Here is a 57,671-nt window from a genome sequence, read left to right as displayed (position 1 = left end):
GTCGGTCCAGCAAGCGACGGCTCAGGATCCCGGATGGTCGCCGACCATTATCGCGACGGGCCAATATCGAGAACAACTCAAATCGATGCCGATCGAGCAACGGCCGTATCGACCGCTACACTTCTACGGAAACTCGGTTCGCCGAAACTACTATCGCGGCACGACTGGCGGCCAAGCATTGGCTCCCCAATCCACAACCATTCGGTCAAATCCTGTGTACTCCGCCCAGCGTCCGGCTTGGTCCGGGAATTCCTACCGCGCACCAACTTCGCCGGTTTATTCCTACCCCAGTGCGCCGGCTTATGGCGCGCCGGCTTACAGTGCGCCGACGCGTTCGCGATACGCACCGGCTCAATCCTATTACCCGCCTGCACGAAACTGGGTTGGACCTTCCTGGTAACTCGGTTTCTCGTCTTTCCATTCAAACACTCAACTGCTCCGCCGTCGATCCTCTATCCAACAATGCCTCAAACCGATCAACCTTCCGCGGCCACGATGCCACAAATGATCGGCGACAGAGCGTTGCGACATGGGCATCGTTCTGCGATCAGTTTTTGGGATGAATCCGGTGAGGAAATTTCTTGGACGTACCGCGAACTTTGGCTGCGTTCTTGCGCGGTCGCTCATCAACTTCATTCGATCAGCAACGACAATCACGGTGATGCCAATGAACAACCGCGAGCGCTGTTGTTGTATTCCCCCGGCATCGAATTCATCGCTGCGTTTTTTGGTTGCCAGATCGCTGGTTGGATTCCAGTTCCGACATGCTACCCAAAACGCGGTCGTGAAATTCCTCGACTCGATTCAGCAGCGCGTGACTGTGATCCCGCGGCGATCTTAGCCGACACCGCAACGATTGAATCGATTGACCCATCGAAGCTTTGCGAAGCCGCCCAATCGGTAACAAGGATTTCGACCCAACAACCAAACGTTGACGATTCCGTTTGGATTGACCATCAAACACTGAAAGCTGATCCCGACCAGTTAGCGTTTTTGCAGTACACCAGTGGCAGCACCAGTGAACCCAAAGGCGTGAAAATTCGGCATCGAAATTTGATGTCGAACCTGGCTTCGATTCATCGCGGCTTTCATATCAAAATGCAACCCGATGATGCGACCAGCGTTGATCGAGCAGTGTTTTGGCTGCCGTTTTTCCATGACATGGGATTGATCGGCGGGATCTTAGAACCGCTGTATCTGGGCATGGAAACAACCTTGATGAGTCCCGGTGCATTCTTGCAGCGGCCAGTCCGGTGGTTGGAATTGATCAGCCGCAAACAGGCCGCGATCAGTGGTGCCCCAAATTTTGCATATCAACTCTGCATCGATCGAATTTCGCCTCAACAAACCGATCAATTGGACCTCAGTTGTTGGAACACAGCTTTCTGCGGTGCTGAACCGATTCAACCGCGAACCTTGCAAGACTTCGCAGCCCGCTTTTCGGCGAACGGGTTTTCGGATCGTGCCTTCTATCCGTGCTACGGATTGGCCGAAGCAACGTTGCTTGCCGCCGGTGGCGACGGTCCGCAGTCACCAACGTATATCAAGGTGGATCGAGAATCGCTGGGTGCGTCAAAGCCTCTGATCGTTGACGAGAATCAGCGAGGGTCTCAATTTCAGAAGTTAGTCTCGTGCGGAACCGCGGCGCATGATACCGAGCTAATCATTGTTGATTTAAAATCAGCCGAGCTCGATTCCTTTGCCGAAGTCGAACCTGGATCGATTGGCGAAATCTGGCTTCGCGGTGCGGGCGTGACCGATGGTTATTGGCAGCGTGAGGATACCAACCGATCGCAATTCAATGCTCGATTGACCGACGGACGTGACGGTTTTTGCCGCACCGGCGACTTGGGTTTTATCCATGATGGCCATCTGTATGTCACTGGCCGCGTCAAAGACGTGATCATTTTGCGAGGCCGAAATCTGTTTCCGCAAGACATCGAAACGACCGTTCGCTTGTCAATCGGAAAAGACAGCGGACGATCGGCGGCATTTCCCGTCGATGCACCAAGGGGCGAGGCGCTTGCGATTGTTGCTGAGCTACCGCGAGGTGCCAAGGAAACCGAATTTGATACGATTGTTCGCTCGATCAGGCGAGCGGTGATTGACGTTCACGATGTTGATCCGCTGTACGTTCTGTTGACACGGCAAGCAGTGGTGCCCGTTACCAGCAGCGGCAAGATCCGCCGGTTACGTTGCCGAGAAATGTTTGATGCTGATGAAATTAAAACCAAACATCGCTACGAGCGTTGTTCCGCGTCCACGCAAGTGCCGTTGGAATTACCCGAAGTACCATCGCCGGCGACCGACGATCATCGACCTTCGTTGCAAGCGGCAACCGAAAACTGGATGACCAATTGGTTGGTCGCCCGAGCGGGTATCGATCCATCGGAAATCAACCTCGACAAACCGTTTTCTGACTACGGACTCGATTCGATGACCGCCGTTGAAATGAGTGGCGAGATCGAAGACTGGTCCGGTGCAGAATTGACTCCGATCGTCGCATGGAACTATCCCACAGTGTCTCGACTAAGCGAGTACATCGTCGATGAAATCATCGGCACAACTCCGTCGAACTTGTAAGGCCGAACCTGCAGGCCCTGAATTTGGTTATCGAGTCAGATTCAATAAACGCTTTGGGTCGGATCTAAGGTGTCGGACACCTTTTCCGGTTCTTTGACGGCGTTCAGGCCGTCAGTCGGTTGACCTGACCTGTTGGGGCGGAATTGGAGAGCCCCACGGATGGCTTTCGCAGACCCACGGATTTTGTGACCGACAATCGTCCGCGCAAAATCCGTGGGTCTGCGAAAGCCATCCGTGGGTCATTTACTTACAGCATCATCAGCCTGACTTGGCTTGCAGTCGTTCGATGTCTCCCTTGACGCTGGGGCACGAGCACGGAAAAAATGGCACGGGGGAGTTTTTGAAATTGAAACTCGCAGCAGCTTTTAAAACCGATGAATTGCCCCGTTCCCCTTTTCCTAGGTCTAAATGGTGCGTCGCTCACGCCCACTGATCTGTTGATGAATATCATCCACGTCGATTTGATCTTGAGCCTCAATGCACAGTTCGTCTTGAAAAGTCGCTACACACACCGCCTGAACGTGGATAGTTCGGCCAGTACCATCCACACCCAAGAAAGGCCCCACATGAGTCATCGTGGCGATCCACGATGCCGAAACCGTTGCTCCATCACCGACCATGCTGACGATCGCCATATCAATGGGATTGAATCCGTTCAGAAACGCATTCGCTCGCTCTTGAACAATCTCGATACCAGTTCTGGTTACACCTTCGCTGATAAATCGAATATCGTTATGGATGAATTTTGGAATCACCTCTGGCCGCCGCTGTACGAAAACTTGCTGGTAGTAATCGATCATTCGACGTTGACTGTCAGTGAAACCTTGTTTCTTGATGGGGTCTTTGGCGTTGCCGGGAACTTCTTCGTTTCCCGCAAACTTCGCGAGATCGATCCCCAACTCCTTCAAGGCACACTGGTAGCACTGCAGAACATCAATCAGCGTTTGGGGCCGAACACTTTGACCAGCTTCGATCTTTCGAATGACTCGCTCACTGTAGCCAGCCTGTTTTGCGGCGTTTGCCTGAGACCAGCCGAGAGCCGCACGGAGCTTAGAAGCCGTGTGGGGATTGGGATTAATGCTCAGCGACAACACGGATTCTCCAACTCAATATCCAATCAGAAAAGCACGATCATGATCGAACCTGATCCTGCTCGCTTTGGCGAGTTGCGTGAGCATAACTGCACCCCCTCCAACGGTACACTTTTATTTATGGAAGTCCAATGATTCTTCATTGCTTCGAGCAAAAGCAAGGTCGATATGCGCCATTGGTGGCGTGGTTGGTTAACTGATTGGATTCAAGGTCGCAATCACGCGATACAACATTTACGGCGTCCCGCGACTGCACACCCAATCAAGAGCATCGCCGCAAAACTGCTCGGCTCTGGAACCGGCGATGCCGTAACAAACCCAATGTGCGTGAAGTCTCCATACAAGTCGACATCGTAAATCGCTGAAATGGATTGCCCGTCGGCACCGGACGTGATGATCGTTCCGCTGTCCAGATATCCTTGTAGAACGGACTGTTGATCGCCAGCGACGCGCATCGCCCAATCAAGCTCGCCGATCAAACCGGTCACCGAGTCAAACTGCAAATCAAAGATTCCGCCACCGGGAAAGGTTTGGATCGAACCCAGCGTGAGCCCGACGGATTCGCCATCGGCCTGAACTACCTCGATTTCGCTACCACCGAAAAGCAGCAAGTTGTCGATGTCTGATGCAGCTTGAAAAGACGCGACAGATCCCCCAAAGACGGAGGCAAGCTCAAAGTCCGCAGAGTCCAAAAATGCGGCATTGCCAGCTTCAACGATGGCAAGGTTGCCAAGCCCAGAGAACACTTGGCTCGTTGTGAAGGTTGAATCACTGACGTCGAGGCTATCCAAGACCGTATCCGTCTCCTGCAACGTGTAGTTTGCGATGCTAGAAACAGATAGTGAACTGACGGTGAAGTGATCGTCGGCGGTTCGCCCCAGGATTGCGGCAGGTCCCGCCAAAGCAAGCGATTCGGCCACCAAATCGCCCGCCAAATTCAGGGTAGCGTTGCTAATAGTCACGCCGCCGGTCAAGTCTAGCGAGCTGGCCGCATTGATGACCCCGCCATCGGTGACGGAAATGCGGTTAGAGATTTGATCCGATAGATTCAAGTTCACGGTACTGCCTTCGACAGTCAAGTCTTCAACATCAAAATTCCCACCAAGCCGTTGCACCTCAACCGCGGTTCCCGATGCTTGGCTTCGCGAGAATTCCAGTCTGTCAGTCTGGATCGTTCCCGACTGATGTTCAAACTGACCTCCGTTGACAAACACGATCGATGGTCCTGATGCATTCCCGGTGGTAACCGTGTCAGCATCAATCTCTAAACGGCTATCAACCGTGTTAATTTGTTCGAAGGTAGAAGATGCGTTTAGGGTAGCAGATGAATTGTTTCGCAGAGATAAAACTCTGGCCGCTGTGGTTGCATTGACTTGCACGTCACTTCCATCTGATCCGCTAATGGAAAGATCTGAATTTGCTATGGGACCGGCAATCGAAACTGATCCACCCGCTTGCGCTCGCAAGACGTCAGCATCCAGGTTCCCATTGATTGTCACGTTCGCTGCCGCGCCGTCAGCGACGACCCGATTGGCCTGCAACGATCCACCATCAAGGTTCAGATTTCCGTTGTGAACCTCCACATCTCGATTGACCGTCAGGTTGCCTGCAGCGGAGATATTCAAGTTTCCAGTCGCATTCGGCCCGGCACCGCCAATCTTGATCGATTCGATCTGCACCGCGGCGCTATTGAGCGTCACCGTGGCGGGCTCAACGGCTCCGGACGTCGCCGAAGCATCCCCGATGACCACGTTGTTATCGGTGTTGAACTGTCCAGGTCGTCCCAAGTTCACGCCGTTGATGATCCAGTTGTTATCGAACCAATTTCCGTTGGGGACTGAACGACCAAACGACGACTGGGCTTCCGCAGGCGATTGTACCCAGAAACACACACTAAAACACAGAAGTATCGCGACTCGTCGCGTGACGATCACCAAGGAAACATTCATTCTTAAATACCTGTAGCAAAGAAGATACGCAGGCAGACCGATGCCCACAAACGAGGTGGGCTAGTATTGTTCGGGCTAATTCGCGCAGACAGGAACGTTTGCGGCACGTTGATGAAAAGTTTCAAGAGCAGCGTCGCTCGCCAGAAATCTTGATCCGTTTGGGCCACGACAATGCACGAATGACCACTGGCTGCCCGATTTTGTTTGACCAGTGAATCTTGCAGTTCTCGCCGCCGTTCACGTTCGGTTCATTAGCCAATGAATCCGACTTGCAAAGATCCACTACCCTAGAACGAAGCTGTCCCAGAACACTAGTATTCCGCGTCACCTCAATTTTCGGGTAGCGGAACTCGCCAAGAGTTTCGGCTACGAGGGGGACGCCGAAAGTCTACGCGACTTCCGCTACCTCCTAACCGAAGATTGAGCTGACATGGACTACTAGTACCACTTCGGCGATTCGCCTTGAAGCTGCCGAATGACGTCGTACACGTCCCAGTTGTCCTCCGCGTCGACCATCTTGTCGTCGACGATTCTTACTCGCGAATTCCCGCGGCACGTTACCCATTTTCCGGTCGCTTCCACTCCGCTGAACTCGCCCACATGCTTCATTCTTAATTTCCAGAAGGTGTGGACGTAACCGTCGCTATAAAAACTGTGCGGAAACTCAAACGTCAGCGGGTTAAAGCCGGTTAAAACCGCTGAAGCGATTTCGCGAATGAAATCGATGCCGACATGAACGTCACCTTCCCCGTGTTGGTAGGTCATCTCGGGAGCAATGAATTCTGCGACTCGGTGAATTTCCCGGTCGTTGTAAATGGTAGCGTACCACTGCTGCATTCGCAGGATTTGTCGCTGTTGATCCAACTCGCTTGAATGCGAATCTTTCTCGCCAGACGCCTCATCCTGCAGCAGAAATTCACTGACAGTCCAATCGTCGTTGCCGATCTCCTGCTGGTAGCACTGCAACACATTCACCAAAGTCTCCGGTCGGACTTTTCCACCGCATTCCAGTTTGCGAATCAGCCGAGTCGAATATCCCGCGCGAACGGAGGCATACTCTTGAGTCCAGCCAAGCGATTGGCGGAGCAAACGAATTTTCTGATGATCGACTAAAAGCGAATGATTAAAAGACTTTGGCATATTGCCGAACCAATACTTGCCAACTGCCTGGCGATCTACCTGATACGTCACATTTAAAAGATCAATGGGCCGGTCACGGGTGACCATCGCCGAAAAGATCCTTTCCTTGACGGTTAGTTTAGCGTCGGTTGAAACCCGCTGAAGCAGCCTCCTCCGATTTTTGCCTGCTTTTCGACTAGCTTTCAAATCATGTTGGGTGGTGGCAAATTGGCGACGGTCCCGGCCAGTGGTGGATTTGCGACGAGCCGGTCAAAAAAGGTGTTTGATAAGACCGAAGGCAGTAACAAGCTCCAAACGTACGGTCGCCGCTGGAGAGCCACTTGCGTGATCCGATCCGGCTTCGGGCATCCATCTGAAGCTAGAATTGAACCCTAGCAGGCATTCTTCCAGCCGACAGGAACGGAAGCGGCACTTTGGGAATCGCTCGTGAAGTCAGGCTCGGTTTTCCGGTCTCAGGTAGTGGCCACAAACGACGACAAGAGCCCAGGTCGCTGGATGGGCAAGCCGGACACTCTGCAGTTTGTACAAAAAGCTCCGGCCCCATTCTCTTCAATGGGTCGGATCTAAGGTGTCGGCACCTTTTTCCGGCCCTTTGATGGCGTTCAGGCCGTCAGTCGGTTGACCTGACCTGTTGGGGCGGAATTGGAGAGCCCCACGGATGGCTTTCGCAGACCCACGGATTTTGTGACCGACAATCGTCCGCGCAAAATCCGTGGGTCTGCGAAAGCCATCCGTGGGTCATTTACTTACAGCATCATCAGCCTGACTTGGCTTGCAGTCGTTCGATGTCGCCCTTGACGCTGGCGAGTTGCTGTTTCAACTCGGCTAAGCTCTCTCGCTCTTTGGCGACGACTTCTTCGGGTGCCCGAGCGACAAAGTTTTCGTTGTTCAGCTTGGATTCCTTGCCAGTGATTTGTTTGATCACTTGATCCTTCAGCTTTTCAAGCCTGGCCAATTCAGCTTCGACGTCGATGAACTTTTCCAGGTCCACATGAACGTCAATGTCGATCGATGAAAGCGACAATGGTGCGTCGGTTTCAAATGCGACTGCATCCGGGCCCAGCGTGATCACTTCGCAGTTTGCCAAGCTTTCTAGCGAAGTCTTCATGGGTGAAAGCAGTTCTTGCGAAGACTCGCTGGTGCGAATCGCCACGGGCACGATTTCACGCGGCGCGATATTTTGGCTCGCTCGGATCGAACGAATCGCACCGACAACTTCTTGAAACTCTGCAAACTGTCGCTCGATCGCCGGGTCATGATGACTGGCATCGGCTTGGGGCCAAGCGGCCGTCATCAACATCGACGAAGACTCCGCTGGTACCGGCACGCCTCGTACCGGTGCAGCCTTACCCACGTAACTCCAAATCGATTCGGTGACAAAAGGCATCATCGGATGCAAAAGCCGCAACAGCGTGTCCAAACCGTGCGCCATGACGACTTGAGTCGTCGCGCGTGTTGCTTCGTCCGCCGAACGCGGTTTGGCGATCTCGACGTAAAAGCTGCAGAATTCATCCCAGGCAAAGTCATAGAGAATTCGCGAAGCTTCCGCGAACTTATAGGTTTCGATGCCCTTGGTGACCTGATCGGTCACCGTCGCCAATCGGCTGAGCAACCAACGATCTTCCAGCGGCAGCGATGCGACCTCTAGCGGTTTGGCTTCGTAACCTTCCATGTTCATCAACGTGAACCGAGACGCATTCCAAAGCTTGTTGACAAAGTTACGCGCCGTCTCAAAACGTTCACTCACGACGGGTGCTCGCGAATGAGCTTTGTCAGATTCGCTTTCGGCCCACTGCGTCGAAAAAGTCTTTTTGCAGAACTTGCAATCGACAGTTTTCGCCGAACGATTCTTTTTCGTTTGATCGATCAGCTTCCCGCAGTGCGGGCATTCGTATTGAACCGGCATCCGAACGTCTTGCGTGTCGGTCGCGATCCGGGCCAATCCGTAACGCAGCGCATCGGGACCGAATTTGTCGATCACGTCATTCGGATCGACTCCGTTGCCCTTGGACTTGGACATCGTTTCGCCAAGCCCATCCAAAATCTTGGGGTGGATGAACACTTGGTCGAACGGAATCTTGCCGACATTGTTCAGCCCCATCAACACCATGCGAGCGACCCACAACGTGATGATATCGCGAGACGTGATCAGCGTTGCGGTCGGATAAAAGTAGTCCAGTTCAGGCGTTTTCTCGGGCCAGCCCAGCGTGCTGTGCGGCCAAAGCGCCGACGAGAACCACGTGTCCAGAACATCGGGATCTTGAACGAGTCCGAGTGACTCGATTTCGGCTTGAGCGGCTGCGTCTTCGCCTCGCAGGCAAACAAAAACACCCATCGTTCCATCGTCCAGCGTTTCGGTCTGCTCTTTCAGTTCGCCAGTTGTCGCGGCAGGCAACTTTTGCAGCTTGGCAACCAGATCCTTCGCCGCTTTCGCATCGATCCCCGTCACCGACCAGATCGGAATGCGATGCCCCCACCACAATTGGCGGCTGACGGGCCAGTCGCGTTTTTCACCCAACCAATCCAGGTAACCTTTACGATAACGCTCGGGAAAAATTTTCACGCGTTCATCGCTGACGGCGTCCATCGCGGACTGGGCCAGCGTGTCCATTTTGACGAACCACTGATCGGCCAAAAAAGGTTCGATCGGCGTTTTGCTGCGATCACTGTGCGGCAATTCGATTTCGCGATCCTCGACTTCGCCCAACAAATCCAGTTCATCCAAATCGGCCACGACGGCCTTGCGAGCTTGCTTCATATTCAAGCCAGCGTACTTGCCGCCTTCTTCGTTGAGCGTACCGTCGGTATTAAGAATGTTGATCATCGGTAAGTCTTGTCGCAAACCGACTTCGTAATCATTGGGGTCGTGCGCCGGCGTTATCTTGACGCAGCCCGAACCGAGTTCCGGCTTCGCCCATTCGTCCGCGATCAACGGGATTTCGCGGTCGGTCAGCGGCAGCTTCAACATGCGGCCATCGGCGGCCATGTCGCGCAGCGTGATCAATCCCGGCAGCATCTTGGTGCGTCGCTCGGCGAGTTGTTCCAGTTGTTTTTCAACGTCGGCTTTTTCTTTGTCGCTGGCGTCCGCAAGTTTCGCTCGCAGTTCGGATTCAACTTTATCGAATGCTTTTTCAGGATTCGGATGAACGGCAACCGCCGTGTCGCCCAACATGGTTTCTGGCCGAGTGGTCGCGATTTCAACCGAGGTCGGTTCACCGGGCTTGGCGTCGATCACGGGATAACTGAAGTGCCAGAAGTGACCTTTCTGAGTCACATTTTCGACTTCGTCGTTGCTAACGGCAGTCTGCAGGAACGTGTCCCAATTCACCAACCGCTTGCCGCGATAGATCATTCGCTGACCGAACAGATCAAAGAAGGTCGCTCGAACCGCGGCGGCGCAAGTATCGTCCAGCGTGAATCGAAGCCGCTGCCAATCACAACTGCAACCCATCCGCTTCAACTGGCCGATGATGCGTGTTTCGTATTGAGCTTTCCACTCCCAAATCCGCTTAACCAATTCATCCCGGCCAAGATCATGACGCGATAGGTTTTCGTCTTCTTTCAAACGCCGTTCCACGACTGCCTGCGTCGCGATCCCTGCGTGATCTGTCCCCGGCATCCAAAGCGTTTCAAAACCTTGCATCCGTTTAGTACGAATCACAATGTCTTGCAGCGTGTTGTTCAAGCCATGACCGAGGTGCAACGCGCCGGTAACGTTGGGCGGCGGAATAACGACGCAAAACGGAGGCTTATCAGGATTGACTTCCGCGTGGCTGCAACCGGCCGCATCCCAGGCCGCAGCAATCTGCGACGCTGCTTCGGCGTGATCAAAGCGGTTGGGGATTTCGTTGGCGTCGATCGGTTGAGGATCAGAAGACGGTTGAGAATTTGAAGCGTTGGTGGTTGGCATTGCAGGCGATTTCGGTAATTCGAAGGCGAGATTCTTTGCTAAATTGATCGTCAATCCGCACAGATCTTAGCGACAAGCGGGTTATTGTTCGACACGACCTATCAGAGCTACCCAATCGCGACCTTGTTCGGTGTCAAATCCCATGAATCCCCGTTTTCGCCAGCCTTTGCGAGTGGTTTCGCTGGCAATCATGCTGTTTTCGTGCCAATCAGCCTTGCAGTTTTTCTCACATTCCGCTTCTGCTCAGGGTCAAGACGATCACATGCCAAAACCGACGTTTTCGGGTCCAGAATCCCTGATCGAAATTTCGATTTCCTCCAACGCCGGGCAACTTCTGTGGGCCGATGTCGCCACCGAAGTCGGCCAGCAGCTAAAGCTTGACCCTGATTCCTTGCGTGGAATGTTACCCCATGGCAGCCTGGACCTGAATTCGCCCTCCGTAATTTTGACTCTGTTTGCGATCAACATGGCTTCGAGTGATGCGGTCTCGTTTTCGATCGGGAAAGACGATTCGGGCGGTCAGGCATTGAAGCTGAAATGTCAAAGGAGTTTCTTTACCGGAAAAGTGGCTTCCCCAGCAAATTCAATTGCAAATTCAATTGCGAATTCAATTGCCAAGTCATCGACGGCAGTTGACTTGGATTCTGATTGGGTTGATCGAACCGCCGACAAGCCGCTGGTTGTTTTCTTTCACGGAATGAACAGCAGTCCAAAGGCATTTGATGTAATGCGTTTGGCAGTCCGTGAACACGGATCGGCGACCGCTTCGGTCGGTTATGACTATCGACAATCGATCGCTGAATCTGCACGCCAAGCGATGGCGTCGCTGAATTCAGCATTTGGAACCGATGCTAGACGACCGGACCTGTCCCTGATCGGGCATTCGATGGGAGGCTTGGTGGCACGGCAGATGACTGAATCTTCCGCAAAGAATTTAGCTTCGCTTGATCCAAAATGCATCAAGCAATTGATCACGATTGGAACGCCGCATCAGGGGTCGAATTGGGCCAGCTTGCCACCGCTAGCTGACATGTTCACGCCCGATGGCATGGATGCGGATGACTTGATGGATGTCGTTTTGCATCGACCTTCATCGCTCGGGATTCAAGATTTAATTCCGGGCTCCCCGTTTCTGCAAACGCTTAACTCGCGAGACCGCCGTGACGATGTTCGCTATACCGCGATCATAGGAACGGCCAGCCCAGTTGGCGAATCGCAAGTCAGCGCGCTTCGTCAAACGTTGAAATCGATGGATCAGCGAGGCACCATGCTGCGTTTAATCCGCCCTCGGATCAAGCCTTTGTTGGAAAGCTTTGACGAGCTGACCGCCGGCAAAGGCGACGGAATCGTGTCGGTCGAAAGTGCGAGAATACCGGACGTGGAAGACCAAGTTGAAGTTTCGGTATCGCACTTTGAAATGATCAATCGAGATGGCGATGATCCTGGGTCTTCTGTATTAAGCATCATCTTGCAACGCCTAAAGTAGGCCGGTAACAAGACGCGACAGCGGCGCAGTTCCGGCAATACGGTTGCGTCCCTTTCCATCGCAACCTCATCCGCCCAGCGGCATCTCTTCTTTGTGCAGTTTGTACTCGACTGCATCGACCAGCGCTTGCCAACTGGCTTCGATGATGTTTTCGCTGACACCGATCGTGCCCCATGTTTCGCTGGCGTCGCTGCTTTCGATGTTGACGCGAATCGATGCGGCCGTGCCTGCGCTGGAATCGACCACTCGGACTTTGTAATCGATCAGCCGCATTTCACTAAGGCAGGGATAGCTGTCGATCAGTGCCTTGCGAAGTGCGGCATCCAGCGCATTGACGGGGCCGTGACCTTCAGCGGCATCGAACCACAACTTTTCGCCGACTTCCAATTTGATGATTGCTTCGGCGAACACGTTTCCGCTGCCGCTTTCCCGGTCACCCGCCACGATCCTATACTTGATCGGATTAAAATGCGGCATGAACGTTTCGGTGATCCTGCGAACCAATAGGTCAAACGAAGCACCTGCGTTTTCGTACTGATAGCCTTGGTTTTCTAGCCGTACGACTTCGGCCAAAATCTTATCCATCAGGCCGCGATCATCTTCGATATTGTGCTGCTTGGCGATCGCCACGATGTTGCTGCGGCCCGACAATTCGCTGACCAGGATACGTCGCTCATTGCCCACCATCGCCGGATCGATGTGTTCGTAGGTGCTGGCGGCTTTGTTGATCGCGTGAACATGCATGCCGCCTTTGTGAGCAAAAGCACTTTGCCCGACAAACGGTTGCCCGCCACGCCATTGCAAGTTCGCCGTTTCGTAGACGTAACGACTAAGCTCGGTCAGGTGCGTCAGCGGACGGCCACCCAGAACGCTGTAGTCTTTCTTTTTCAGCGCCAAGTTTGCCATCACCGAAATCAGGTCGGCGTTACCGCAACGTTCACCGATCCCGTTGATCGTTCCCTGGACTTGGCAGGCACCCGCGTCGACCGAGGCTAGGGAATTTGCAACTGCTAATTCGCCGTCGTTGTGAGTATGGATTCCAAATTGGATATTGTAGTCAGCAAGTTTTTCGATTGCTGTTGCCGTGATCGCTGCGACTTCCTCGGGCAGGGTTCCGCCGTTGGTGTCGCACATCACCAAACATGTTGCGCCCGCCGACGCAGCCGATTTCAGCGTCTCGATCGCGTAGTCCGGGTTGGCTTTGAAACCGTCAAAGAAGTGTTCGGCATCGTAGATGACTTCCGAGTGACCGGCCAAGAATTCGGCGCTCTCACCGATCATGGCAAGGTTTTCATCCAGCGTCACATTCAAAACATCGGTGGCATGGTAGTCCCAAGTCTTGCCGACCAAAGTGATGCAGGGTGTTTGCGCTGCAACCAGTGCTTTCATGCCCGGATCATCGGCGGCTTTCATGCTTCGCCGCCGGGTCATTCCGAACGCACAGATCTTTGTGTCGCCCAGATCGTCCTTGCGAATCTGTTCAAAGAAGGCAACATCTTTCTCGTTCGAAAGCGGGTATCCGCCTTCGACGTAATCGATTCCGATTTCGGCCAAACGTCGCGCGATGTTCAGCTTGTCTTGAAGTGAAAAACTCACGCCCTCGCCCTGCGAACCATCGCGAAGGGTCGTGTCGTAGATTCGGATATTTTTCGCGGACATAAATTTGTTTGGCAGGTTGATTGGTGTCAAAAGACGATGAATGGTGTCGTTAGACGGATTGCAGCGATGTTATACGAAAAAACCCCCGATCGGCTCAGCAGCCTCGGGGGTCAATGATTGGGTTTTCACCGTCGCGGAAGAGAAAGCAGGGCTTTCGATCCACCGGTCCCAAGATCAAGATCCCCGCGTCATGGCCGGGCAATGGCAATAACGCGGTCGATAATCGATGGTTGGACGGGCGGGTGCATAGGCGAAAAGGATAGGTTGATTCAACGGCTTGTCAACCAAGGTCATTCCAGTGCAAGTCGAACCTCGCTAAATACTTGCGAAGCCGGTCGGCGTCGTTGGGGCGGGCTTTGTTTTCCCGCGATACCCTGAACAAGAATCGCCCGGCAGCGGAAAGGGACTTGCTGTCGCGGCACACCCGAATCACCTCAGCCAATTGCACGCGGTCGAACGGGTCGATCTGTTCGGCTCGTTGCTTGCCCAGCAACTCCGTCAAGGAATCTTCAAGCCCAGTCGAATTGGTGGACTGCCCCCAGGTTTGTTGCAGTCGTGCAATTTCCTCTCGGACCAGTTCGGTAGTAATTCGACCGCCTTCGGCAAGCGTCGACATCCGCGTCACCGCGGCACTGAGGTCGCGAAAATTCGCCTTCCAAGGTGTGGCTGGATCGGTGGCGAAATCTAGGAACGCCTTGCGGGCTTCTTTGCCGATCGTAATTTTGTGGCCGCTCGACTTGGTGAACTGGGCAAGCTCGAAATCTAAATTGGGATCAATGTCGGCCCGCCGATCCGCCAACCCGGGAAGCTGGAACGTCCACAGGTTGATTCTCGCTAACAGGTCTTCGCGAAACGCGCCCTCGGCAACACTGGAATTGAGATCGCGATTGGTTCCGGCCATCAGTTGAAAGTCACTCTGCATCGGCTTGTCCGAGCCAACCGACAAAAACGTTTTCTCTTCGATCGCGCGCAGGAGCATGGCTTGTTCATCGAGCCCGAGTTCGCCGACTTCGTCCAGAAACAGCATGCCACCATCGGCTGTTTTCAATAGGCCCTCGCGAGCATTTGCCGCACCCGTGAATGCACCTTTGATATGGCCGAACAATGCCGACATGGCTTGCTCGCCGCGAATCGTTGCGCAGTTGACTTCGACCAACGGGCCCGCGATTTGTCGTCGGTTGTGTTTGAGTTCATAGATTCGTTTTGCAAGCTGAGTCTTCCCGGCCCCGGTTGGTCCAGTCATCAATATAGGAGCCGTTGTCGCTAGGGTTACCTTTTCAATCCGATCGATCAATCGATTGAACGCAGCATCCTTCGTGGCAATGCCTCGTTTCAAGATCGATGTGGCTTCGTCGTGCTCTTCGCCGAATCGTTTTGCCAGGGCGTCGTAGCGAGACAGGTCCAGGTCGATCAGTTGGTAGCTGCCCTGCACACTCTCGGCTTCCAGTTTTCGTGATCGCCCGCGGCCCTTCGGCGGTGAAGTCTGGATCAACGTCGCGGGAAGATGCCGCGACTCGGTCAGCAGGAACAGGCAAATCTGCGCGACGTGCGAACCCGTGGTGATGTGGACGTGATAGTCGTTCTGGTCTGTATCGAATTCGTAGTCGCGACTGAATTGGTGGATCGCTGAATAGACTTCTTCAAGATCCCATGGGTCGTTAAACGAGAGCTCATGACGATGGACCGTTGTCTCGGGTGAAACGGTCTCGATGTCGGCGATGACTTGCGCCGCCAACTTGCCGTACCTGCGATCGACTAGCAGGTCAAAACGGTCAACAACGAGGTCGTCTTGTTGGCAGATCGCGACTGATGGACGCCATCCCGACCAGCGGTCCGGCGACTTGCGAGCGGGTTGGTCGAGCTGGCTGCCGAGCAATCCGATGACAACGTTTGGTTTCTTCATGGCGACAAGAGTTAGGTGGATACAGTCAGACCCGTGAAGGTCCCAAAGTAGGCCGTAGCGAGTGAAACGAGTTACGGCAGCGCACAAGCGAGCATGCCGTAACACGCTTCACTCGCTACGGCCTACAACAAGGCATATCCTGCGGGATAAAGATGTATAACAATAAATATACTTGGCGGCGTCAGAAGTGACTCGCAAATTCAGTAGTTTTCTTCTAAGGCGTTTTCAGCAAAGGGTTTAGCGGCTTTCGCCCTAGTCTTGGCACGCATCGTGCCTTACTGCTTTGCATCAACAAGCCGGTTTGCCGCAACGATGGCAGCGAACTGAAAAGCTTGTTCAACACCTTTGAAAGAGGATTGCGATGTCTACTCAAATCAAGCCCGATCCCAAAACCAAGAACCGTTCTTCCGGCGAGCGACATGCTTACACGGGGCCCGGAATGATTGCGACCGGCGAGGCCACTGCTTTGCTGCCCACCGAAACCACGCCTCCGATCAAGGTGTTTGGAACGGAATCGATTCGGGAAACGTTTGATGATCTGTGTCTGCAGCAAGCCGTCAATTCGCGGCTTGCTCCTGGCGTCACCGATTTGGTTTTGAACCCTGATGCTCACTGCGGATACGGAGCACCGGTCGGATGCGTGATGGTTTCGCCCACACACATTTACCCAGGCCCCGTTGGCGTGGACATCAAGTGCTCAATGAGCTTGTTGCAACTGGACTTGCCCGCTGAAGCGATCGAGGACCGCAAGGTTCGCCGCCAATTGATTTCGGCCATCTGTCAACGCACTCCAACCGGTGCAGGCAAGGGGCAACGCAGTGCTGTCAAGTCACGACACGTTAATCGAACGTTGGGAAAACAGTTGGTTGTCGAAGGAGCTAGCGACGATGTCTGCAAAGCACTGGGCATCCCAACAAATTGGGCTCACCGATGTGAGGACTCGTTTCATGTTGGACACGATGAAACTGCGGATGCTTTGGAATCGCGATTGGAAACGTTGCTGCATCGCCGCGACATGACCAACTTCACTGACAAGATGCAACAACTCGGTTCGTACGGTGGTGGAAACCATTTTGGCGAATGTGAAGTGGTCGAAGTCGGTGACAACGATCGTGCTCGCGAGGTGGCCGAAACGTTTGGGCTGCATGACGGCAAGGTTGCGTTTTTGTCGCATTGCGGATCGCGTGGCTTTGGTCACATCCTGGCATCGGGACAGTTCAAGTCGTTGCAAACCAAGTTCGATCAGTGGGGAATTCCGTTGCCCGCCGGGGATCGGCAATTGGTCTATGCACCGCTTGGATCCGGCGAAGCAAACGACTACATCGATGACATGTCACTGGGAGCGAATTTCGCAACCGTGAACCATTTGCTCATCAATGCTCTCGTGTTGGAAGCGTTCCAGGAAGTCTTCCCGGGCGTGAAAGGAAACCTCGTGTACTTCATCAGCCACAACATTGCTCGAAAAGAAATCGTCGACGATCGTCCTGCGTGGGTCCACCGAAAGGGTGCGACGCGGGCGATCCCAGGCGGTCATCATTCGTTGCGAGAAACGCCGTTCGCAAAATCGGGTCACCCGATTTTGTTGCCGGGGAATCCTTGTGATGGATCGGCGGTGATGGTGGCCGACGAAGGTGCAGCGGCTTCGTGCTACAGCGTCAATCACGGTGCTGGGCGGGTACTTGGGCGTCGGCACGCGAAGCGTGTGCTTGATCAAACTACGGTCGACAGCGAATTTGAATCGAATGATGTGCTAAGCAATTGCCGAAAGTACCCCATCGACGAAGCGCCGGCGGCGTACAAGGATTTCAATGAAGTCCTTCGCAGCGTCAAATCGGCTGGTTTGGCGAGCGAGGTGGCTCGGTTGAAAGCACGTTTCGTAATCAAGGACGCCAGCAAGGCGGACGATTGAGCAAGTGACTAAACGGATGAATAAACGGATGATTGAAATCGATGGGAGCGAAGGCGAGGGCGGCGGACAAATCGTTCGCTCGTCCCTCGCTTTGGCGGCGGTGACCGAAACGTCCGTGCGGATTACCAACATCCGAGCTGGCCGCAAAAAACCAGGACTGCTGCGGCAGCACTTGACCGGTGTGCGTGCGATTTCAGAAATCTGTGACGGACACGTCGTTGGGGGCGACCTCGGTTCGCAAGAGCTGACCTTTGCGCCCTCGGCGATCCGTGGCGGTGATTTTTCGTTCCAGGTCGGGACGGCTGGCAGCGCGATCTTGGTCGCACAAACTGTTTTGCCTGCGCTGATGATGGCCCGCGAATCATCCACCGTTCGGATTCAAGGTGGCACGCATGCCGCTTGGGCACCTCCGTTCGACTTCTTCGATCGTTGTTATCTGTCGCAACTGGTCAAGATGAATGCGAGCGTGACCGCTTTGCTTGATGCGTATGGATTCTATCCGGCTGGCGGTGGCGAGATCGAATTGAAAGTGACTCCAACACCTCAACTGACTGGCTTGCAATTGCTAAATCGAGAAGGAGAACTTCAGCCCAAGGTGATCGCGGTTGTTGCTAAGGTTCCAACATCAATTGGCCAACGAGAGTGCGATGTCATTCGTCGTAAGGCGGATTGGCCGACGGATGCCTGTCACATCATCGAAGCGCAGCGATCGGGCGGTCCGGGCAACGTCGTCATGATCGAATGCGGTTTCGACAACGTCACGGAGCTGATGGTGGGCTTCGGCAAAGTCGGCGTAAAGGCTGAACAAGTTGCTCGATCAACACTGCGGCAAGCACGCACCTACTTGGCCGCCAACGTTCCCGTCGGCGAGTATTTGGCAGACCAACTTTTGCTGCCGATGGGAATTGCCGCATCGCAAGGCGAACCGAGTGAATTCCGAACGGTTCCGTTATCTCAGCACAGCCAAACTCACATCAACGTGCTTAAACGCTTTCTTGACATCAGCATCGTGACCAAGGATCGAGACGACGGATCGGTCCATGTCCGTATCTCGGCGACAAAATGAACGTAAGCCAAAGCATCTGCGCCTTGATGGAGGCGAGATAGCCATACGGCGTGAGTCTAGATGACGGCGACAAGCGAGTTAGCGATGGTTTGTCGTTTTGTTGCAAATCGGAACTTGACATAAAATTGGCGGATTTCGTAGTTCCTGGAGCTACCTGAGTCCTTGCCGCCAAGATGAACAATTGTATGCATGTTATTGGTTACTGGTTTACCAAGAGAAAGCCTGTTGAATCTCGCTTCCTTGCCTTGTCCCTTTTTCTCGTATCTGTTTGCTTTCAGCCGCTCAACGCGGAGGAATTCCTGCCTGTGTCCGACCCCATCAGGTTTGATGTGGGACCTGGTTTGTCTGATGAATCTGAGTTTCCCAGTGAAACTAAAAGCAAGCCCAGTGAAACTAAAAGCAAAATTGAGCCTGCGTCATTTAATTCAACAGCTTCATTTGAGAATGGATGCGACGATTTAAGCACTGATTCAGGTCGATGCGACGCCTGCCGTGATTCCGGTGTTGATGGTTGCACTTCTTGCGGCACAAGTGCTTGCTACCTTTGCGAAAGCGAATTTCAGCCATTGCACAATGTCACTTGCAATCAGTGCGAGAAAAGATGGGGCTTCAATCGGAGACCTTGGCAGATGGGTGGATGGTTGCAGCAAGGCGTCACCCTCAACCCAGCCGATCCGAACAACCGACTCAATGCCCCGGTGCTGTTCAACGATCGGTCCAACGACTACCAACTCAATCAATTCTACGTTTACTTTGGCAAACAAGTCCAAGCGGATCGACGGAAATGGGATTGGGGGGCACGTGTCGACCTGAATTATGGCACCGACAGTCGTTTTGTAACCGTTCCGGGGTTAGAGGAACGCGGTGATCGCACGCCACGATGGAACCAAGCGGACGACGACTACGGGCTTGCCTTGCCGCAGGCCTACATCGACATCGCGGCGCCCATTGGACCTTACGGAAGCACGTTTCGTTTCGGCCATTTTTACGCACTCGGTGGCTACGAGACTTTCGCAGCACCCGACAACTTTTTCTATTCTCACGCTTACACCTATGCTTACGGACAACCGTTCACGCTGAGCGGCGGGATGTGGTTTGCAAAGTTATCGCCCACGCTTTCGATTGCAGCAGCCGGGACCACCGGTTGGGATTCGTTCTACAGCAACCTTGACGAGTGGGGCACGCGACTGGGGATTTTGAAATCGTTTCGCGAAGGCAAGACGACGCTGGCGCTTACCGGCCACGCTGGAAGAGACTTCACCGGGATTACAACACCCGATGGCGCGATGGAAGACACGCGGGTCTGGGCCAGCTTGGTGCTAAAGCACTACCTGCGTTCTTCGTTGTATTACGTCTTGCAAGGCGACTATGGATTCCAGGATGGCGCGGTCGTGACATTAGACAGTGTGAACAACACAGTCGGTTTCGGCGATGCGTCCTGGTGGGGTGTCAATCAGTACTTGGTTTATCAGTGGAATGAAAAGATCTCGTCTGGCTTGCGAGTCGAATGGTTTCGAGATGACGGGAACAGTCGCGTCGGGGTGCCGATCGAATATGCTGGCAGCGGTCCCGCATTCAACGGTAGCGATTACTTCGCTCTGACCGCGGGCGTAAACTGGAAGCCTCACTCAAACGTGCTTTTCCGAAACGAAATTCGCTGGGATACTTCTGACGTGGAAAGTAATCCTGCTGTTCCCGGCGGTGTCTCAGGCGTCAAGCCCTTTGACGATCGTAGCGACGACAGCCAACTAACGCTTGCATCGGATTTGATCGTGCTATTTTAGCGTTGTCGCCACGGTTCTGACTCAAGCAAACAATCTTCGGTGCAAAGGATTGCACCACTCCAATTGGCAGGAAGCCAGCTTCATGATTCGCAATTCAAAACGACGTTCAGCAACCCGCAAGAAGTCTCCAAAACGCAGGTTCCTGATCGAGACGCTCGAAGCACGTCAACTATTGGCGGTTGATGGTGTCCAGATCGACCTGAGCGGCAACGGCAGCATCGATCTGTTCGGCAGTGATTCAGGCGGCAGCGTTCACCAAGGCTACATCAACAATGTTGTGCAGGGCCAACAGGGTATCACGATTGGGACCAGCAATACGCCTGGCGTCAACAACTTGAGCCCCAACGCGACCAATGACTCTTTCGACATCGGCGAAGATGATGCGGTCGTCGACGTGACCGCGTTGCTGTTGGCAGATGATAGCGATCCCGACAATAGCGGAACGCTTCGCATCGTTGGGATTGATACCCAGGGCACGCGCGGACTAGTGGGCTTTGACGCGGCCAGTGGCAGTGTGACCTACGCCCCAAGCGGACGGCTCGACGACGTTGCCGACGGCACGGTCGAAACCGACACGTTTCGATACCTGCTGGACGATGGAAATAATGGCCGTTCTTTCGGGACCGTAACAGTCAATGTCGCCGGATCGAACGACGCTCCCTTTGTCGATCCGGTTGAAGACTTGGTCACGGACGAGGGTTCGACCGCCATGACCGCTGGGATATTTGGTGACATCGACAATGGAACGGTCGCAAACATTGCATCGAACATTGGCCAGATCACAGATAACGGTGATGGGACTTGGTCATGGACACTGAACACCACTGACGGGCCAGACGAAGTCTTTGACGTGACGGTGACTGCAACTGACGAAGGCTTGCTGACGGCACAGACAACCTTTCGAGTCGAAGTTGTTGACGTTCCGGCAACGATCGAAGTCAACGGCGCTGATTCGGTAGATGAAGGCACGCTTTATGAACTGAATCTTGGCGACGTCACTGATCCAGGCAACGAAACGATCACTCAGCGAATCATTGACTGGGGCGACGGAACCGAAGAAACGGTCAGTGATGCCGCCACGCAGACACACATCTACGGCGGTGATGTGACCGATGCAACCATTCGCGTCATGCTGGTGGACGAAGACGGAAGCCATGTCGCCGCGAGCAAGACGATTCGCATCGACAATGTGGCACCAAAGATCTTGACTATGTTGGACTTTCTTTCTCCAACGACGACAAGAATTGATGCCATTGAAGGCCTGCCCACATCACTGGTCGTGATTGCAACCGATCCCGGAGGCGACGCAGTTTCGATGGCCGCATCGGTGGGCAGTCTCACGCTTTCCGACGAAGGCTACTGGCGATGGTCCCTGAACACGACCGACGGTCCGAGCCAGTCCCAGACTGTCACGTTGACCGCGACGGACGCCGACGGAGCATCATCGATCCAAACGATCGATCTGGTTGTCGTCAATGCTGCCCCCACCATCACCAGCGACTTTGCATCGGTCACGATTGATGAAGGCCAACCCGCCTTGATGACAGGAGCTTTTGCCGATGTGGTGGCGGATACCGTGACGCTAACTGCGACGGCAGGTACGGTCACCCAGAGTGATAGTGGGCAATGGGTTTGGCATTTCGATCAAACTGGCGGTTCCGACGCGTCTGAAGCCGTAACGATCACAGCGAGTGACGAAGATGGCGGAACCAGCGAAGTCACATTCGATCTAGTCGTTACCAACTTGGCACCCATTGCTGGCAACCCGACCTTCGCAGGCGCCAAGAATCAATTGCAAACTTACTCGGTTGTTGACTTGCTTAGTGGAGCAACTGACCCAGGCGATGACGGTTTGGCAGTTCAATCCATCGTTACAGCAACGAATGGCAGCATCGAATTTGATGACGCCAACGACACGTTTACCTACCAACCCGCCGATGACTTTGTAGGCAACGACACAATCGAATTCTTGATCGTCGATGTGGATGGAGCCTCAACGACAGCGTTCGCAACCGTGGTGGTAACAAACGATGCTCCAGCGATCGATGCGATTGCAGCCATCAGCACCGCTGAAATGAGTTCATTGACATTTCAAGTCAATGGCAATGATGCCAATGGCGATGCTCTTACATTCGCTCTTGGCGACGACGCGCCGTTGGGCGCAGCGATCACCGATGAGGGGCTATTCTCGTGGACGCCCAGCGAATCGCAGGGCCCGTCAAGCCACTCGTTTGACATCTCGGTCAGTGATGGATTCTTGACCACAACTACCGTCGTTGCGATTGATGTCACGGAAGTCAACAGCGCCCCGGCGATGGCGAGTGTAAATCCACAAACCATTAATGAGGGATCTACGTTGACTTTCTCGGTTAGCGCAAGTGACGCTGACCTACCCGCGAACACTCTGGCTTTCTCGCTCGGTGACAACGCGCCGATCGCAGCCTCCATTAGCCCGGACGGAACATTCACCTGGACGCCACAAGAGGCTGATGGTCCGGGAACGTTTGAATTTGACGTCATCGTTTCCGATGGTGAATTATCGGATACCCAAACCGTCACCATCGTAGTTGTCGATGTTCCCAATGCGCCGGTGATCGAGGCCGTGGAATCGCAAGTCATCGCCGAAGGACAAACACTAAGCCTGCAAGTCAACGCAACGGATTCAGATTTACCAGCCCAAACGCTTAGTTTCAGCCTTGGGGCCGACGCTCCCTCCGGAGCAACAGTTGGTGATGACGGTATTTTCTCGTGGACGCCAGGTGAAGCCGACGGCGGCAATGCGTTTACTTTTGACGTCATCGTCAGCGACGGTGGCCTCAGTAATACTACTGCCTTGACGATCCAAGTCGATGAAGTCAATCAGGCACCTGTCCTAGATTTCGTTGGCGATCACAGCATCAATGAGCTGGAAAGCCTCACCTTTTCGGCGACCGGATCCGACGCTGACTTGCCACAAGCGAACCTGGTTTTCTCTTTGAGTGATAACGCGCCAGCCGATGCCACGATCACGCAAGACGGCAATTTTTCTTGGACGCCGACCGAATCTGACGGGGCCGGTATATTCACATTCGACGTAATCGTTTCTGACGGTGCGGAATCTGACTCCGAAACCGTCACCATTACAGTTGCAGAAGTAAATGTTGCCCCAGTGCTGGACAGCATCGCCGCGAAAACAATTGGCGAAGGTGCAACACTTGCGTTCACTGCATCCGCGACTGACGCAGATCTCCCCGACAATCCACTAGAGTATTCGCTTGGTAGCGATGCGCCTTCGGGCGCCTCTATGAGTGCGAACGGTGACTTCACTTGGACTCCCACCGAAGCAGATGGGCCTGGTGTATTCACTTTTAACGTCGTCGTCAGCGATGGAGTTCTCTCTGATGCAACAACAGTGACAGTGACGGTAGAAGAGGTCAATGTTGCACCAACGTGGTCGCTGATTGAAACTCAAACCATCAACGAGCTTGCCGACTTCGTGCTCATTGTTGCGGCAACAGACGTCGATGAACCAGAGAATGTGTTAACGTATTCAGCAACCGGTAACGTACCTGCTGGCGTGACGATCGCGAGCAATGGAACGATTCAGTGGACTCCGACTGAAGAGCAAGGCCCCGCCAGCTACACGTTTGATCTGGTCGCCAGCGACGGACAACTGTCATCTTCCACGCCAATCACAATCAACGTCGCCGAAGTCAACCAAGCTCCGCAACTGGACGCGATCGGTGTCCAATCCGTCGACGAGGGTTCTACCTTATCCTTCGTCGCCGCAGCCACTGATGACGATTTGCCGAGTAACTCGCTTCAGTTCTCACTAGCGGGAACGGTTCCGACAGGAGCTTTGATTACGGCCGACGGAACATTCACCTGGACGCCGCAAGAGGCTGATGGTCCGGGAACGTTTGAATTTGATGTTGTCGTTTCCGATGGTGAATTATCGGATACCCAAACCGTCACGATCGAAGTCGTCGATGTTCCAAACGCTCCTGTGATCGCTTCGATCGAAGATCAAACCGTGGCTGAAGGGCAGACGCTCACGTTCACAGCTACGGCAACCGACTCCGACCTTCCTGCCGACACGCTTACATTTCGCTTGGACGGATCGGCACCCGAAGATGCCTCGATCACGGCAGACGGTCACTTTAGTTGGACACCAAACGAGTTGTTCGGCGGCGATTCCGTCACCTTTGATATCCTCGTCAGCGATGGGGAACTCGAAGCCATCGAATCGTTGACCATCTATGTCGACGAAGTCAACCAGTTCCCCTTGCTCCAAGCCATTGACGACCACGACGTCAACGAACTGGAAACCCTATCGTTCACCGTCAACGCGACCGATGCAGACCTACCTGTGCCGTTGCTAAGTTACAGTCTCGGGGAAAACGCACCCGCAGGAGCAAGCATCAACGACTTGGGTGAGTTCGCTTGGACTCCCAACGAGGAAGATGGTCCTGGCACTTTTACTTTTGAAGTAAACGTTTCTGATGGCGAGTTGTCTGTGACTGAAACGACGACCGTTACTGTTGGCGAAGTAAACACAGCTCCAAAGATCGCCCAGCTAGAAACTTACATCGTCAATGAGGGCGAAGCGTTCAGTTTCACTGCAACAGCGAGCGACTTTGACGCTCCCAATAATTCGCTTAGCTTTTCGCTCGGCGACGCGGCTCCCGCCACAGCTACAATGACCCCTGCAGGAGTTTTCACCTGGTCTCCGGATGAAGCGGATGGGCCGGGCAGCTTTTCTTTCGACGTGATCGTTTCAGATGGATTCGCCACGGACGCAACGTCGGTGACCATTGAAGTTGGCGAAGTCAATGTCGCACCGATACTTGCTTTGATTGATCCACAGTCCATCGATGAACTTGCGACGTTGACATTTCAAGCAGCAGCAACCGACCTGGATCAACCGGCCACTCCTTTGACATTCCAGCTTGCAGGAGATGCGCCGCAAGGAGCATCGATTTCAACGGAAGGCTTCTTTTCTTGGACGCCCAGCGAAAGCCAGGGACCGAACACCTATTCGTTTGATGTTGTCGTGTCGGATTCCGTGTTGACTGATACGCAAACAATCGAAGTCACCGTCGGTGAAGTCAATCTTGCCCCAACCTTGATGTCGATCGCCGACCAGACCGTCGACGAAGGGCAAACGCTAACGCTTTCACTGGTCGGCAGCGACCTTGACTTACCGAATAACAACTTGACGTTCTCGCTTGGAGACGATGCGCCCGCTGGCGCGAGCATCACTCCCGATGGCGATTTCAGTTGGACCCCAACCGAAGCCCAAGGGCCGGACAGTTTCGAGATTACTGTCCAAATTAGCGACGGAACCGTCACCACTTCAGAGTCGTTTCAAGTCGATGTTCAAGACGTGCCCAACGCGCCAGTCATTCAGCCTATCCCCAATCAGCAAGTCGACGAAGGCGTAGAATTGCAGTTGAAAATCGACGCAAGTGATTCTGATTTGCCGAAGCAAACACTCTTCTTTTCTCTGGGCGACAACGCCCCGAGTGATCTTACGCTTTCGAGTAGCGGGATGCTTCAGTGGACGCCTACTGAGACTGATGGCGGGGAAAAGTACACGTTCGACATTGTTGTTTCGGATGGAGTTCTCGAATCGACGACGCCTGTTGTCATCGAGGTTAATGAGGTGAATCAACCACCTATCATGCAGGTCGTTGAGGCATTTTCGATTCAAGAGAATTCTGAATTCAATCTGCTATTCCGATCAACTGATCTCGACCAGCCAGCGCAATCGTTAACGTATTCACTAGTCGGATCGGTTCCCTTCCGGGCCGCAATCTCGGCGGATGGAGAGTTTTCTTGGGCTCCGTCTGAGGCTGAAGGTCCCAGTGAACGACAGATTCATGTGCAAGTCACTGATGGGCTCGAAACGGTCCGTCAGACCGTCACGATCCAGGTGGAAGAAGTCAATGAGTCACCGCAATGGACTGACCTTCCCGATCAAGAACTCGAAGCCAATTTTCCCTTTGAGCTTTTTCTCCAGGCAACCGACGCGGATCACCCCCGCAACACCTTGACTTATCGATTCAGCGGTCCAGCACCGGTGGGTGCGACTTTGACGACTGCGGGTTTATTTGCTTGGACGCCATCACCACAACAAATTGGTAGTCACCAATTTCAGTTTGATGTCTCTGATGACGGTGGCGCAACCTTCGCAACTTCTCCCCTCGTAAATTTTGATGTCGTCAGCGAGCGATTTGAGGACATTGGGGAATCTGCGACAAACCTTTTCATCTTAGAAACTGACGCAGGCAATGCGACCAAGGCTCGAGGAGCTCAGTTCACGCATCGGATTCAACACCCCGACCTGCATGTTTATTCACGACTCTACGTTAAATCCCCGAGCGACAGTGAATTTCAGTTGGCGGAAAGCTCGATTGAGTGGGTGGATCATGACAAAGATGATTCGACCAACAAGATCATGCAAATAAACTATGACCATACGATCGTCGCTCCCGATTTGAGTGACAGTACGTTGGGTAACATGATCGATGGGGTTTGGACTGTTCTGGTTGACCTGGACTATGATTTCCATCCAGCGAATCCTCAGCCCGATCTATTGAATGATCGCCTTTTTACCTTCACTGTCGATTCAGCGGCGATCGCGTTACCGCCAAGCGTTCGCTTCACAAGTCCCAGCCAGAACGCATTTTTGCCTGGCGTTGCAGATGTCAGGTTTGACTGGGAAAGTGATCCTGACTTTGCCTCCGACGACCGCGTCGCACTCGTCATAGGAAAGAATTCCGACGATGTTTATGATAAGATTGTCAATTCGACTCTTCGATCACATTCGGTGTCCGATCTGCCAGAGAACAGTTGGCTTGACGCTCTTCTTATCTCGCTGAAACCACTACCTGGTTTTGCGACAGCGCCCAAACCCGTCGATGGTTTCGTCGCACCCCGTTTTGCACCCATCAATGGTTCTGAATCTGATGCATTGTTTGACGACCACATTGGATTTGGCCTTCGGTTCGATGAGCTTACTTTCCGAACAAGAAGCAATGCAGCCCCCCGGCTTTCCGCGACATCCTTGACGCGAGTCGTTGCCGCTGGAGAAACACTGGAGATGAATATCCAGGCAACCGACGAAGAGGGTGACGCCATTTCGTACCGCATCGAGAATGCCCCAGACGGACTTACATTCTCCTCGGACGGCCAACTTCAATGGACGCCTACTTCGGATCAACTGGGAACCTACTCGACAACCGTTTACGCTGATGATTTTAAGGGCGAATCTCACATCGACACGATGACGTTGACACTCATCGTGCCGAATCAAAAGCCAGTTCTTCAGCCGATGGCAGATCCTACCTTTTTGGTTGGCAGAAACTCAAGCTTCCAGATTTTGGCAACCGACGAAGAACAAGATCCTATTAGGTACTCCATCGGAGTTAGGCCAAGCGGTGTTGAAGTTGACTCAAGTGGTCTTGTTACCTGGACACCTTCAGCGACCGATGTTGGCGTTCACACGATCCGAGTTTTCGCATACGGCAACCGCGGCTACCAGTACTCAGAGGGTGTCGACGTAAATGTTACCGTTGAGTATCCGCCAAGCGAACCGCCTGTGCTTGAGGCCGTTTCTTCGCAAACGTTGAACGGATTCCTGCCATTTGAATACCAACTCAACGCGACGGATCCAGATGGAGACGCCATCTACTATTCACTCAGTGGAGCACCTTCAGGTGTATCGATCGATGCAGGCGGTTTGCTGTCGTGGAATGCGGGCAATCAACACGCTGGCGTCCACAACTTTGACATCATCGTTAGCGATCGAGTAAGGCCTGAGAACTTTGACACTCAGCCCGTTCAGCTAACCGTAATCGAATCCTTGAATAAAGCAGAATTGTATTTTCAGCGAACAACGATCGGCGATGAACCATCGAAGTATTCTGCCACGCTAAAGTTGACTTTTGATGACCAACGGTTGCAAGCTTCGACAAAGGTTTGGGTAACGGCACCCAATCGGCAGCCCATTCAAGCAACTCTTGAATCGTTCGTGGCGACCATGACGATTCAATCTTCAGCCGATGAAGACGAGGCATCGTTCATGGAAGGTCTCGAGGAATCGTGGCTGGTAGAGATCGACTTCGACGGAGTCTCTGGGAATTCTGACGAAGCAGCGTTCTCGTTTTCATCGTTGCGAGACGACAATTCGTTAGGTAACAACGGATTCTACCGGCAGTTTCCAAGTCAGGGCATGGTAGGTCGCGTGACGCATGGTCAAACGTTTTCCACAGACGAGGAACTACCTGAACTTTATCTTACAGACAGCACGGGGACCGCCTTTCCTCGGATTAGCGAAGTAAGTGTTTTTGGAGTTTCACCTTCAAGCCGAACACTTGTCCAAACGATTACTCACCAAAATCAAACCTTGGGTCCGCTGTCGGATATGTACCAACAGTTTGAAATTGAACTCACGTCGATTCAAACACCAAGCGGCATCGTGAGTGGTCCCAGCAGCATCGCCAATAAACACTTGGCGCAAATCCGAAGCATATCGGTCGGCGGAATGATTGATGTCGCCATCATCGCATTCGAGATTCGAGATGCGGCTTCGCAGATCCAGGCGATCCATGAATCCCCGCCGCAATCGGAATCCAGTGTTCTTGATGACGAGTACATGAAAATGCCGGCCCAGGCCGATTTCAATGACTCTCTTTCAATGCCTCAGTCTAGTTCAGGCAAGTTGGCCGATTTAGTCTGGTGCGGCGATGAAGAATTATGCCCCACCGTCGATGATGAAAACAACTTGTGGGACGTCAAAGAAGAGTTATCAACAAACATCGACGGCGACCTAGTGCTGCTACTGGCTAATGACCAATCGGTCGAAAGAGCCGGTCAGTGATTGCTTGTTCTTGGTGAGCCGATTGAAAGCCTACCGAATGTCGTGCAATTCGACTTTGAAATGTAGTGTTGAATTGGGTGGGATGCCTGGCTGGGACTGGCCTGCGTAGCCGAGGATGGCGGGGATTTCTAGTTCGATCATGCCGCCTTCGCCCACTAATTGCAGACCCTCGGTCCAGCCGGGGATGACGCCGCTAAGCGGGAACGTGGTTGGCTGATTTCGGTTGTAGGATGAGTCGAAAACAGTGCCATCGTCCAGGGTCCCGGAGTAGTCGACTGTCACGGTGTCCGATGGTCCGGGTTTGGGACCATCGGACTTTCGCAGGATTCGATACTTCAATCCGGATTCAGTGGTCGTGAATTCAGTCGGCGCATCGTCGTCGATCGCCATCGGTCCACGTCGCTGCCCACACCCGACGAACAGGCAGACAAGCAAAGGGGCTAGAAGTAGAAAACGCACAGGAATCTTTCGGTCTGGAGGGTCGAAAAGGGACAAGGAAAATACTAGCGATCACCGAGCAGTGCCAGAAACTTTCATCATTTTTTGCGAATGATGCATCCAGTTGGATCTTACCTTCGAATACATCTACGACCGGTCGGTTAGATGAAACTTACAAAAACACACTTATGTAATGGACCTGAAAATGAAGATTCAGTTGAAGAGCTTGTTCGCACTCGCACTGGGAACGATTGTATCGTCTTCGGCCATGGCTGCCGACATCGTGGACACCGCAGTGAAAGCGGGCAGTTTTAAGACGCTTGCCGCTGCCTTGGGTGCCGCGGACCTCGTGGAAACTTTGAAAGGCCCTGGTCCGTTCACCGTGTTCGCTCCCACCGACGAAGCCTTTGCCAAGCTGCCCCAAGGCACGGTTGAAACGTTGCTAAAACCAGAGAACAAAGCAACTCTGGCTGGCGTGCTGACCTACCACGTTGTTTCCGGGAAGGTGATGGCGGCCCAGGTCGTTGACCTCAGCGGAGCAAAGACGGTGAATGGACAACGCGTTGACATCACCGTCAAGGATTCGGGCGTCATGGTCGATGGTGCCACCGTTGTCACGACAGACATCGAATGTGACAACGGGGTCATTCACGTCATCGATTCAGTGATCCTGCCCGCCGACAAGACGATTCCCGAAACGGCCGCTGCGGCGGGTAAGTTCGGCACGTTGCTTGCCGCGGCAAAGGCAGCCGGCCTGGCCGAGGTTCTTGGCGGCGACGGCCCGTTTACTGTCTTCGCACCAACCGACGAAGCATTCAGCAAGTTGCCTGATGGAACCGTCGCGTCCCTTTTGGAACCCGGCAACAAACAGAAGCTTGTCGATATTTTGAAGTACCACGTCGTCGCCGGGCGGGTGTATTCAGAAGACGCTCTCGCGGCGAAGTCCGCAAAGACCTTGGAAGGGTCCATTGTTAATGTCAGCGTCACCAATGCAGGAGCGATGATCAACGATGCGAAATTGGTTGCCACCGATGTCGATGCGTCCAACGGCGTCATTCATATCATCGATTCCGTGCTGATGCCGCCTGCGAAGACTTCCGATGCACGCCAAGTGCTTGAGCGTGCGGTGGTTCAGGGTGCGGCGATGTTCAATTCGGGACACCACGCGGCTTGTGCGAATCTTTATCACGAAACGTTGACCGGTTTGATGTCCACGGACGTTGATCCCTCGCTCCAACAGCACATGTCATCGGTGATCGGCAACGCCAGCCGGCATCATTGTGACACTCAGCGTGCCTGGACACTGCGTCGGGGCATCGATCAAATGTATTCGCAACTGAGCGCGAAGTAGGCGGTCGATGATCCATTGATCTTTTCGCTTTAGTTTTAGGACGCGTTCGCTTTTGCGGTCGCGTCCTAAAGCGATTGCTGGCTCGGTAAAACGTTGTGCCACGTTACCGGCAAAAAGGCTCGACTGATGGCAACGGTAAATCCCGAAAAGAATATCCTGAATATGGTGACTGAAACTGCAATTGAACCTGCCACGATCCTTCAACGGATTGCAGCGGGCGACTCGTTGGCTGTCGAGGATTGTTTGCAGCGATACGGTGGCCTAGTGTGGTCGCTATCGCGTCGATGGCTGTCCAATAGTGCAGATGCCGAGGATGCCTCGCAGGAAATTTTTGTGGAGATTTGGAAAAAGGCAAAAAGCTTCGATCCATCCAAGTCCAGCGAGGCGGCCTTCGTGACCTTGATTACCCGTCGGCGGTTGATCGATCGCTTGCGACGGACATCCAGCACTGCAAACACTCTCAACATGTCAGCAATTGAATACGACGTACCCGAAGAGGTCACGGTGCAACCTGCGGAATTGGCGGCTGAATTGGCGGATGAGGCCGACAAAGCGCTGCGATGCATCGAGCGGCTTTCAAGCCAGCAAAAACAGGTCATTGAGTTGTCGATTCACCATGGCTGTTCGCACACACACATTGCCGAGCGGCTTTCGATGCCGTTGGGAACGGTCAAGTCGTTCGCAAGGCGAGCGCTGTTGCAATTGAAAGACTGCATGGCAAAATCCGCAGTGGTGACCGCCGAGGGAGGCACGTTATGAGTAACGCAAAAGACAACCTCTCCCAGTGGAAAGAGTCACAGTGGCAAGAGTTGTTGGCTGGACATGTCCTGGATGATTTGTCTGAAGAAGAACAGATCGCTTTTCAAGCTGCGTTTTCAAATCAAGAAGATCAGCAATCGCTGTTTGAACTGGAGAACACGATGGCGCGAGTTCAGTTAGCTTTTCAACATCCAAACGAGCCGATGCCTGATTCGTTGCGTGTTCGGATCGCAAACGATGCGGGGAAACATCTTTCAGCAGACACCGCTAACATCGTAACCAGCACTAACGTTTCTGACGCAAACCTAGTGACCACGGCCGACGTTCAATCGTCGCCATCGTTGCTTCGCACCCGCGAAGTCTTTGCTTGGTTGGCGTTTGCCGCTGCGGCGTTATTGGCATTCGGGTTTTGGAGCGTGAACACTGATCCGCCAGCGGTGATGTCGGTCGCTCAGTTACGTAGCAACTTGATTTCACAGGCGGATGATGTGATCAAGGTTGATTGGACGGCTGGTAAGCATCCATTCCCGCAAGAAGTTCAGGGCGACGTGGTCTGGAGCAACGACCGCCAAGCCGGTTACATGCGGTTCAAGCAGATGCCCGTCAACGATCCAACCCTGCAGCAATATCAACTTTGGATCATCGATCCGTTGCGTGACGATGAACCCATTGATGGTGGCGTATTCAATGTCTCAGCCGATGGCGAGGTGATCGTTCCGATCGATGCCAAGCTGCAAGTTCTAAAACCCGCAGCGTTTGCGATTACGATCGAAAAACCCGGCGGGGTGGTCGTTTCCACTCAGGAAAGATTGCCGTTGTTGGCGAGTGTGGTATCGTCGGAGTGACTTTTCAAAGCTAGCAGCACGGTGATCCCCACCGAGCTTGGCGGCTAAGAATTGCCGTTCATCATCCGGTTGAAAGAGCCGCCGCTAATTGTTCGTAGGTTTGGCGACTGTCTAATTTTGATCCGCGATTGTCGAGCGCGATCTGGTACAAGTGTTGCCCGCACGGTGTCGGATACTTGCCCGTCACGCAGGCTTGGCACAGATGATCGGTTGGTTTTCCGATTGCACGCGAGATCGCTTCGACCGGCAAGTAACGAAGTGAATCGGCTCCGAGGTCATCGGCGAGTCGCTGCTGAGCTTCGTCAGAAATCACCCCGTTTTCAAAATACTTGGGTCCGATCAATTGATCGATCGAACTCATGTCGATCCCGTAAAAACACGGCGCGATGATGGGTGGACAGGCAACTCGAACGTGAATTTCCTTTGCACCGCCGACTTCGCGGATTCGATCCAGCAACACATTCATCGTGGTGCTGCGAACGATGGAATCTTCCACCAAGATGACACGTTTGCCTTCCAACACTTCGCGAAGCGGCGTGTACTTGGTCGCAGCTTTGGCTTTGCGGTTACCGCCACCTTCGATGAAGGTTCGCCCGGCGTAGCGGTTTCGGATCAGGCCTTCGCGACACGGAATCGATAGCTCATACGCCATCGAATCAGCAGCCGCTTTGCTGGTGTCGGGCACCGGCACGATGATCGTGTCTTCGCAATCCAGCGGGACGCGGCCGAGTTCACGTTCGGCTTTGGCTAGTTCTTCGCCAAGGTGCGTGCGGCTGAGATAGACGCTTTGATCGTCCAGCGTGCTGGCGACGTTTGCAAAGTAGATCCATTCAAAGAAACAGTGTTTCGGTTTTTGCTCGGGAGCAAATCGTTCCAGGTGGAACCCGGTTTCGGGATGGACCGTGATCGCGTGCCCGGGCGGCAAAGACTTAATCTGGTCGTCGGTGAAGCCGAGGTTCAACAGCGCAACGCTTTCACTGGCTGCGGCAAACAGTGGGCCTTCGTGGACATAGCACATCGGTTTGATGCCAAGCGGATCGCGGGCGACGATCATTTCGCCTTCGGCCGTCAGGACCGCCAAGCTGTAGGCACCGTCAAAGTTTTCAGCCGATTGACGCAGCAGATCGATCCAGTCCAAACGCGTGGGCGATCGGCTGAGCAAACGTCCGAATTCGTGCAGGATAATTTCGGTGTCGGTGTCCAACGTCAGGTGGTGGTCACCGTCGGCTAACAAGCGTTCGCGAAGGATGCCGTAGTTGGACAGTTGTCCGTTGAAACAAAAGCTGAACCATTTGCGTTTGTGGATGTGCTTTCGTTCGAATGGCTGGGCGTAGGAGCGGTCGTCTTGGCCGCTGGTGGCGTAGCGAACATGCCCGATCGCGGCGCGACCGGCCAGCGATTTCATCAGCGATTCAGCCTTGGCCTTGTGGTTCATTCGAAAGACCTCGGTGACCGTGCCCACGTCTTTACGCGTCCGCAGCAATCGCGGTTGGGCAGGATCGAAGGTGGTCATTCCCGCGGCTAATTGCCCGCGATTTTGAATATCCAGCAGCATTCGAGGCAACAGCCGCGAAATTTGCCGCGGGCCATCTTGAGTACACATCGGACTGCGGCCACGACCAGAGAGGTGGTAAATGGCGGCAACACCACATTCGTGATGCAATTCGCTCATAGCGAAAATTCTTTCCGTAAAGGATAGGGAGCTAAAACACGGGGCTTTTGAAATCAATCTTCAAAAACACTGGGCTTCTGAACGGGGCTTCTGAAACGCTGGGTCTTCAAAAGCAAACCATGGGTCTTCTAAGATACGCGAACAGCGAGGAATTGAAACCGTCTTCTTTTTAACTTGCCCAACGACCCTGGTTTAACTTCTTTTTCTAATGCGTGACATCGACTTGTCTTCCAGTGATTTGCCCGCCATTCGCAATCAATACATTGATTCGGCCACCAGCTTGGTCGTGAAGGTCGGCACGCGAGTGCTAACCACACCCGAAGGGAAATTGGACCTCGATCGGATTGATTTGCTCGCTGAGGGGCTTTGTGATATCGCCGATACGGGCCGCCAAGTCATCATGGTCAGCAGTGGTGCAGTCGGCGCGGGGATGGGGAAATTGAATCTGGAAACCCGGCCTTCGGGATTGGCCCAATTGCAGGCAGTCGCAGCGATTGGCCAGACGGACTTGATTCAAGCCTACGAAAAATCGCTGGCAAAACGAGGGCGTCATGCCGCGCAGGTCTTGCTGACAACCGCAGAACTGCGCCGCCGAAAAACGTATTTAAACGTGCGAAATGCGTTCGCGCGGATCCATGAATACGGGGCGATCGCGATCGTCAACGAAAATGACTGTGTCGCCGTTTCTGAATTGAAAACAACGTTTGGTGACAACGACCGGCTGGCTGCACAGGTGGCCGGGCTGCTTGGCGATACCGTGCTGGTGATCTTGTCAGACATCGACGGACTTTTTGACGGTCCGCCAGAATCAGATACTAGCGAAGTTGTCGAGGTCGTTGAGGAGGTTGACGACAGCGTCCGCGCGATGGCTCAGGTCAACCGCCAATCGTCCAGCAAGGGCGGCATGGCCAGCAAGTTGGAAGCTGCCGCGATCGCTGCTTCGCATGGTCACCCAACCGTCATCGCGCCTGGACGCGACGACCGCGTGCTGCAAAAAATTCTGGCGGGCGAGGAAATCGGAACGCTCTTTTTGGCCGACCAAGATGGATCGGTGCGCGGCCGCCGCCGATGGATTGGTGCATCAGCGGAGGTCGATGGTGCGGTAACCATTGACGATGGTGCATCGCGTGCGGTCAAGCATTGCGGCAGCAGCTTGCTGGCGATTGGAATCACGAAAGTTAGGGGCCCGTTTAAACGCGGCAGCGTGGTTTCGCTTCGAGATAGAGACGGCAACGAAGTGGCGCGGGGCCTCTGCAATTATTCGTCTGGGGATGTAGAGAAAATCCGTGGCAAAGCAAGCGATGAGATCAGCGAAATCCTTGGTCATTGCCCCTACGAAAGCGTGGTTCACCGAGACAACCTGGTGCTGACCGTTTTGTAGTTTCTCAGTGGCAAACTTTTCAGTGGCAAGCTTTTCAGTGGCAAACTTCTCAGTGGCAAACGGAAGGGGATGGGTGCAATTCTCCGCAAAATTCTCTGCAAAAAATCTTATTGCGATAACTTTTCTGCCGATCCCCGCCTGTGGGTGGACCTGGCCGTCAGTTTCCTAGCCTCAGTTCGATAATTTGCGTGCCAACTGAGTCTGTTGGGTGCAAAACACTCAGGTGGAATCAAGCCACCCTCTTTACCACTCGCCGACAATCGTAACCCTTGCTGGCTCTGCACGGGACTCAGTCTCTTTTCCAGACTTTACAAGCCCTTTCCAGCCTTTACGGGGAAAACGAAATGAACAGATTTTTCAAACGAGTGACAATGACTTGCGCGGCGACTTTGGCAGCGTTTTGCATGACGAATAGCAACTCTGCGTTGAGCCAAGGCATCAGTTCGCCAGTCGTGATTTCACAGCCCAGCGTGGTCGCCCAGGCAGGAACCAGCGGCGGATCGTATTACTGCGCCAAGTGCGGAACGTATCACACTCGGTCCGCGACCGGCGCTTCGCAGCGACAGCAAGTTCAACAAGTTGGCTATCAGAAAGGCAGCCAATCGGTTCCGTCGGCACAATCAGGTCTGCGCGGTGGCGGTGGCGTCCAGAACGTTTTGGCGACACTCAATGCACAACGGGCTCGACAGGGCGTGGGCAGTTTGCGATATGATCCGGCTCTGCAAGCGGTTGCTGCACGCCGGGCTCAGATGATGGCTTCGATGAACCTGAAAAGCCATCCGCCAGGTTCGTATGCACCGGGCACCTACGAAGGTGTGGGTTGGTCTAGTTCTTATTCGCCATCAGGGGTTTCAGCTTGCTTTACCAGCGACGCACGAATGAAAGCCGCCGGTGCCGCGATGGCGACCGGCAGCGATGGCGTTTACTTCGCCGTGGTCTATCGCTAGTTCGGCGTGGCGTGTGGCGACACACTGCGGCTATCAAAAGCGGTGGATGGTTGGCATTGGCTTGCCTTACCACCGCTTCCTTTTCAATTGCTGATGAACCCATCGAATTGGTTTCGCCTGCCAATCGAAAACTACCAGCGGCTTCGGCAACGCTTGTGACTTCTGCGCAAGTCCACCAAGCGGCGCAGTGGTTGAGCGATTTTGCGATCCGAAAAATGCCTCGTCGCATTGACGGCGACAAGGATTGGGGCGCGACCAAGCAGATTTGGTCAGGTGTCAAAATCCGCATGGATGGCTTGCGTTTGAAGACGAATCGCCGTCATCGCGACGTCAAACATGGACGCTGGATTCGATACGAACTCAATGCCGCTCCATTGCTGCCGATCGGCGTGGCGGCACCATCGGCCCATCAGCAACTTCCGCAACCGTCACTGGTGATCGATCGCGTTTTACCTGACCGAACAAATACAGGATCGCTGGTTGAAAAGGAGCCCCATCGGTGGAAGATCCAATCGACAGCGATCTTGCCAATGTCTTTTTCAGCTCGAGTGCAACGCTGGAACCTTGGCACGCGGCTTTTCAGCGTCACGGTTACCGGCAGTATCCGATTGGAAGTTCGGACAACGTCAACGATCGGCTTTGTGATGGACTATGCCGAATTTCCACCCGCATTGGTGCTGGATCCCAACGTGATTCGCACTGATGTTGAACTGCAACAGTTCAAAGTGAATCGTGTCAGCCACATGGGCGGCGAATTCGCTCAGGGGTGGGGCGAAATCGTCGAAGAAGTTTTGGTCGAACGATTGGTCGAAAAGCAAAGCGATCGATTGACCAAAAAGCTGAATCGTGCGATCGACAAACAACGCGATGAGCTACGTTTTTCGATGACCGATTGGCTGACCGGTTTCGCCAACTAGATCAACCGGCAATCCAACGCTGAAACATGCAATTGCCGGAACGGCGCTGCGTTTGTTCCGGCCTACCTATTCCGCTGGCGACTAAACCGCTTGGCGTGCCAATTCGCGGGCTGGCTGGCCGGCCGTCACAGCGGCGTAGCCACCAAACGCGATTGCTGAAAAGAACAGGTCACCGGCAATCGTATATCCGTAGAACGGAATCGCGGCAATGTAACAATTGGCTAGTCCCGCACCGGTCGATGGGTACCAAGCGGATGCCCAGACGCCAAAGTTGCTGACCAGGAAAAACAGCGTCGAAGCGATCAGCGAACCACCCGCGACCGATCCAGCGAACTTGAATCCTTTGCCTTCCGTGCGGCTGATCAAGCGACCGACTGGCACGGCCAATGTTGCAGCGGCGTAGACGCAAACCATCGTCACCGGGCTGTAGAAACCCAAGCCCGGGACGCCCAAACATTGCCCAATTGTGTCGCTGCACAACAGGATTGCGGCTGGAATCAACCACGCAATTCGGCCGCTGCAATAGCAACCGGCAAACATGCCAATCGCACCCAGGCAGGCGACATTAGGCGGGTGCGGCATAAAACGACTGGCGATCGCGACAAGGATCAGGGCGAAATAGAACATCGGAGGCCAAATATTGAGACGGGTAGGGAACAATCGGTTTCAGAGCCCCAAGTTTAGCCAAGCAACCTGGGAGGCGGAAGAGCGCCGTAAACGCACGCCTGGTAAATCAAAATTTGTCCAAAATCGATCAATCAATCGTTAAAAACGTAGCTGATCCCGCCAGGGTTCAGTCCGATTTGAACTGGCCAATTTGAACTGGCCAATTTGAACTGATCCCGGGGGACATCGATTTGATTGCTGCCGGATGTGTTTCGTTACTCATACCAATAGAAGTCGAGCAGGTAAATGTAAACAGTCGTTGATCGCCCCGCGATCAGAACGTTCGTGCAATAGTCCTGTAGGGACGGAAGCCCTTTGCCGGGGATGTAAATCCCCGGATGGCATCGTCTAATCTCCCTTTTTCTTTGTCTCGGTTTCGCGGCGTAGCCGCGAAACCGAGACAAAGAAATGATGTTGCGGGCAGCCACCCGGGTGCTCGCGCACCCGGCAGGGAGCTGTCGGCCTTCCAGGCCTAACGTTTGATTCCGTGGGCATCGCCTGGGCTGACGAAAATGTTTGCGTGGAGGGAAACTGGACGACTTTGGAGGGGTGTGGCTGATCGGCCTCGGTGTTGATTGCAAATTGCAAAATGAACACTGAAAAATGTAAATTGACCAGCAAATACAGCTTCCCAAGAATTTTCAATTTGCAATGTTCATTTTGCAATTTGCAATGTTCGACTGGTTCGCGAATAACATCACCCACCGCATTTTCATCAGCCCAGGCATCGCCCCGCGCGTTGTGCCGCCCCGGACGCCCCGAACGCGCGGGGCGATGCCCACGCGGTTAAACAACTTAGAAATCCTTTACGGGATCAGGATCATGCCGGTCGCGACGGCGGCAGACTCGGCCAAAATTGCTTTTCGGTCCCATGGCGGTCGCTGATACAGCGCCGGGGCACACGATCCTGTTCGGTAATAGCCCATCGTGTACTCGCATTCGCACGGTGGCTTGATGGCCATTTTGTAAGGCAGCATTGGGATTGTCGTGAAGAATCGAATTCCCGACGCCACCGGTTGCAGATGCCCCCATCGCTGGTGGCCATGCCGTTCCAGCATGACGTCTTCAAAGTAGCGTGGATTCGAGAACGTGTTGGCTGCCGCCCATCGACCAACTGACCAAGTCCAAGACGCATCGTATCCAGAATCCTGGCCGATCGAACGTCGCTCGCTCGCCAATTCTGGCAGCGGTGCAAGTGGCCGTGGCGCGTCAGTGCGAAAGCCATCAGGCGTGCTGCCGTTGCCGACGTCGCTGGTGGCTGTCGACACAGCCGCAATCATGGGAATGTTGAAACGTCCGCCGGAAACCGTGGGCAATGATTCGGTCGCTTGCGAACCAAGGATACCGTCCTCTTCTTCTTCCTCTTCGTCTTCTTCGTCTTCGTCATCTTCTAAATCTTCGTCGTCTTCAGAATCCTCATCCTCATCTAAATCCTCGTCCTGGTCTTCGTCTTCCTCCTCATCCATGTCTAACTGCGCAGTCTTGTTCAACTTTGCCGAAGAATCCGTTTCGTCTGCCTGAGTTGTTGCCCAACTGCCAAAGATTAACATCAACATCAACAGCCAACGCAAGCAGTGCAAGCTAGTCCAGCGTGAATCAATGGATGAATGGTTGCGGCAATCAACGAACATCATGGTTTCCTTACCAAAGTCGGCGAACGTTCCCTCTAGTTCAGAACATCGGACCGCTGCCATCGGCAATGAAAGACGAAACGCATTCCCCGCTACAACCGGAACAAGCGCCCCGCCCAAATACCTGCCTGCCACCAATCTTGGTGGCAGCTTTCGTGAAACGAATGATTCGTAAACTAGGGTTCTGAAGTCAGGTCTCTTGCCGCTCGCGTCCAAACAACGCTGCGGCGAAACCCATCTTCAAAAATTACGCACTGCTTAGCCAACACGAAGTCGAACCATGAAACAGCCATTTCCTTTTGAAACTGAACCAAGGTCGATGTCTTTCCCAGTCCGTTTGTTCTGGTGCATCGCATTCTTTGGGCCTGCTGCGTACTTCGGCTATCAAGGTGAAACAGTGCTGGCGGCCATCCTGGCTTGCGCCGGCATCGGCGCGTTCGGCGGATTTCGCGTCGGCATGTTGTCGATCTTGACCTCCGTCGCCGCGATCACCGCCGCGATTGTTTATGCCCCTGAAATTGGAATGCAATATGAATTGCAAGTCGGTTCAAAGCTGGGAACAACCGGCCTGCTGAACCGATGCATCAGCGTTGCCGCGGTCGGGATCGGCATCTCGATGCTGGTTTGGCTGGTGATGCATTTGACCGTCGGTCGCATCGTACGAAACCGTCCCAGCTTGGTCCGGATGAACCGCCGTTGTGGATTCGTGATCGGATTCGCGCAAGGTGCCGCAGCGATCTTGTTGTTGGTTGGCGGGCTGTTGGTGATGGAACCGATCCAACGCCAAAAATTAGCCGAAGCCAATGTTGCCGCCGAGGACTATTCACTGGTTCACAAAGCAATCTTTTGGACTGTCGATCAAACCGACGCCAGCGTGATCGGACCAACGATTCGCAAATACAACCCGATCGAAAGAATTCCTCAGCTAAACCAAATCCAACGTGTTCAACGCACCGCCGCTGTGTTGTCTGACCCCGCCAAGATGAACGACGTGATCGGCCACCCATCGATTTTGGAATTGCAACAGCGTCCCGAAGTGCAAAAAGCTGTCGCCGAACTGCGCAGCGACGAATCGATCAACGATATTTTGACGTCCGGAAAACCGATGGACCGAGACGCAGCGATGACTCTGCTGAATCACCCAGCAGTGTTGAACTTGGTTGACCAGCCCGGCTTTCTGGAACAGGCCAACAAGGCAATCGAAGCCGCAGGTTTGTAAACGCTGGTCTTTGTCGGTGGCGTAGGCTTCCAGCCTGTGGGTTGCCAGCCTGTGGGTTGCCAGATCACATGCTGGAAGCCTGTGCCATCGGCTAAGCGACTGGGCAATCTCAGCAGGTTCGTTATCTTCTTTCCATTATGAAAGATGAAACCAAACCCAAGACCGCCTCAACGGTACTTTTTCGCTTCACCGGCGAAGATCGTCCGGGACTAACCGCATCGCTTTCTGACCTGCTTTCGCGATTCGATTGCCAGATCATCGATGTCAACCAAGCAGTCATCCACCGGTCGCTGCTGCTGGGGATTCTGGCCAGGATTCCGGCCGAGCATGACGAAGATCGAGTCGTCCATAAGTTGCGACGCCGTGGCCGAAAACTCGGTTTGAAGTGCAAGACTCGGCGAATTTCTGATTCAGACTACGACGCGTGGGTGGGACGCGAGGGCAAAGCTCGATTCATTTTGACGCTGCTTTCGCGCGCAGTAACGGCGGTGCAGTTTAGCGCCGTGACCGCCCTGCTGGCCGATCAAGACCTGAACATCGACGTCATCACAAGGTTGTCAGGCCGACCTGATCGAACAGTAAACGATGAACCGACGCGGGCGTGTGTTGAATTTTCAGTTCGCGGGGAACCGTTGGACGCGGTCGCGCTCAAAGCCGGTTTGCTGGATCTGTCTAGCCGCTTGGATTTGGACTTGGCGTGGCAACGTGATGACGCCTACCGACGAAATCGCCGTGTGGTTGCCTTCGATATGGATTCCACTTTGCTGCAAGCCGAAGTCATCGATGAACTGGCGGTCGAGGCCGGCGTTGGCGAAGAAGTCAGTGCGATCACCGAAGCAGCAATGCGCGGCGAACTTGATTTTGACCAATCGCTTCGTCGGCGTGTCGCCTCATTGAAGGGACTGCCCGAAAGCGTTCTGCCCAAAGTCGCTGCAAGGTTGGAATTGACCGAAGGTGCCGAACGATTGCTGGCCAACTTGCATCACTTCGGTTACCGGACTGCGATCCTGTCCGGTGGATTCACCTACTTTGGTCGCTACCTACAAGACAAGCTGGGCATTCATCATGTGCATGCGAATCAGTTGGAAATCATCGACGGCAAGCTAACCGGCAACGTCCTTGGCGAAATTATCAACGCAGAAGCGAAGGCACGGTTGCTGGAAGAGTTGGCGACATCCGAAGGGATCTCGCGTAAACAAACCATCGCGATCGGCGACGGGGCGAACGACCTGCCAATGCTGGCCCGAGCAGGACTGGGCATCGCTTTCCACGCCAAGCCGGTCGTTCGCAAATCGGCGGAACACGAAATGTCTACGATGGGCTTGGACGCAGTGCTGTACTTGCTGGGCGTTCGCGACCGAGATTTAACGGTGGCGTAAAATCATTGCCACTACTTTTCTTTGGCCATCCACCAAACTCGGTGCAGCAATGTTGGTTCATCGACGCCGGCTTTCTGCATCGCGTCGGCGGCGCGGCGGATCGGTTGAGGCACCTGTTCAAGTCCAGCGAGGTAGCACATGTGTGCGATTTTTGCATTCATGCTCTGGACGGATTGCAACCACTGAACCGGTAGCTCATCGGCTTGGTCTGGAAAATCCCAAGCCAACGCTTTGATCGTCTGGGGCCGTTTCGTCGAGGTTCCGCCTTCGCCGATTTGCGCGAGCAAACTACGACCATCCATCGACATCACCGATCCAATCGCCCGCATTGATTGATCCACCTTGGCCAGCATCGGCACAGCCTTCGATGGTGGTAGAGCACCAGCGAAGGCGATCACTTTTTTGTGAGATTCCGATTGGTCAGTTGCCCACACATCACGCAATGATTCCGGTGTGCCGCGACGAGTAGTGGGTGACATCATCACCAACGCCAATGTTCGCCGGATGTCGAAACCTGAACGGACCAGATCATCAACCAGATCTTTTTGAACCTTCAATAAATCATCGCTCATCGGTGCGCTCATCGGGTGAGCCGCCTGACCGCTCAGTGGTCGGCCATGCACAAGTTCCCAAACCGAATTGACAATCCCTTCCGCCAAGGCCGGTGAACCCTTCAATGAGTTTGACCAAGAAGCAATCGAATCAAGCTTTGCAGTTGATTCCGAACGCGAAGAATCGCCGCCAAGCCAGCGAACGGGAACACCGGGCTTGGTTGCTTCTCCCCGCCGATCCATCGTCTCATAGAACACATCTTTGGCAGGTTTATTTTCAACGCGAACCAGTTTGCCGCCTGACTTCCGAAGCCCGCGGTCGATCGCTGCCGCAAAACCCCAATAATCTTTTTGCCCATGATTTCCACCAATCATCGAATCGTGGCAACGCGTGCAACTGACATCCAAGTTCATCGTCAACGATGCCAAGTTGGCGATCATGTCGGGGTGCGTCGCATCGCCATCCGCAGGCACCATCGATGTGTAGAAATTATTCGACGCCGTGTCGGTCCTGCTGATCAGCCGATACAAATACCCGTTGAAATAACTGTTCGGTTCAAGGTGCCTGGCAAAACCTGACTGCAAACGATTTTGAGCATCAGCGGGCAGGGTAGCAAAGTTGCCATCGGTCACTTGGTTCCACCAAGTTCCCGCGATCGCCTTGCCAACGTCTTTATTGAGCAACCAATTGGCCGCAGCGTCATGGTTGGCCAGCGCTGATACTGGAACCTTGATTCCAAGGGCTGCCGACAAACGCTCCGCAACTTCGGCTGGGTTGGCTTCGTCGGTGGGCTGGACGCCAGCCGACTTCCAGTAAGCTTTGAAATCTTTCTCGATGTTCCTGGAAACCAGCTTGACCGAGTGGGGTGGTTCTCGCAGTTTTGGCTCAGCAGGCAACGACTCTCTCGGACCAGCGCCACTTTTGTCTTCTTGTTCGCCGTTCAGAACGATTGCGGATTTGGCTGGCTTCGCAGAATCCTCTTGTTCAAACTTTTCATCCGGCTGACGTTCAACGAGCATGGCATCAGCGACAACTGTTGGCTCAGAAGACGCCGCGATTTCTGGTGCGGGCACATTGGGTGGAGCAACACTCGGTTGAGGAACCTGAGTCTGGGCGACTGTAAAATCTTTGACGAAAGAAAGATCTGGACGAACCCAGAAAAACGCTGCCAACGATCCGGCGATGGCCAGCGCCGAAAGGGTGGCCAATTTTCGGCGTGACTTGCGACGTCGTTCTGATTGCCGCTGCGACCGACTTACGGGCGTCACGGCGACCTTCATCGCATCGTCAACGGCCGACCCTGCATGATACTTCTGCAGGATCGCGTCTTTGAATTCTGGCGGAACCTTGCCGCCCACCGATTCGCTCAATAGCGCATCGAGTGCCACCGATTCTTGCGGTGTCAGTTCGTCATCGCTTGGACGTTCGCCTGGATGTTTGTTGGTGTCTTGGTCGCTGTTCATCGTACTTCTTAGGGTTGTTCTTCAACATTAACGTGTTGATCCTCTTGATCCTGCATTTTTCCTTCGACACAAGCCTTCAACTTCGCCTTCGCCCGCTGCATCAGGTTACGAGCTCCGTGATCGCTGATTTCTAAAGCTTCGGCAATCTGGACTCTCGTCGCTTCACTGGTGTAACGCATGGTCAGCGCCGTTTGTGCTCGCTCAGTTAGACTAGAAAAGCAATCTTTTAGTGCATCGACGGCTCGATTGCCCGTCACATCTTTCCCAGCCCATCGATTCCATATTTCATCGATGGACGCAGCATCGGGAACCGTCGAAACACGTTTGTGTTTTCGGTGATCTGAAACCAGCAAGTTGTAAGCAGTCCGACGCAGATACCCAGCGGTCGCCGCCTCGTTGTGCTGTACAAAAGTATCGCGTTTTAGCACGCGCAGAAACGTTTCCTGGGTCAGGTCATCAGCCTTGGAATCGTCGCAGCCAAGCATTCGCAGGTACCGCCACACACCACGCGAATGACGTTCAATCAACTGCGCAGGGGAAAGCTGCTCGAACTCATTTGAACTTTGATCCGATGTTTCCGCGTTCGATGCTCGGTCGGCATCGAACTGATCCGGCTTTGATTCGGACTGCCCAGGCACCCGCGATCAGGCCACCAAGTCAGTGATGATTTTTCCACCGCCAGCAATTTTCATTGGACGCCCATTCTTACTGGTAAAAGTTTTTTCAGTTGAAATGCCAAGTCCTTTGCAAACCGTCGTCATCAGATCCTCGCTGCTGTAAGGCTCACTTTCGACCGCCGAACCATCGTTGCTGGTTTCGCCGACGACCAAACCGCCTTTCAAGTTACCGCCGCCAACCACGCAAGACCAAGCCCTGGCAAAGTGATCACGTCCAGCGTCTTGATTGATCCGCGGAGTCCGACCAAATTCGCCCATCCAGATGATGACGGTGTCTTCCAACATACCACGCTGAGCCAAGTCTTCGGTCAAGGCACTCATGGCCCGATCGAGTTGCGGTAGTTTTTGTGTTTCCAGAGTGTTATGGATCCCCTGGTGATTATCCCAGCCACCCAAATCGACTTCGACAAACGGCACGCCCGCTTCGACCAATCGGCGTGCCAACAAGCACCCCTGGCCAAAACGATCGGTGCCGTAGCGTTCCTTCATTTCCTGTGGTTCTTTGTCCACCTGGAACGCTTCCATCTGGCTGCTGGTCATCAGGTCAAACGTTTTCTTTAGCACCTTGCTGTGTTCCATCGCAGGCAGGTCACGCGTACGTCGCTCAAACCCGCTTTGGATTGCACCAAGCGCCACCATCCGTTGTCGAAGCCGAGTTTCATCGAGCTTCTTTTCCATGTTGCGAATGCGTCCGTTGCTGGACACCGAAAAGGGACTCCAGGCCATGCCCAGGAAACCAGGTCCGGAACTCGCGCCGCCGATCGAAACGAACGGCGGAATTTCCAAGTCCGATCGCTGTTCCATCAATTCGTGCGAAATGACGCTGCCATAACTGGGGTGTTCAATGTTCGGATTGGGAACGAAACCAGTGTGCATGTAATAGCGACCGCGATTGTGATCGGCTTCGCGAGTGGACATGCTGCGGACGATCGACAGATGCTTCATCTGCTTAGCCATCATCGGCATGTGTTCACAGATTTGCCCTTCGCCGGTCGTCGAAATTGGTTTGAACGGTCCGCCGGTCGGGGCACCTGGTTTCAAATCCCAAATATCGATGGTCGCCGGTCCGCCACCCATCCACAACAAAATCGCCGATTTGCGGTTCTTCTTCATCTCATCAGCGTGCGCATAGATCGCGTTGCCCATCGTCATCGATGCACCCAACGCTGCCGATGATCCGGCAAGGTGTTCGATGAAGTGACGTCGAGTCATTCCGGCGGGTGTTTTCCAAGTCATTTCTGTAGCCTTTAGCTGTTAGCGATTAGCTCTTAGCTTTTGTTTTATGCGAAGAGCTAAACGCTCATCGCTAAAAGCTAATCGCTTCTTCAGTGTTGAAGGATAAATTCGTTGCTGTTGATGATGGCCCACCACATGTCCTGCATCATCTCTTTGACATCGCCCTCGCGTGCAACCAGCAGTTTGCTGGCGATTTGCAGTTCTTTTCGTTCGGGACGACGTGACAAACCGGCCAGGAACAAACCTTTGACGGCATCCTGAGGCGACTTGCTGTTGTCGGCCAATCTGTCCAGAAAACTGCCTTGCTTGGTTGAGATCGCGTTCTTGGTCAAATCACCATTGAACAGCATCAGGGCCTGCGGTATCGAACCGTTAAACGTCGTTGCTTCGTCGCCTTCGTCGGTGCCAAAGGCAACGACAAACTGCTGCAACCAGCGTCTTCGTTCACGTTCCTGTTCTTCGTAACTACCGCTACCCGACGCGTCGGTTGCCGTCACCATGGATTGATAAAGCTGTTCCGCACTCATCTGGCGCAGATAGAAACGCGAAAACTTGGGCGGTTCGCCAATCGATGGATCGTCGGACTCATTACCGCTGCCCAGTGTCGCGTCCAATTGGTAGGGGCGACTGGACGTGATCCAGGTGATCAACGACTTTAAGTCGTAACTACTGTGACGAAACGCTTCGCCTAGGCCGGCAAGCAACTCTGGGTGTGTCGATGGGTTGTGTGGTCCAAGGTCATCGATCGGTCTGGTGAAACCGTGGCCCATAAACATGGACCACATTCGGTTGACGATCATCTTGTCCAGACTCTCGCTCTGCATCATCAATCGCGCCAATTCGGATCGCCGGTTGACCTCATCAACAAAACCGCTCGGCCCGATCTCGTACTCTTTTTCGCCATCCGAAAACTTCGGGTAGGCAACCTTGGTCAGCCCGTTGCGAAGCTCGTAAAAGATCATCGCATCTTCGGGATCGTTCGCCTCGCCCGCGTAATCTTGATCGATCAATTCGCCATGGTCGATGTCATTGGTGCCGTCAACAAACCTTCGCAGCCCTCGGGTTTGACGGAAGAACGAATTGAACTCCCAAAACCGCTGCTGTTTCCATTGGTTGAAAGGATGATTGTGGCACTGAGTGCATTGAACTTGTTGACCGAGAAAAATACGCGTCGTGCTGCTGGTCGCCAGGGTTGCCTTTTCTTCGTTGACTTTGTCGATCAAGAAGTTGACCGCGCCGTTGAATCGGTCGGTTCCCGGCTTTGCCGAACCCGTCGCCGTGACCAGTTCGTAGACCATTTTGTTGTACGGTTTGTTGGATGCGAAACTATCGCGTAGATACTTTTGCATTCCATCGCGACTGACCAGCGATCGGCGGTCACTTCCGCCACTGCGGCCGATCAGCAAATTGGTCCAAACCGTTGACCAATGACGCGCGTACTCTTCGGTGTACTGATCGTCGTGCAACAAACGATCAACCAAATTGGCCCGCCGATCCGAGCTTCGGTCCGATTTGAACTCCGCTAATTCCTCAACCGTTGGGATGCGACCAATCACATCCAGATAGACCCGACGACACCAAGCTCCGTCATCGACCTCGCCAGCCGGGCGGACTTCGTAATCCGCCCAACCTCGTTGGATTAGCTGATTGATCATTTCGACCGGTGACGCCGAAACGGGACTGGACGTCGCTGCGGCCTGAACCTCTGTCTCAACGCCAGCCCCAGAATCGTCAGCAAAGCTGAACGAAAAGGCAGTCGTGAGTGCGATCAGAGATAAAAAAGCGGTGCGCAAGGGAATCATCCTTCAAAATGCGGCGTGGGAATCGGCGACGCGTTCACTCTTAAAACGACGTCTCTGCCCGAATGTACCCGTCGAAACTCATCCGACGGAACTCATTCTATTCAGATTCCAGGCCCACCACAAAGATGATTTGGCGGCTTCACAGCACCAAAAAAGCCGCCCTACGGGAACTGTCCCGCAATAACGTCCCGGGCCTCCCGTAGCTGGGCCCGCTAGGGTTCAGTCCAACGCCGTGAAGAGTTTTGGTCCAGTAAAAACCGATTATTTTGTTTAACCGCGTGGGCATCGCCCCGCGCGTTTCACCCCGCGCGTTTCACCCAGCATGGACGCGCGGGGCGATGCCCACGCGGTTAAACAGTCCAGAACCCCTTCACGGCGTTGGGTTCAGTCCATCATTTGCTGGACCCGACTGAACCCTGGCGGGCCCAGCTACGAAGGATTTCGTCAAAGACGGAACTTGTTTCGGGACAGTTCCTGCGGGCGTTATTCCGAAACAGGCTCGATCAATTGCCAATCGGCACGATCCGTCTCGGCATCCCACAATTTTGACCATTGCTGACCGCTTAGCAGGTGATGGACAATTTGAGCCAAGGGATCTGGGATGACAAAAGCGACCAATTGGCTGCCCGACTTCTTGATCACCTTATTGACCGCTTTTTCAATTCGCAGCTTTGCATCAAACAGCGATTCGCCGCCGGGAGGACAAATTTCCTCCGGAGTCTCCTGGCCTCGTTTGTAAAGCTTTGGGTGATTGCGGCGAAGTTCATCAAGCAGTTTGCCATGCCAAAGTCCATGGTCAACATTGCGAAACGCATCAATGATTTTGATCTTGGAACCGGATCGGCTCGCCAATGTTTCAGCCGTCTGTATCGCGGACTCGCAGGGAGCCGAGTAGAGGATCGATGGCCGGAAATCGGAAATCTCGTCACAGATTAATTCGACCTGCTGATGACCATTTTCGCTCATCGGCATGTCGAGCGAGCCTTTGATTCGGCCTTGCTCATCAAAGTCGGTCGATCCCGGACGAATCAACAGAACCGGGCTTCGGGCGGACGCTTTTAACAACATCAGGCTTGGCCTCCATTCATCTCGGTTTTGATCTCAGAAGTCATCGCCGCATTCAAGTCAGCAAAAGCCGCTTTGTAATCGTCTTTCTTGAAAATCGCCGACCCAACCACAAACAAATCACAACCTGCCGCTCGTGCCGGGCCGATCGTGCTGGCATCAATTCCACCATCAATTTGCAACAGAAGATCCGGATCTGCATCGCGCAGGGCCCGTAATTTCTCCAAAGCAATCGGATTAAATTTCTGACCGCCGAATCCTGCTTCGACGCTCATCACAAGCACCATGTCCACATGCGGCAAGCAACTGGCAATCGACGCCAGCGGCGTATCAGGATTCAAAGCCACACCAACGGACACGCCTAGTTCGGCGATCTGCTGTGCCGTTTCCGCCGCATCGATCACTGCTTCGGCATGAAAGGTTAAAAGATCGGCACCGGCATCGACCATGGGCTTGGCGTAGGTCAGCGGGTCACTGATCATCATGTGAACGTCCAAGGGCATCTCGGTGTGGCGGCGCAGACCTTCCACGATCGGCATCGCGTAGGTCATGTTCGGGACGAAGTGACCATCCATGACGTCCAGGTGCAGAACCTTTGCGCCAGCGTCGGCCAATCGCGAAACCTCGCCTTTGAGGTCGCCGAAATCACACAACAACAAACTGGGCAGCACCGCGGGCGATGCTGCTCGGATCGTCTCGAGCGAAGCTTGGGTCATTCAGTTCAATCTCTTGTGAGTAATCGAAAGACGGTTGCGAACTGGCGATCTAAAGAGCGAATCCGAACGTCTGCCACTTCCGAATCGCTTTCTGCAATGATTGCGACCCGGCAACTGAAATTGCAGCGTGGCCGCGACCGGTGCAATCTGTCAATCGCCACACCTTTCGACCCACCCACCCATCCCGGTGGATTCATGAAAGCCGAGTGGCCTATTTCCCCGGATCTGCATCGCCTGCGGTGCCGTAAGGGGAGAAAAACCACCCGAAATACTTGTGAGATTTCTGTCCAGATATTCCGGCTGGTCCGATTGGCGGGCCAATGAAGAGTCCGATCTGGCAAAGTAGGTCTGGGCAGGACGATCGGTCGTACCCGATCGAGCCAGCTTCGGGCTACGATGAGCAACAAGATGATGCATTCCACCAGGCTCCTACCGCTATTCTTTACCGCGACCGTTGTCGTCACTTTCAGTACGATTGCCTTTGCGCAAACGGCATCGGTTGATCGAACCACCTGCTATTTTCCGCTCAGTGTTGATTCGTCACAGAGCGACACGTTGCAGCGGAGGCCAACAACGCCGGACCAACTTTATCCCGATGCGTCACTCGGTTGGAAACACTACCTGCGACTCTGGAAGGATCTTCAGAAAGATCCCGCCAACGAATCACTACGTCGCTACCTGGGATTTGCGACTAGCAAAACGCCGGCCAGCAAAACACCGTCTAGCAAAACGCCGACCAGCAAAACCAACGACCAGGATGTCCGAATCCGCCGCGGCCGTTCCGCGCCCGCTTGGCTGGCCTGGAAACCCGGGTCGTATCGGCAAGTCGAAACCAGTCACTTCACGATCTACTCGCGTGCCGATCGGCAGGTAAGCACGAACGTCGCGCGATCGCTCGAACAGTGTTACTGGGTCTGGACGCAAATGTTCTTTCCGCTTTGGGAGGCAGCGCCGCAGGTTTCCGGTCACCTTGAACGATTGAAAGCTGATCAGTCTTTGGACAGCTTCCTGCAACTGTCGTCCAAACGGATCACGATTCGTCGTCGGCTGACCGTTGTCCTGTTTAGCGACGCCCAGCAATATGTCGACGCGCTGGGCAAGGACAATCCTGGCATCTCGCAATCGACTGGTTTCTACAGCGACAATCGACGCACCACTTTTCTGATCGGCCAACCGCTCGACTTACCAACCCTGCGTCACGAATTGGTCCACCAACTGTTTCGCGAAGCAACTCGCAGCGGACTTGATGAACAATCAGAACGTGATTTCTGGTTGGTGGAAGGCATCGCTGGTTACTTTGAATCGTTCAGTGGTCAAGCAGACGGGTCGGTAACGCTGGGCGGTTGGGATTCGCCGCGACTGCAATTCGCTCGCTATCGTGTTTTAGCAAATCGCGACACGATGCCGATTGAAGAACTTCGCCGCGACGGGCGTTTATCGGCTCAATCGCGAACCGACCTGCCGCGCTGGTACGCTCACGCGATCGCTCGGACACATCAACTCCTCGACGGCGGGAATTCAGAGTCTCGAAAGTGGATCTACCAGAAACTTGCTGAGCTCTACAAAATCGACGCGGGCCTCGGTGTCCCCAACAACACGATCCCAATCGACAAACCGCTGACCAATTTCTTGAAGGTCAGTGATGCTGATTTGAAATCCAATCCGCCCACACGTTCTTTGACAAAGCTTTGCCTGACGCGTTGCGATCTTACATCCGCTGGTCTGGCAACGTTGCCCGTTTCGGACCGCTTGAATTGGTTAGACCTTTCTTACGTGCCGATCAAAAATTCCGACGTCGCTCGATTACTGCCTCAGCCGCAATCACTGCAACAACTCAGTTTAGAAGCGACCGGTGTTGATGACGAAATGAGCGACTGGCTTAGGCGTGCCAAGGCTCTTCGCGAAGTCGATCTCAGTTGGACACAAACGGGCGACCAAGTTATCGAATCGCTTTCCAATGCAAAATCAATTTCGACGCTTTGGATGACCGGATCAAAGGTTTCGGATGCATCGGTGGACGCGATTTCGCAGATGAGAAATCTGAACAGTGTTGATCTGCAACGTACTGACGTCAGCGAATCGGGTTTGTCGCGTTTGCAGGCTGCTCGCAACAGCTTGACCGTGAATCCTCTTCAATTGATTTCACAGTAAGCGGGGTGTCGTCATGAATCGGTACCCCGAAATGATTCAAGTGGAACAATCGCTGCATCAACAGCCCGTGGCAAGCATTGATGGTGCGACGAAAAACACACTGCACCAATGGGTTGGTCGTCACGGCGATCGAGATGGTCCGATTCAACCGGGACAACGAGTCGCAATTGCTGTTGGCAGTCGTGGCGTCGCTAACTTGGCTGAAATTGTTTCGTCGGTGGTTGGTTTTTGTCGCGATCGTGGTGCAGTTCCGATCATTGTTCCCGCGATGGGCAGTCACGGTGGTGCCAGTGCCGATGGCCAGCAACGCGTGTTGGCCTCGCTGGGCATCACTGAATCATCCGTGGAATGTCCGATCGAATCGTCGATGGAAACCGTGTCGCTTGGTAAAACGCAAGCAGGTTTCGATGTGCGGTTTGACCGCATCGCGGCCCATGCCGATCATGTCGTGGTGGTCAATCGAGTCAAGCCGCACACACGACTAATTGGCAGTTTGCAAAGCGGCCTGATCAAGATGATGTTGATCGGCCTTGGCAATCACGACGGTGCCGCCGCCTACCACAGTCTTTTTCCGTCGCACCAATACCGACTCGACGCGATTGCCACGGAGATCACCGATCTGATCATCGCGAAGACTCCCGTGACGATGGGACTTGCAATCATCGAAGACGGTGCCGAACAGACTTCGCACATCGAGGCCGTAGCCGCCGAAGATTTCCTAACGCGAGAACCAGAACTGCTGAAAATCGCGACCGAGCGAATGCCTTCGCTGCCGTTTGATTCGGCCGACCTGTTGATCATCAATCGAATTGGCAAAGAAATCTCCGGCACGGGAATGGACACCAACATTGTCGGCCGCAAGTGGAACGATAACATCGCCGCGGCAGATGAATGGCCTAAAATCAGCGGCATCTATGTGCGGAACCTCAGCGAAAAAACAGCGGGCAACGCAACGGGAATCGGCGTCGCCGAGTATTGTCACCAAAACGTGGTGGATGCCATGGATGCGGAAATGACTAAGACAAACTGCATCGCCAGTGCGCATCCGACCGGCGGCAGGATTCCGTTAACCTTTCACAGCGATCAAGAGGCTCTCGATGCGATCTTGTCCCAATACCGCACGACGTCACCTGCTAACATGAAATGGATCGCAATCGAGGACACTCTTTCGCTAAGTCGATTCTTTTGCAGCACCGCCTTTCAAGATCAACTTCGCTCGCATGAGCGTTTACACCAATTATGCGATCCCGCTGCCATCGAATTCGATGACGCTGGCAACATGATGAATATCTTTTAGAGAACGCAGCATGAACTTTCCCCCGCTGACACACCTAGCTTTTTTGGGCTGTATTGTCGTGACGTTTCCGGCGATCGGAATCGCCAACGATTCTTCCAAGGATGATGCAAGTAAACCGACGATGGTGATGTCTGTTGTTGGCAACAACGCGATGCCAACGAACATTGTCAAACCCGGTTCACGTTGGAACTTTGGTCCGGGATCGTTGTGGACCCATCGCGGCTGGCAATACGCGGCTTACTGGGACGACAAAAAGCAAGTTTCCGTGGCTCGTCGTCAGTTGCCTAATGGAAATACACCTGGCAGCCCCTGGTCGGTTTTGTCATTGCCCGGCTATCAGCGGACTGACAACATCGATCGCGGAAAAGGCGGGAAGATTTCGCGAGGGTTTGGCGACGGACACGAAAAAGTTGCCATGGGGATTTCGGACGACGGCTACCTTCACTTGTCGTTTGACCACCATCTTTCGACACTTCGATATCGACACAGTCTGCAACCGATCGCCAACGCTCCTGAAACGGCGAACTGGAATGCCGAAGCGTTCAGCCCGGTGCTCAACAACCTGGGCAGGGTCAGCCGATCTCGAAACAGTCGGAACCGCAGAAACGCCGCTGGCCCGAAAATCGAATCAGTCACCTACCCCAGTTTTGTGACGGCTGATGATTCATTATTCCTGTATCTGCGTTTGGGCGGCGGATCGGGTAGCGCTAATTCGCATTTGTTTCGTTATCGAAGAGGACGATGGCTGGACAATCAGGAACCGACGAGTCAATTCATCGACAAGGCTTGGTCGGGCGGCGACAAAACGGTCAACGCTTATCCGTTTGGAATTCAATTTCATAAAGGTCGGCTTCACATCACTTGGTGTTGGCGTGACACACCAGACTCGACGACTTCGCACGATCTCTGTTACGCCTATTCGGATGACTTGGGAGTCACCTGGCGCAACAATGACGGAGCCATGGTTGCGAAACGGGGAACCCATTTCATCACAGCCGATACACCCGGGATCACTGCGATGAAGATTCAGTCAGGAAACAAGTACCGCAATGGCGGGTCAATGGCGGTGGACCAAAACGGGCGCGTCCACGTTCTGGCTCGCGGCGAAGATGGTTCGCCGACTCATTACCAACGCGACCCTGCGACTGGTAAATGGACGCGGCAGTCTTCTTCCACCGATGGTGCTCTGATCCCGGGTGCGAATGGTGCCATGTTCATTGTGTCGCATGAGGGTTTGTATCAAATGCCCGTTTCAAATTCAGGTGAAGCAAAACTGGTGGCCAACGGAAAGCCAGAACTGTTTGAGGATTGCAAGATGGGCATCGACAAGGCTCGCCCTAGTCAGGACGGATGGCTATCGGTGATGGGACAAATCAACAAAAAAGTGACGGTCATTGATTATTGGGTTGGGAAGCCTTCACCGAAAACAGACTGAACCTATCGCGGTTTAAAAATGTCCTGAACCATCCATCACTTTTGTTTGTAACCTCGGACACGCTGAAACCATCATGGACACGACCACTCAAATGCTTCGCATCACCGGACCGGCCATTGCCGAGCTGCCGGTTGCTGCTGCCGACGGCGGTCAAGATTCGATTTCCCCCATCACTGTGATTGGCAATGATGCTGTTCGCGAAACGTTTTGCGGGCAAACGTTGCGTCAAGCAATCAACAGTCGCTTGGCACCCGGTGTGTCGCGAGTCGTTTTGAATCCGGACGCGCATGTTGGTTACGGTGCACCGGTGGGTTGCGTGATGGTTTCGCCGAGCCACGTTTATCCAGGACCGGTCGGTGTGGACATCAAGTGCAGCATGAGCCTGTTGCAAACGGATCTGCCGGCCGATGCAATCAACGAACTGACCGTTCGTCGGAAGCTGATCAAGGCGATCGGCAAACGAGTTCCATCGGGGGCTGGTCGTGGGCAACGCAACGCACCGAAGTCGCGACGAGTCGATGGAGCACTGGGGTTTCAAGTGGTCACCGAAGGCGCGACTAAAAGCGTGCTGAAAAAGCTTGGGATTCCAAAGGGTTGGGCCGATGCGTGCGAGGACGCGTTTCACACCGCACCGGATGGTTCGTCCGATACCTTGGCGGCGCGGTTGCAGTGGATGGGACGCCAGCGTGACAAGCTGGATCGTATCGAAAGCAAGTATCGACAACTGGGCAGCCTGGGCGGTGGAAACCACTTTGGTGAAGCCGAAGTGGTTCAGTTGGTGCAAGATCCGGCGCTGCGAAAGATTGGCGAAAGCTTTGGACTTCGCGATGGGCACGTTGCGTTCTTGACGCATTGTGGATCACGTGGGTTTGGTCACGACATGGCGATGGGCCAGTTCCGCGCCATGAAATCAGATTTTGAAAAGCGTGGATTGGCGTTTCCCGCGGGCGATCCGCAATTGTGTTACGCCGAAGCTGATTCTGACGCTGGACAAAAATATCTTTGCGACATGGCGATGGGAGCGAACTTTGCGACCGTCAACCATCTGCTAATCAATGCATTGGTGCTGGAAGCGTTTCGCGAAGTCTTCCCCAGTGTTCGTGGTGAATTGGTTTACTTCATCAGCCACAACATTGTCCGCCGCGAAACGATCGACGGGATGCGACAGTGGGTTCACCGAAAAGGTGCAACGCGCGCTTTCCCGGCCGGGCACCCTGACCTAGCCCGAACTGCTTTCGCGGACACCGGACACCCCATTTTGTTGCCCGGGAATCCTCGTGATGGATCAAGCATTATGGTGGCGAATCCCGGCGCGTCGGCGTCAGCGTTCAGCGTCAATCATGGTGCCGGGCGCAGAATGAGTCGTACGAAAGCAAAGAAGAATCTGCGACAAGAAGCGGTCGATCAAGGCTTGCTGGATCACGACATCATCAGCAATTGTCGCGTGTATCCTCGCGATGAAGCGCCCGATGCCTACAAGGATTTCGGTGAAGTCCTGGCCAGCGTCACGCAAGCCGGTCTGGCATCGGAAGTTGCCCGCTTGAAAGCAAAGTTTGTGATCAAGGATGGAGCCCCAGCCGATGATTGATGACCCGCGATGCGAAGCTTTGACGTATGATGAAGTCCGCCTGTAACGGACTCTTTCACCACGACTGCCATGAGCCACCCCGACCCACACGCTCGATTGCCGAATCAGCAAATCCAATTGGTGGTGGTACAGGATGAACTGCAGCCGTGTCACTATCGGGACCAGGTTGCCCGGATGCCGCTGAGGGTGCCGATGGGCAACGTGACACCCGCGGCCGTCGATGAGATGCTGATGCTTGGGTATCGTCGAAGCGGTGATTTTGTTTATCGCACCCAGTGTCCTGATTGCAGTGCTTGCGAGCCAACGCGAATTGCTGCCCAATCATTCGCATTGACCAAGTCGATGAAACGCGTGCTCAAGCGAGGTGATCGTGATCTCGATTGCGTCATTGATGTCCCTGAATCGGAAAGCGAACGAGTCCGATTGTTCAATGACCATCGGCAGCGTCGAAATCTGGGAGACCGATGCGATTTGATCGACGAAGATGCTTATCGATCATTCGTTGTGGCAAGCTGCTTCCTGACGCTTGAAATTGCGATCTATCACTCTGGTCAACTGGTTGCAGTTTCAATCTTTGACGTCGGTGCCGAAAGCGTATCGGCGTTCTACACCTTCTTCGACCAATCGTTCCATCGATACAGCTTGGGAACTTACGCGATTTTGAAGCAGTTGGAATGGGCCAAGCATCAGAAGATTCGTTTCCTGTATCTAGGAATGTTTGTCGAAGACAATCGGCACCTAAACTACAAGTCTCGATTTCAACCACAACAGCGATTGATCAACGGAGAGTGGCAAGACTTCAACGCCCCGTCTGACATCGCGATGTTTCAAAACAACAAGTAGGCTGCATCTCGCATCGCTCGCTACACCAATCGTAGTGAACGGCTCTAAAACGTAGCTGATCCCGCCCGGGTTCAGTCCAACGCCGTGAAGGGTTGCTAATTTGTTTAACCGCGTGGGCATCGCCCTGGGCCGTGAAGGGTTTTGGTCCCGGAAAACACGTGTTAGGAACGTACGACTTTTTATAGTCGCCTTTCGCAGGGGATTTCGCAGGGGACGTTGCATCAGTTACTGCGCAATAGGCCCGGAGGGCCGGCAGCTCCCTGCCGGGTGCGCGAGCACCCGGATGGCTGCCCCACAT

At 53.9% G+C, this 57,671-nt stretch carries 36 protein-coding genes (1 of these 36 running past the window's edge); 20 read left to right on the top strand and 16 right to left on the bottom strand.

The genetic code is table 11. The annotated features are described in order from the left end of the window. On the top strand, positions 1 to 400 hold the 3' portion of the coding sequence (locus RC85_RS27430; RefSeq protein WP_160148207.1) for a hypothetical protein. The gene continues 80 nt to the left of window position 1, outside the view; 400 of the gene's 480 nt are visible here — the last part of the coding sequence; the start codon falls outside the window, past its left edge; the stop codon is at positions 398 to 400. A gap of 62 nt (positions 401 to 462) precedes the next feature. After that, the gene (locus RC85_RS07425) at positions 463 to 2,583 is read left to right on the top strand and encodes an AMP-binding protein (protein WP_068260586.1); all 2,121 of its coding nucleotides are present in this window, start codon (positions 463 to 465) and stop codon (positions 2,581 to 2,583) included. Positions 2,584 to 2,987: 404 nt separating this feature from the next. Here the strand turns inward: RC85_RS07425 and RC85_RS29005 are convergent, their stop codons facing one another. From RC85_RS29005 to RC85_RS07400, 4 genes are all read right to left on the bottom strand, one after another. After that, positions 2,988 to 3,677, bottom strand: coding sequence for an ester cyclase (locus RC85_RS29005; protein WP_068260583.1), 690 nt, complete (start codon positions 3,675 to 3,677; stop codon positions 2,988 to 2,990). A 215-nt stretch (positions 3,678 to 3,892) separates the two neighbouring features. Next, positions 3,893 to 5,623, bottom strand: coding sequence for an autotransporter outer membrane beta-barrel domain-containing protein (locus RC85_RS07415; RefSeq protein ID WP_149752973.1), 1,731 nt, complete (start codon positions 5,621 to 5,623; stop codon positions 3,893 to 3,895). Positions 5,624 to 6,061: 438 nt separating this feature from the next. Continuing rightward, positions 6,062 to 6,814, bottom strand: coding sequence for an ester cyclase (locus RC85_RS07410; RefSeq protein WP_162273184.1), 753 nt, complete (start codon positions 6,812 to 6,814; stop codon positions 6,062 to 6,064). Between the two features lie 706 nt (positions 6,815 to 7,520). Next, a complete protein-coding gene (locus RC85_RS07400) occupies positions 7,521 to 10,673 on the bottom strand; it encodes a valine--tRNA ligase (protein ID WP_068260628.1) in 3,153 nt (1,050 codons plus the stop codon). A gap of 262 nt (positions 10,674 to 10,935) precedes the next feature. Here RC85_RS07400 and RC85_RS07395 point away from each other — a divergent pair, with 262 nt between their 5' ends. After that, a complete protein-coding gene (locus RC85_RS07395; RefSeq protein WP_162273183.1) occupies positions 10,936 to 12,159 on the top strand; it encodes a lipase family alpha/beta hydrolase in 1,224 nt (407 codons plus the stop codon). Positions 12,160 to 12,225: 66 nt separating this feature from the next. On the opposite strand, the gene cimA is transcribed toward RC85_RS07395, so the two are convergent. Further along, a complete protein-coding gene (gene cimA / locus RC85_RS07390) occupies positions 12,226 to 13,818 on the bottom strand; it encodes a citramalate synthase (protein ID WP_068260568.1) in 1,593 nt (530 codons plus the stop codon). A gap of 280 nt (positions 13,819 to 14,098) precedes the next feature. After that, complete coding sequence (rtcR, locus tag RC85_RS07385) at positions 14,099 to 15,721, bottom strand: RNA repair transcriptional activator RtcR (protein WP_068260566.1); 1,623 nt, start codon at positions 15,719 to 15,721, stop codon at positions 14,099 to 14,101. A 439-nt stretch (positions 15,722 to 16,160) separates the two neighbouring features. Here rtcR and RC85_RS07380 point away from each other — a divergent pair, with 439 nt between their 5' ends. From RC85_RS07380 to RC85_RS07365, 4 genes are all read left to right on the top strand, one after another. Beyond that, positions 16,161 to 17,630, top strand: coding sequence for an RtcB family protein (locus tag RC85_RS07380; protein WP_420821403.1), 1,470 nt, complete (start codon positions 16,161 to 16,163; stop codon positions 17,628 to 17,630). Positions 17,631 to 17,658: 28 nt separating this feature from the next. Next, the gene (rtcA, locus tag RC85_RS07375) at positions 17,659 to 18,696 is read left to right on the top strand and encodes an RNA 3'-terminal phosphate cyclase (protein WP_068260559.1); all 1,038 of its coding nucleotides are present in this window, start codon (positions 17,659 to 17,661) and stop codon (positions 18,694 to 18,696) included. Between the two features lie 629 nt (positions 18,697 to 19,325). After that, a complete protein-coding gene (locus tag RC85_RS07370) occupies positions 19,326 to 20,480 on the top strand; it encodes an outer membrane beta-barrel protein (protein WP_160148203.1) in 1,155 nt (384 codons plus the stop codon). Between the two features lie 82 nt (positions 20,481 to 20,562). Further along, positions 20,563 to 29,343, top strand: a complete 8,781-nt coding sequence (locus RC85_RS07365; RefSeq protein ID WP_149752972.1) for an Ig-like domain-containing protein — start codon at positions 20,563 to 20,565, stop codon at positions 29,341 to 29,343. A 30-nt stretch (positions 29,344 to 29,373) separates the two neighbouring features. Here the strand turns inward: RC85_RS07365 and RC85_RS07360 are convergent, their stop codons facing one another. Further along, positions 29,374 to 29,802: an FKBP-type peptidyl-prolyl cis-trans isomerase gene (locus RC85_RS07360; RefSeq protein WP_338060572.1), complete on the bottom strand. Its 429-nt coding sequence runs from the start codon at positions 29,800 to 29,802 to the stop codon at positions 29,374 to 29,376. Positions 29,803 to 29,974: 172 nt separating this feature from the next. Between RC85_RS07360 and RC85_RS29155 the strand changes: the two genes are divergently transcribed. The 3 genes from RC85_RS29155 to RC85_RS07345 all read left to right on the top strand — a co-directional run bounded on the left by RC85_RS29155 (position 29,975) and on the right by RC85_RS07345 (position 32,736). Continuing rightward, complete coding sequence (locus tag RC85_RS29155; RefSeq protein WP_238383103.1) at positions 29,975 to 31,132, top strand: fasciclin domain-containing protein; 1,158 nt, start codon at positions 29,975 to 29,977, stop codon at positions 31,130 to 31,132. A gap of 126 nt (positions 31,133 to 31,258) precedes the next feature. Next, positions 31,259 to 31,891, top strand: a complete 633-nt coding sequence (locus tag RC85_RS07350) for a sigma-70 family RNA polymerase sigma factor (protein ID WP_235033421.1) — start codon at positions 31,259 to 31,261, stop codon at positions 31,889 to 31,891. Continuing rightward, positions 31,888 to 32,736, top strand: a complete 849-nt coding sequence (locus RC85_RS07345; protein WP_068260546.1) for an anti-sigma factor — start codon at positions 31,888 to 31,890, stop codon at positions 32,734 to 32,736. Before RC85_RS07350 ends, RC85_RS07345 begins: the two co-directional genes overlap by 4 nt. A 61-nt stretch (positions 32,737 to 32,797) precedes the next feature. On the opposite strand, the gene RC85_RS07340 is transcribed toward RC85_RS07345, so the two are convergent. Beyond that, positions 32,798 to 34,408, bottom strand: a complete 1,611-nt coding sequence (locus RC85_RS07340) for an amidophosphoribosyltransferase (RefSeq protein WP_068260544.1) — start codon at positions 34,406 to 34,408, stop codon at positions 32,798 to 32,800. Positions 34,409 to 34,616: 208 nt separating this feature from the next. Here RC85_RS07340 and proB point away from each other — a divergent pair, with 208 nt between their 5' ends. The 3 genes from proB (at position 34,617) to RC85_RS07325 (ending at position 37,653) form a co-directional block, all read left to right on the top strand. After that, positions 34,617 to 35,789: a glutamate 5-kinase gene (gene proB / locus RC85_RS07335; RefSeq protein WP_068260541.1), complete on the top strand. Its 1,173-nt coding sequence runs from the start codon at positions 34,617 to 34,619 to the stop codon at positions 35,787 to 35,789. Positions 35,790 to 36,133: 344 nt separating this feature from the next. Beyond that, positions 36,134 to 36,736 carry a CAP domain-containing protein gene (locus RC85_RS28400; protein ID WP_238383102.1) on the top strand — a complete coding sequence of 201 codons (603 nt, stop codon included), beginning with the start codon at positions 36,134 to 36,136 and terminating at the stop codon, positions 36,734 to 36,736. 11 nt (positions 36,737 to 36,747) lie between these two features. Beyond that, a complete protein-coding gene (locus RC85_RS07325) occupies positions 36,748 to 37,653 on the top strand; it encodes a hypothetical protein (RefSeq protein ID WP_162273182.1) in 906 nt (301 codons plus the stop codon). Between the two features lie 81 nt (positions 37,654 to 37,734). Here the strand turns inward: RC85_RS07325 and RC85_RS07320 are convergent, their stop codons facing one another. Both RC85_RS07320 and RC85_RS28200 read right to left on the bottom strand, forming a co-directional pair. After that, complete coding sequence (locus RC85_RS07320) at positions 37,735 to 38,280, bottom strand: DUF6580 family putative transport protein (protein WP_068260536.1); 546 nt, start codon at positions 38,278 to 38,280, stop codon at positions 37,735 to 37,737. An 845-nt stretch (positions 38,281 to 39,125) separates the two neighbouring features. Further along, positions 39,126 to 39,950, bottom strand: a complete 825-nt coding sequence (locus RC85_RS28200) for a hypothetical protein (RefSeq protein WP_202907963.1) — start codon at positions 39,948 to 39,950, stop codon at positions 39,126 to 39,128. Positions 39,951 to 40,230: 280 nt separating this feature from the next. On the opposite strand from RC85_RS28200, the gene RC85_RS07305 reads away from it, so the two are divergent. Both RC85_RS07305 and serB read left to right on the top strand, forming a co-directional pair. Next, a complete protein-coding gene (locus tag RC85_RS07305; protein WP_068260527.1) occupies positions 40,231 to 41,169 on the top strand; it encodes a CvpA family protein in 939 nt (312 codons plus the stop codon). Positions 41,170 to 41,306: 137 nt separating this feature from the next. Further along, positions 41,307 to 42,548, top strand: coding sequence for a phosphoserine phosphatase SerB (gene serB / locus RC85_RS07300; RefSeq protein WP_068260519.1), 1,242 nt, complete (start codon positions 41,307 to 41,309; stop codon positions 42,546 to 42,548). An 11-nt stretch (positions 42,549 to 42,559) separates the two neighbouring features. Here serB and RC85_RS07295 read toward each other — a convergent pair whose 3' ends face one another. The 6 genes from RC85_RS07295 to rpe all read right to left on the bottom strand — a co-directional run bounded on the left by RC85_RS07295 (position 42,560) and on the right by rpe (position 50,059). Next, positions 42,560 to 44,563, bottom strand: a complete 2,004-nt coding sequence (locus tag RC85_RS07295) for a hypothetical protein (protein WP_068260516.1) — start codon at positions 44,561 to 44,563, stop codon at positions 42,560 to 42,562. An 8-nt stretch (positions 44,564 to 44,571) separates the two neighbouring features. Next, entirely contained in the window at positions 44,572 to 45,201 is a 630-nt protein-coding gene (locus tag RC85_RS07290) for an RNA polymerase sigma factor (RefSeq protein WP_235033419.1), read from the bottom strand. 6 nt (positions 45,202 to 45,207) lie between these two features. Then, positions 45,208 to 46,476, bottom strand: coding sequence for a DUF1501 domain-containing protein (locus RC85_RS07285; protein ID WP_068260513.1), 1,269 nt, complete (start codon positions 46,474 to 46,476; stop codon positions 45,208 to 45,210). An 89-nt stretch (positions 46,477 to 46,565) separates the two neighbouring features. Next, on the bottom strand, positions 46,566 to 48,131 hold the full coding sequence (locus RC85_RS07280) for a DUF1549 domain-containing protein (RefSeq protein WP_068260616.1): 1,566 nt from the start codon (positions 48,129 to 48,131) through the stop codon (positions 46,566 to 46,568). Between the two features lie 630 nt (positions 48,132 to 48,761). After that, positions 48,762 to 49,346, bottom strand: a complete 585-nt coding sequence (locus tag RC85_RS07275; RefSeq protein ID WP_149752969.1) for a histidine phosphatase family protein — start codon at positions 49,344 to 49,346, stop codon at positions 48,762 to 48,764. Beyond that, positions 49,346 to 50,059: a ribulose-phosphate 3-epimerase gene (gene rpe / locus RC85_RS07270; protein WP_068260508.1), complete on the bottom strand. Its 714-nt coding sequence runs from the start codon at positions 50,057 to 50,059 to the stop codon at positions 49,346 to 49,348. Before rpe ends, RC85_RS07275 begins: the two co-directional genes overlap by 1 nt. A 408-nt stretch (positions 50,060 to 50,467) precedes the next feature. Here rpe and RC85_RS07265 point away from each other — a divergent pair, with 408 nt between their 5' ends. From RC85_RS07265 to RC85_RS07245, 5 genes are all read left to right on the top strand, one after another. Continuing rightward, positions 50,468 to 52,210 carry a hypothetical protein gene (locus RC85_RS07265; RefSeq protein WP_149752968.1) on the top strand — a complete coding sequence of 581 codons (1,743 nt, stop codon included), beginning with the start codon at positions 50,468 to 50,470 and terminating at the stop codon, positions 52,208 to 52,210. Between the two features lie 13 nt (positions 52,211 to 52,223). Further along, positions 52,224 to 53,507 carry a nickel pincer cofactor-dependent isomerase, group 22 gene (locus tag RC85_RS07260; protein WP_068260503.1) on the top strand — a complete coding sequence of 428 codons (1,284 nt, stop codon included), beginning with the start codon at positions 52,224 to 52,226 and terminating at the stop codon, positions 53,505 to 53,507. A gap of 10 nt (positions 53,508 to 53,517) precedes the next feature. Beyond that, positions 53,518 to 54,942 (top strand): BNR repeat-containing protein, encoded by a 1,425-nt coding sequence (locus RC85_RS07255; RefSeq protein WP_068260500.1) that lies wholly within the window; start codon positions 53,518 to 53,520, stop codon positions 54,940 to 54,942. Positions 54,943 to 55,015: 73 nt separating this feature from the next. Beyond that, positions 55,016 to 56,530: an RtcB family protein gene (locus RC85_RS07250; protein ID WP_068260497.1), complete on the top strand. Its 1,515-nt coding sequence runs from the start codon at positions 55,016 to 55,018 to the stop codon at positions 56,528 to 56,530. A gap of 69 nt (positions 56,531 to 56,599) precedes the next feature. Beyond that, a complete protein-coding gene (locus tag RC85_RS07245) occupies positions 56,600 to 57,373 on the top strand; it encodes an arginyltransferase (protein WP_068260494.1) in 774 nt (257 codons plus the stop codon). Positions 57,374 to 57,671: the final 298 nt, after the last annotated feature.

Source organism: Rubripirellula obstinata (assembly GCF_001642955.1).
GTDB classification, from domain to species: domain Bacteria; phylum Planctomycetota; class Planctomycetia; order Pirellulales; family Pirellulaceae; genus Rubripirellula; species Rubripirellula obstinata.
The sequence above is the reverse complement of the archived record's forward strand: the minus strand, read 5'-3'. Positions and strand labels throughout refer to the sequence as shown.

Excerpts from the sequence above, each read along its gene's own strand:
- RC85_RS07365 (WP_149752972.1), top strand. The coding sequence starts at position 20,563 with ATGATTCGCAATTCAAAACGACGTTCAGCAACCCGCAAGAAGTCTCCA.
- RC85_RS07380 (WP_420821403.1), top strand. The coding sequence starts at position 16,161 with ATGATTGCGACCGGCGAGGCCACTGCTTTGCTGCCCACCGAAACCACG.
- serB (WP_068260519.1), top strand. The coding sequence starts at position 41,307 with ATGAAAGATGAAACCAAACCCAAGACCGCCTCAACGGTACTTTTTCGC.
- rtcR (WP_068260566.1), bottom strand. The coding sequence starts at position 15,721 with ATGAAGAAACCAAACGTTGTCATCGGATTGCTCGGCAGCCAGCTCGAC.
- RC85_RS28400 (WP_238383102.1), top strand. The coding sequence starts at position 36,134 with ATGAACAGATTTTTCAAACGAGTGACAATGACTTGCGCGGCGACTTTG.
- RC85_RS07295 (WP_068260516.1), bottom strand. The coding sequence starts at position 44,563 with ATGAACAGCGACCAAGACACCAACAAACATCCAGGCGAACGTCCAAGC.
- RC85_RS07285 (WP_068260513.1), bottom strand. The coding sequence starts at position 46,476 with ATGACTTGGAAAACACCCGCCGGAATGACTCGACGTCACTTCATCGAA.
- RC85_RS07350 (WP_235033421.1), top strand. The coding sequence starts at position 31,259 with ATGGCAACGGTAAATCCCGAAAAGAATATCCTGAATATGGTGACTGAA.
- RC85_RS07340 (WP_068260544.1), bottom strand. The coding sequence starts at position 34,408 with ATGAGCGAATTGCATCACGAATGTGGTGTTGCCGCCATTTACCACCTC.
- RC85_RS07320 (WP_068260536.1), bottom strand. The coding sequence starts at position 38,280 with ATGTTCTATTTCGCCCTGATCCTTGTCGCGATCGCCAGTCGTTTTATG.
- RC85_RS07280 (WP_068260616.1), bottom strand. The coding sequence starts at position 48,131 with ATGATCAATCAGCTAATCCAACGAGGTTGGGCGGATTACGAAGTCCGC.
- RC85_RS29155 (WP_238383103.1), top strand. The coding sequence starts at position 29,975 with ATGGACCTGAAAATGAAGATTCAGTTGAAGAGCTTGTTCGCACTCGCA.
- RC85_RS07265 (WP_149752968.1), top strand. The coding sequence starts at position 50,468 with ATGATGCATTCCACCAGGCTCCTACCGCTATTCTTTACCGCGACCGTT.
- RC85_RS07400 (WP_068260628.1), bottom strand. The coding sequence starts at position 10,673 with ATGCCAACCACCAACGCTTCAAATTCTCAACCGTCTTCTGATCCTCAA.
- rtcA (WP_068260559.1), top strand. The coding sequence starts at position 17,659 with ATGATTGAAATCGATGGGAGCGAAGGCGAGGGCGGCGGACAAATCGTT.
- RC85_RS07425 (WP_068260586.1), top strand. The coding sequence starts at position 463 with ATGCCTCAAACCGATCAACCTTCCGCGGCCACGATGCCACAAATGATC.
- RC85_RS07415 (WP_149752973.1), bottom strand. The coding sequence starts at position 5,623 with ATGAATGTTTCCTTGGTGATCGTCACGCGACGAGTCGCGATACTTCTG.
- RC85_RS07370 (WP_160148203.1), top strand. The coding sequence starts at position 19,326 with ATGGGTGGATGGTTGCAGCAAGGCGTCACCCTCAACCCAGCCGATCCG.
- proB (WP_068260541.1), top strand. The coding sequence starts at position 34,617 with ATGCGTGACATCGACTTGTCTTCCAGTGATTTGCCCGCCATTCGCAAT.
- RC85_RS07245 (WP_068260494.1), top strand. The coding sequence starts at position 56,600 with ATGAGCCACCCCGACCCACACGCTCGATTGCCGAATCAGCAAATCCAA.
- RC85_RS28200 (WP_202907963.1), bottom strand. The coding sequence starts at position 39,950 with ATGTTCGTTGATTGCCGCAACCATTCATCCATTGATTCACGCTGGACT.
- RC85_RS07255 (WP_068260500.1), top strand. The coding sequence starts at position 53,518 with ATGAACTTTCCCCCGCTGACACACCTAGCTTTTTTGGGCTGTATTGTC.
- RC85_RS07305 (WP_068260527.1), top strand. The coding sequence starts at position 40,231 with ATGAAACAGCCATTTCCTTTTGAAACTGAACCAAGGTCGATGTCTTTC.
- cimA (WP_068260568.1), bottom strand. The coding sequence starts at position 13,818 with ATGTCCGCGAAAAATATCCGAATCTACGACACGACCCTTCGCGATGGT.
- RC85_RS07275 (WP_149752969.1), bottom strand. The coding sequence starts at position 49,346 with ATGTTGTTAAAAGCGTCCGCCCGAAGCCCGGTTCTGTTGATTCGTCCG.
- RC85_RS07395 (WP_162273183.1), top strand. The coding sequence starts at position 10,936 with ATGCCAAAACCGACGTTTTCGGGTCCAGAATCCCTGATCGAAATTTCG.
- rpe (WP_068260508.1), bottom strand. The coding sequence starts at position 50,059 with ATGACCCAAGCTTCGCTCGAGACGATCCGAGCAGCATCGCCCGCGGTG.
- RC85_RS07345 (WP_068260546.1), top strand. The coding sequence starts at position 31,888 with ATGAGTAACGCAAAAGACAACCTCTCCCAGTGGAAAGAGTCACAGTGG.
- RC85_RS07260 (WP_068260503.1), top strand. The coding sequence starts at position 52,224 with ATGAATCGGTACCCCGAAATGATTCAAGTGGAACAATCGCTGCATCAA.
- RC85_RS07250 (WP_068260497.1), top strand. The coding sequence starts at position 55,016 with ATGGACACGACCACTCAAATGCTTCGCATCACCGGACCGGCCATTGCC.